The 50,389-nt window shown below is 65.0% G+C and carries 79 protein-coding genes (2 of these 79 running past the window's edge); 53 read left to right on the top strand and 26 right to left on the bottom strand.

Going from position 1 to position 50,389, the window contains the following annotated elements; all coding sequences use genetic code 11:
• The 4 genes in view from CAL24_RS08160 to CAL24_RS08175 are tightly spaced (at most 8 nt apart) and all read right to left on the bottom strand, a layout consistent with a single transcriptional unit that may run on beyond the window.
• Window positions 1-126: the start of a tyrosine-type recombinase/integrase gene (locus CAL24_RS08160; protein ID WP_094806336.1), read on the bottom strand. Its footprint begins 843 nt before the window's first position; 126 of the gene's 969 nt are visible here — the first part of the coding sequence; its start codon is at window positions 124-126; its stop codon lies beyond the left edge, outside the window.
• Window positions 44-283, bottom strand: a complete 240-nt coding sequence (locus tag CAL24_RS08165) for a DUF4224 domain-containing protein (protein ID WP_081760358.1) — start codon at window positions 281-283, stop codon at window positions 44-46. The genes CAL24_RS08160 and CAL24_RS08165 overlap by 83 nt, the downstream gene beginning before the upstream one ends.
• An 8-nt stretch (window positions 284-291) precedes the next feature.
• Window positions 292-492 (bottom strand): hypothetical protein, encoded by a 201-nt coding sequence (locus CAL24_RS08170; RefSeq protein WP_094806337.1) that lies wholly within the window; start codon window positions 490-492, stop codon window positions 292-294.
• Between the two features lie 5 nt (window positions 493-497).
• Window positions 498-797, bottom strand: a complete 300-nt coding sequence (locus CAL24_RS08175) for a hypothetical protein (RefSeq protein WP_094806338.1) — start codon at window positions 795-797, stop codon at window positions 498-500.
• A gap of 60 nt (window positions 798-857) precedes the next feature.
• Here CAL24_RS08175 and CAL24_RS23970 point away from each other — a divergent pair, with 60 nt between their 5' ends.
• Together CAL24_RS23970 and CAL24_RS23975 are read left to right on the top strand one after the other, a co-directional pair.
• On the top strand, window positions 858-1,469 hold the full coding sequence (locus CAL24_RS23970) for a hypothetical protein (RefSeq protein ID WP_141218053.1): 612 nt from the start codon (window positions 858-860) through the stop codon (window positions 1,467-1,469).
• A gap of 176 nt (window positions 1,470-1,645) precedes the next feature.
• Window positions 1,646-2,065 carry a hypothetical protein gene (locus CAL24_RS23975; RefSeq protein WP_141218054.1) on the top strand — a complete coding sequence of 140 codons (420 nt, stop codon included), beginning with the start codon at window positions 1,646-1,648 and terminating at the stop codon, window positions 2,063-2,065.
• 42 nt (window positions 2,066-2,107) lie between these two features.
• On the opposite strand, the gene CAL24_RS08180 is transcribed toward CAL24_RS23975, so the two are convergent.
• The 6 genes from CAL24_RS08180 to CAL24_RS08205 all read right to left on the bottom strand — a co-directional run bounded on the left by CAL24_RS08180 (window position 2,108) and on the right by CAL24_RS08205 (window position 6,998).
• On the bottom strand, window positions 2,108-3,880 hold the full coding sequence (locus tag CAL24_RS08180; protein ID WP_094806339.1) for an AAA family ATPase: 1,773 nt from the start codon (window positions 3,878-3,880) through the stop codon (window positions 2,108-2,110).
• A gap of 10 nt (window positions 3,881-3,890) precedes the next feature.
• Window positions 3,891-5,105, bottom strand: coding sequence for a hypothetical protein (locus CAL24_RS08185; protein WP_094806340.1), 1,215 nt, complete (start codon window positions 5,103-5,105; stop codon window positions 3,891-3,893).
• 4 nt (window positions 5,106-5,109) lie between these two features.
• On the bottom strand, window positions 5,110-5,913 hold the full coding sequence (locus CAL24_RS08190; protein ID WP_094806341.1) for a RecB family exonuclease: 804 nt from the start codon (window positions 5,911-5,913) through the stop codon (window positions 5,110-5,112).
• A gap of 2 nt (window positions 5,914-5,915) precedes the next feature.
• A complete protein-coding gene (locus CAL24_RS08195; protein WP_094806342.1) occupies window positions 5,916-6,176 on the bottom strand; it encodes a hypothetical protein in 261 nt (86 codons plus the stop codon).
• A complete protein-coding gene (locus tag CAL24_RS08200) occupies window positions 6,173-6,538 on the bottom strand; it encodes a hypothetical protein (RefSeq protein ID WP_094806343.1) in 366 nt (121 codons plus the stop codon). The genes CAL24_RS08195 and CAL24_RS08200 overlap by 4 nt, the downstream gene beginning before the upstream one ends.
• Before the next feature lie 94 nt (window positions 6,539-6,632).
• Window positions 6,633-6,998, bottom strand: coding sequence for a hypothetical protein (locus CAL24_RS08205; protein ID WP_094806344.1), 366 nt, complete (start codon window positions 6,996-6,998; stop codon window positions 6,633-6,635).
• A gap of 155 nt (window positions 6,999-7,153) precedes the next feature.
• Here CAL24_RS08205 and CAL24_RS08210 point away from each other — a divergent pair, with 155 nt between their 5' ends.
• Window positions 7,154-7,498: a hypothetical protein gene (locus CAL24_RS08210; RefSeq protein ID WP_094806345.1), complete on the top strand. Its 345-nt coding sequence runs from the start codon at window positions 7,154-7,156 to the stop codon at window positions 7,496-7,498.
• 49 nt (window positions 7,499-7,547) lie between these two features.
• Here the strand turns inward: CAL24_RS08210 and CAL24_RS23980 are convergent, their stop codons facing one another.
• The 4 genes from CAL24_RS23980 to CAL24_RS08220 form a co-directional block, all read right to left on the bottom strand.
• Complete coding sequence (locus tag CAL24_RS23980; RefSeq protein ID WP_141218055.1) at window positions 7,548-7,784, bottom strand: hypothetical protein; 237 nt, start codon at window positions 7,782-7,784, stop codon at window positions 7,548-7,550.
• A 152-nt stretch (window positions 7,785-7,936) separates the two neighbouring features.
• Window positions 7,937-8,308: a hypothetical protein gene (locus CAL24_RS08215; protein ID WP_141218056.1), complete on the bottom strand. Its 372-nt coding sequence runs from the start codon at window positions 8,306-8,308 to the stop codon at window positions 7,937-7,939.
• Window positions 8,305-8,655: a hypothetical protein gene (locus tag CAL24_RS23985; protein ID WP_141218057.1), complete on the bottom strand. Its 351-nt coding sequence runs from the start codon at window positions 8,653-8,655 to the stop codon at window positions 8,305-8,307. The genes CAL24_RS08215 and CAL24_RS23985 overlap by 4 nt, the downstream gene beginning before the upstream one ends.
• Window positions 8,656-8,721: 66 nt before the next feature.
• The gene (locus CAL24_RS08220) at window positions 8,722-9,438 is read right to left on the bottom strand and encodes a S24 family peptidase (RefSeq protein WP_094806347.1); all 717 of its coding nucleotides are present in this window, start codon (window positions 9,436-9,438) and stop codon (window positions 8,722-8,724) included.
• Between the two features lie 85 nt (window positions 9,439-9,523).
• Between CAL24_RS08220 and CAL24_RS08225 the strand changes: the two genes are divergently transcribed.
• Window positions 9,524-9,766, top strand: a complete 243-nt coding sequence (locus CAL24_RS08225) for a transcriptional regulator (protein WP_094806348.1) — start codon at window positions 9,524-9,526, stop codon at window positions 9,764-9,766.
• A 15-nt stretch (window positions 9,767-9,781) separates the two neighbouring features.
• Here CAL24_RS08225 and CAL24_RS08230 read toward each other — a convergent pair whose 3' ends face one another.
• Window positions 9,782-10,228 carry a hypothetical protein gene (locus CAL24_RS08230; protein ID WP_094806349.1) on the bottom strand — a complete coding sequence of 149 codons (447 nt, stop codon included), beginning with the start codon at window positions 10,226-10,228 and terminating at the stop codon, window positions 9,782-9,784.
• A gap of 154 nt (window positions 10,229-10,382) precedes the next feature.
• On the opposite strand from CAL24_RS08230, the gene CAL24_RS24130 reads away from it, so the two are divergent.
• The gene (locus CAL24_RS24130) at window positions 10,383-10,550 is read left to right on the top strand and encodes a hypothetical protein (RefSeq protein WP_170947041.1); all 168 of its coding nucleotides are present in this window, start codon (window positions 10,383-10,385) and stop codon (window positions 10,548-10,550) included.
• Window positions 10,551-10,560: 10 nt separating this feature from the next.
• Here CAL24_RS24130 and CAL24_RS08235 read toward each other — a convergent pair whose 3' ends face one another.
• Window positions 10,561-10,740, bottom strand: coding sequence for a hypothetical protein (locus CAL24_RS08235; protein WP_094806350.1), 180 nt, complete (start codon window positions 10,738-10,740; stop codon window positions 10,561-10,563).
• A gap of 149 nt (window positions 10,741-10,889) precedes the next feature.
• On the opposite strand from CAL24_RS08235, the gene CAL24_RS08240 reads away from it, so the two are divergent.
• Both CAL24_RS08240 and CAL24_RS08245 read left to right on the top strand, forming a co-directional pair.
• Window positions 10,890-11,525 carry a toxin YdaT family protein gene (locus CAL24_RS08240; protein ID WP_249278492.1) on the top strand — a complete coding sequence of 212 codons (636 nt, stop codon included), beginning with the start codon at window positions 10,890-10,892 and terminating at the stop codon, window positions 11,523-11,525.
• Complete coding sequence (locus tag CAL24_RS08245; RefSeq protein WP_094806529.1) at window positions 11,518-12,039, top strand: DUF1367 family protein; 522 nt, start codon at window positions 11,518-11,520, stop codon at window positions 12,037-12,039. The genes CAL24_RS08240 and CAL24_RS08245 overlap by 8 nt, the downstream gene beginning before the upstream one ends.
• 59 nt (window positions 12,040-12,098) lie before the next feature.
• Here CAL24_RS08245 and CAL24_RS08250 read toward each other — a convergent pair whose 3' ends face one another.
• Window positions 12,099-12,773: a hypothetical protein gene (locus tag CAL24_RS08250; protein ID WP_094806351.1), complete on the bottom strand. Its 675-nt coding sequence runs from the start codon at window positions 12,771-12,773 to the stop codon at window positions 12,099-12,101.
• 59 nt (window positions 12,774-12,832) lie between these two features.
• Between CAL24_RS08250 and CAL24_RS08255 the strand changes: the two genes are divergently transcribed.
• The gene (locus CAL24_RS08255; RefSeq protein WP_094806530.1) at window positions 12,833-13,183 is read left to right on the top strand and encodes a hypothetical protein; all 351 of its coding nucleotides are present in this window, start codon (window positions 12,833-12,835) and stop codon (window positions 13,181-13,183) included.
• A gap of 29 nt (window positions 13,184-13,212) precedes the next feature.
• On the opposite strand, the gene CAL24_RS08260 is transcribed toward CAL24_RS08255, so the two are convergent.
• Window positions 13,213-13,854, bottom strand: a complete 642-nt coding sequence (locus CAL24_RS08260; protein WP_094806352.1) for a DUF4145 domain-containing protein — start codon at window positions 13,852-13,854, stop codon at window positions 13,213-13,215.
• Between CAL24_RS08260 and CAL24_RS08265 the strand changes: the two genes are divergently transcribed.
• From CAL24_RS08265 to CAL24_RS08285, 6 genes are read left to right on the top strand one after another with little or no spacing between them, the layout of a single operon-like run.
• Entirely contained in the window at window positions 13,853-14,386 is a 534-nt protein-coding gene (locus CAL24_RS08265; protein WP_249278493.1) for an XF1762 family protein, read from the top strand. The genes CAL24_RS08260 and CAL24_RS08265 overlap by 2 nt on opposite strands.
• Window positions 14,383-15,468: a DUF1376 domain-containing protein gene (locus CAL24_RS08270; protein WP_094806354.1), complete on the top strand. Its 1,086-nt coding sequence runs from the start codon at window positions 14,383-14,385 to the stop codon at window positions 15,466-15,468. The genes CAL24_RS08265 and CAL24_RS08270 overlap by 4 nt, the downstream gene beginning before the upstream one ends.
• Window positions 15,465-15,623, top strand: coding sequence for a hypothetical protein (locus CAL24_RS24135; protein WP_155808144.1), 159 nt, complete (start codon window positions 15,465-15,467; stop codon window positions 15,621-15,623). Before CAL24_RS08270 ends, CAL24_RS24135 begins: the two co-directional genes overlap by 4 nt.
• Entirely contained in the window at window positions 15,620-15,856 is a 237-nt protein-coding gene (locus CAL24_RS08275) for a hypothetical protein (protein ID WP_094806355.1), read from the top strand. Before CAL24_RS24135 ends, CAL24_RS08275 begins: the two co-directional genes overlap by 4 nt.
• Window positions 15,841-16,296 carry a RusA family crossover junction endodeoxyribonuclease gene (locus tag CAL24_RS08280; protein WP_249278494.1) on the top strand — a complete coding sequence of 152 codons (456 nt, stop codon included), beginning with the start codon at window positions 15,841-15,843 and terminating at the stop codon, window positions 16,294-16,296. The genes CAL24_RS08275 and CAL24_RS08280 overlap by 16 nt, the downstream gene beginning before the upstream one ends.
• The gene (locus CAL24_RS08285) at window positions 16,289-16,936 is read left to right on the top strand and encodes a hypothetical protein (RefSeq protein ID WP_094806357.1); all 648 of its coding nucleotides are present in this window, start codon (window positions 16,289-16,291) and stop codon (window positions 16,934-16,936) included. The genes CAL24_RS08280 and CAL24_RS08285 overlap by 8 nt, the downstream gene beginning before the upstream one ends.
• 36 nt (window positions 16,937-16,972) lie before the next feature.
• On the opposite strand, the gene CAL24_RS08290 is transcribed toward CAL24_RS08285, so the two are convergent.
• Window positions 16,973-17,626, bottom strand: coding sequence for a hypothetical protein (locus CAL24_RS08290; protein ID WP_094806358.1), 654 nt, complete (start codon window positions 17,624-17,626; stop codon window positions 16,973-16,975).
• A 158-nt stretch (window positions 17,627-17,784) separates the two neighbouring features.
• Here CAL24_RS08290 and CAL24_RS08295 point away from each other — a divergent pair, with 158 nt between their 5' ends.
• The 33 genes from CAL24_RS08295 to CAL24_RS08460 all read left to right on the top strand — a co-directional run bounded on the left by CAL24_RS08295 (window position 17,785) and on the right by CAL24_RS08460 (window position 42,674).
• Entirely contained in the window at window positions 17,785-18,576 is a 792-nt protein-coding gene (locus CAL24_RS08295) for a DNA adenine methylase (protein WP_094806359.1), read from the top strand.
• Window positions 18,577-18,585: 9 nt separating this feature from the next.
• Window positions 18,586-19,194, top strand: a complete 609-nt coding sequence (locus tag CAL24_RS08300) for a putative metallopeptidase (protein WP_094806360.1) — start codon at window positions 18,586-18,588, stop codon at window positions 19,192-19,194.
• 30 nt (window positions 19,195-19,224) lie between these two features.
• Window positions 19,225-19,698: a DUF2280 domain-containing protein gene (locus tag CAL24_RS08305; protein WP_094806361.1), complete on the top strand. Its 474-nt coding sequence runs from the start codon at window positions 19,225-19,227 to the stop codon at window positions 19,696-19,698.
• 1 nt (window position 19,699) lies between these two features.
• Window positions 19,700-21,091, top strand: a complete 1,392-nt coding sequence (gene terL, locus CAL24_RS08310) for a phage terminase large subunit (protein WP_094806362.1) — start codon at window positions 19,700-19,702, stop codon at window positions 21,089-21,091.
• Window positions 21,092-21,093: 2 nt separating this feature from the next.
• On the top strand, window positions 21,094-22,377 hold the full coding sequence (locus tag CAL24_RS08315; protein ID WP_094806363.1) for a phage portal protein: 1,284 nt from the start codon (window positions 21,094-21,096) through the stop codon (window positions 22,375-22,377).
• Entirely contained in the window at window positions 22,310-23,152 is an 843-nt protein-coding gene (locus tag CAL24_RS08320) for a phage head morphogenesis protein (protein ID WP_094806364.1), read from the top strand. Before CAL24_RS08315 ends, CAL24_RS08320 begins: the two co-directional genes overlap by 68 nt.
• Before the next feature lie 10 nt (window positions 23,153-23,162).
• Window positions 23,163-24,245, top strand: a complete 1,083-nt coding sequence (locus CAL24_RS08325; RefSeq protein ID WP_094806365.1) for a DUF2213 domain-containing protein — start codon at window positions 23,163-23,165, stop codon at window positions 24,243-24,245.
• 9 nt (window positions 24,246-24,254) lie between these two features.
• A complete protein-coding gene (locus tag CAL24_RS08330; RefSeq protein ID WP_094806366.1) occupies window positions 24,255-24,707 on the top strand; it encodes a structural cement protein Gp24 in 453 nt (150 codons plus the stop codon).
• A 67-nt stretch (window positions 24,708-24,774) separates the two neighbouring features.
• A complete protein-coding gene (locus CAL24_RS08335; RefSeq protein WP_094806367.1) occupies window positions 24,775-25,734 on the top strand; it encodes a DUF2184 domain-containing protein in 960 nt (319 codons plus the stop codon).
• Between the two features lies 1 nt (window position 25,735).
• A complete protein-coding gene (locus CAL24_RS08340) occupies window positions 25,736-26,062 on the top strand; it encodes a hypothetical protein (RefSeq protein WP_038853165.1) in 327 nt (108 codons plus the stop codon).
• Between the two features lie 2 nt (window positions 26,063-26,064).
• Complete coding sequence (locus tag CAL24_RS08345) at window positions 26,065-26,445, top strand: DUF4054 domain-containing protein (RefSeq protein WP_028353442.1); 381 nt, start codon at window positions 26,065-26,067, stop codon at window positions 26,443-26,445.
• Window positions 26,432-26,890, top strand: coding sequence for a hypothetical protein (locus tag CAL24_RS08350; RefSeq protein ID WP_094806368.1), 459 nt, complete (start codon window positions 26,432-26,434; stop codon window positions 26,888-26,890). Before CAL24_RS08345 ends, CAL24_RS08350 begins: the two co-directional genes overlap by 14 nt.
• Window positions 26,890-27,246, top strand: a complete 357-nt coding sequence (locus CAL24_RS08355) for a hypothetical protein (RefSeq protein ID WP_094806369.1) — start codon at window positions 26,890-26,892, stop codon at window positions 27,244-27,246. Before CAL24_RS08350 ends, CAL24_RS08355 begins: the two co-directional genes overlap by 1 nt.
• 151 nt (window positions 27,247-27,397) lie before the next feature.
• Entirely contained in the window at window positions 27,398-27,913 is a 516-nt protein-coding gene (locus CAL24_RS08360; RefSeq protein ID WP_212591729.1) for a phage neck terminator protein, read from the top strand.
• A gap of 57 nt (window positions 27,914-27,970) precedes the next feature.
• On the top strand, window positions 27,971-29,335 hold the full coding sequence (locus CAL24_RS08365) for a DUF3383 family protein (protein ID WP_094806370.1): 1,365 nt from the start codon (window positions 27,971-27,973) through the stop codon (window positions 29,333-29,335).
• A 12-nt stretch (window positions 29,336-29,347) separates the two neighbouring features.
• Complete coding sequence (locus CAL24_RS08370; RefSeq protein ID WP_028353437.1) at window positions 29,348-29,773, top strand: phage structural protein; 426 nt, start codon at window positions 29,348-29,350, stop codon at window positions 29,771-29,773.
• Window positions 29,773-30,252 carry a phage tail assembly chaperone gene (locus tag CAL24_RS08375; protein WP_094806371.1) on the top strand — a complete coding sequence of 160 codons (480 nt, stop codon included), beginning with the start codon at window positions 29,773-29,775 and terminating at the stop codon, window positions 30,250-30,252. The genes CAL24_RS08370 and CAL24_RS08375 overlap by 1 nt, the downstream gene beginning before the upstream one ends.
• A 149-nt stretch (window positions 30,253-30,401) precedes the next feature.
• Window positions 30,402-32,264, top strand: a complete 1,863-nt coding sequence (locus CAL24_RS08385) for a tape measure protein (RefSeq protein ID WP_094806372.1) — start codon at window positions 30,402-30,404, stop codon at window positions 32,262-32,264.
• Entirely contained in the window at window positions 32,261-32,821 is a 561-nt protein-coding gene (locus tag CAL24_RS08390; protein ID WP_094806373.1) for a phage baseplate protein, read from the top strand. The genes CAL24_RS08385 and CAL24_RS08390 overlap by 4 nt, the downstream gene beginning before the upstream one ends.
• Window positions 32,818-33,150 (top strand): phage baseplate plug family protein, encoded by a 333-nt coding sequence (locus tag CAL24_RS08395; RefSeq protein ID WP_094806374.1) that lies wholly within the window; start codon window positions 32,818-32,820, stop codon window positions 33,148-33,150. The genes CAL24_RS08390 and CAL24_RS08395 overlap by 4 nt, the downstream gene beginning before the upstream one ends.
• Window positions 33,151-33,169: 19 nt before the next feature.
• Window positions 33,170-34,051 (top strand): phage protein, encoded by an 882-nt coding sequence (locus CAL24_RS08400; RefSeq protein ID WP_249278495.1) that lies wholly within the window; start codon window positions 33,170-33,172, stop codon window positions 34,049-34,051.
• A complete protein-coding gene (locus tag CAL24_RS08405; RefSeq protein WP_094806376.1) occupies window positions 34,048-34,743 on the top strand; it encodes a Gp138 family membrane-puncturing spike protein in 696 nt (231 codons plus the stop codon). The genes CAL24_RS08400 and CAL24_RS08405 overlap by 4 nt, the downstream gene beginning before the upstream one ends.
• Window positions 34,740-35,099, top strand: a complete 360-nt coding sequence (locus CAL24_RS08410) for a hypothetical protein (RefSeq protein WP_028353431.1) — start codon at window positions 34,740-34,742, stop codon at window positions 35,097-35,099. The genes CAL24_RS08405 and CAL24_RS08410 overlap by 4 nt, the downstream gene beginning before the upstream one ends.
• Window positions 35,100-35,121: 22 nt before the next feature.
• Window positions 35,122-36,573, top strand: a complete 1,452-nt coding sequence (locus CAL24_RS08415; RefSeq protein ID WP_094806377.1) for a baseplate J/gp47 family protein — start codon at window positions 35,122-35,124, stop codon at window positions 36,571-36,573.
• On the top strand, window positions 36,573-37,337 hold the full coding sequence (locus tag CAL24_RS08420; RefSeq protein WP_094806378.1) for a DUF2612 domain-containing protein: 765 nt from the start codon (window positions 36,573-36,575) through the stop codon (window positions 37,335-37,337). Before CAL24_RS08415 ends, CAL24_RS08420 begins: the two co-directional genes overlap by 1 nt.
• A gap of 21 nt (window positions 37,338-37,358) precedes the next feature.
• Entirely contained in the window at window positions 37,359-39,395 is a 2,037-nt protein-coding gene (locus CAL24_RS08425) for a hypothetical protein (RefSeq protein WP_094806379.1), read from the top strand.
• A gap of 12 nt (window positions 39,396-39,407) precedes the next feature.
• Window positions 39,408-40,211: a LamG domain-containing protein gene (locus tag CAL24_RS08430; protein ID WP_141218058.1), complete on the top strand. Its 804-nt coding sequence runs from the start codon at window positions 39,408-39,410 to the stop codon at window positions 40,209-40,211.
• A 14-nt stretch (window positions 40,212-40,225) separates the two neighbouring features.
• Window positions 40,226-41,134, top strand: a complete 909-nt coding sequence (locus tag CAL24_RS08435) for a hypothetical protein (RefSeq protein ID WP_094806381.1) — start codon at window positions 40,226-40,228, stop codon at window positions 41,132-41,134.
• Between the two features lies 1 nt (window position 41,135).
• The gene (locus tag CAL24_RS08440; protein ID WP_094806382.1) at window positions 41,136-41,324 is read left to right on the top strand and encodes a hypothetical protein; all 189 of its coding nucleotides are present in this window, start codon (window positions 41,136-41,138) and stop codon (window positions 41,322-41,324) included.
• A gap of 49 nt (window positions 41,325-41,373) precedes the next feature.
• A complete protein-coding gene (locus CAL24_RS08445) occupies window positions 41,374-41,760 on the top strand; it encodes a hypothetical protein (protein ID WP_141218059.1) in 387 nt (128 codons plus the stop codon).
• Complete coding sequence (locus CAL24_RS08450) at window positions 41,757-42,197, top strand: glycoside hydrolase family protein (RefSeq protein WP_094806383.1); 441 nt, start codon at window positions 41,757-41,759, stop codon at window positions 42,195-42,197. Before CAL24_RS08445 ends, CAL24_RS08450 begins: the two co-directional genes overlap by 4 nt.
• A complete protein-coding gene (locus CAL24_RS08455; protein WP_212591730.1) occupies window positions 42,194-42,424 on the top strand; it encodes a hypothetical protein in 231 nt (76 codons plus the stop codon). The genes CAL24_RS08450 and CAL24_RS08455 overlap by 4 nt, the downstream gene beginning before the upstream one ends.
• Window positions 42,402-42,674, top strand: coding sequence for a hypothetical protein (locus CAL24_RS08460; RefSeq protein WP_094806532.1), 273 nt, complete (start codon window positions 42,402-42,404; stop codon window positions 42,672-42,674). The genes CAL24_RS08455 and CAL24_RS08460 overlap by 23 nt, the downstream gene beginning before the upstream one ends.
• Window positions 42,675-42,828: 154 nt before the next feature.
• Here CAL24_RS08460 and CAL24_RS08465 read toward each other — a convergent pair whose 3' ends face one another.
• The 6 genes from CAL24_RS08465 to CAL24_RS08490 form a co-directional block, all read right to left on the bottom strand.
• Complete coding sequence (locus tag CAL24_RS08465) at window positions 42,829-43,689, bottom strand: DUF4393 domain-containing protein (RefSeq protein WP_094806384.1); 861 nt, start codon at window positions 43,687-43,689, stop codon at window positions 42,829-42,831.
• A 25-nt stretch (window positions 43,690-43,714) separates the two neighbouring features.
• Complete coding sequence (locus CAL24_RS08470; protein ID WP_094806385.1) at window positions 43,715-44,821, bottom strand: acyltransferase family protein; 1,107 nt, start codon at window positions 44,819-44,821, stop codon at window positions 43,715-43,717.
• An 8-nt stretch (window positions 44,822-44,829) separates the two neighbouring features.
• The gene (locus tag CAL24_RS08475) at window positions 44,830-45,246 is read right to left on the bottom strand and encodes a type II toxin-antitoxin system HicB family antitoxin (protein ID WP_094806386.1); all 417 of its coding nucleotides are present in this window, start codon (window positions 45,244-45,246) and stop codon (window positions 44,830-44,832) included.
• Between the two features lie 62 nt (window positions 45,247-45,308).
• On the bottom strand, window positions 45,309-45,518 hold the full coding sequence (locus CAL24_RS08480) for a type II toxin-antitoxin system HicA family toxin (RefSeq protein ID WP_432759285.1): 210 nt from the start codon (window positions 45,516-45,518) through the stop codon (window positions 45,309-45,311).
• Window positions 45,519-45,541: 23 nt separating this feature from the next.
• Window positions 45,542-45,787, bottom strand: coding sequence for a hypothetical protein (locus CAL24_RS08485; RefSeq protein ID WP_094806387.1), 246 nt, complete (start codon window positions 45,785-45,787; stop codon window positions 45,542-45,544).
• A complete protein-coding gene (locus CAL24_RS08490) occupies window positions 45,784-46,002 on the bottom strand; it encodes a hypothetical protein (protein ID WP_028353418.1) in 219 nt (72 codons plus the stop codon). The genes CAL24_RS08485 and CAL24_RS08490 overlap by 4 nt, the downstream gene beginning before the upstream one ends.
• 146 nt (window positions 46,003-46,148) lie before the next feature.
• Here CAL24_RS08490 and CAL24_RS08495 point away from each other — a divergent pair, with 146 nt between their 5' ends.
• Window positions 46,149-46,382: a hypothetical protein gene (locus CAL24_RS08495; RefSeq protein ID WP_249278496.1), complete on the top strand. Its 234-nt coding sequence runs from the start codon at window positions 46,149-46,151 to the stop codon at window positions 46,380-46,382.
• Between the two features lie 2 nt (window positions 46,383-46,384).
• Here the strand turns inward: CAL24_RS08495 and CAL24_RS08500 are convergent, their stop codons facing one another.
• A complete protein-coding gene (locus CAL24_RS08500) occupies window positions 46,385-47,077 on the bottom strand; it encodes an SOS response-associated peptidase (protein ID WP_094806389.1) in 693 nt (230 codons plus the stop codon).
• 133 nt (window positions 47,078-47,210) lie between these two features.
• On the opposite strand from CAL24_RS08500, the gene CAL24_RS08505 reads away from it, so the two are divergent.
• The 5 genes in view from CAL24_RS08505 to cpaB are tightly spaced (at most 4 nt apart) and all read left to right on the top strand, a layout consistent with a single transcriptional unit that may run on beyond the window.
• Window positions 47,211-47,462 carry a hypothetical protein gene (locus CAL24_RS08505; RefSeq protein ID WP_094806390.1) on the top strand — a complete coding sequence of 84 codons (252 nt, stop codon included), beginning with the start codon at window positions 47,211-47,213 and terminating at the stop codon, window positions 47,460-47,462.
• Window positions 47,459-48,868 carry a pilus assembly protein TadG-related protein gene (locus tag CAL24_RS08510; protein ID WP_094806391.1) on the top strand — a complete coding sequence of 470 codons (1,410 nt, stop codon included), beginning with the start codon at window positions 47,459-47,461 and terminating at the stop codon, window positions 48,866-48,868. Before CAL24_RS08505 ends, CAL24_RS08510 begins: the two co-directional genes overlap by 4 nt.
• Window positions 48,865-49,503 (top strand): hypothetical protein, encoded by a 639-nt coding sequence (locus tag CAL24_RS08515; RefSeq protein ID WP_094806392.1) that lies wholly within the window; start codon window positions 48,865-48,867, stop codon window positions 49,501-49,503. The genes CAL24_RS08510 and CAL24_RS08515 overlap by 4 nt, the downstream gene beginning before the upstream one ends.
• A gap of 4 nt (window positions 49,504-49,507) precedes the next feature.
• Entirely contained in the window at window positions 49,508-50,254 is a 747-nt protein-coding gene (locus tag CAL24_RS08520) for a hypothetical protein (protein ID WP_141218060.1), read from the top strand.
• A gap of 2 nt (window positions 50,255-50,256) precedes the next feature.
• Window positions 50,257-50,389 carry the start of a Flp pilus assembly protein CpaB gene (gene cpaB / locus CAL24_RS08525; protein ID WP_249278497.1) on the top strand. 701 nt of this gene lie beyond the right edge of the window, so 133 of the gene's 834 nt are visible here — the first part of the coding sequence; the start codon lies at window positions 50,257-50,259; its stop codon lies beyond the right edge, outside the window.

Below are 50,389 nucleotides of genomic sequence, written 5' to 3' on the forward strand. Positions count from 1 at the left end.
TTCGAGCAGGGCGGACTTCAGATCGCCGCCCAGCCGCTGCCACTTACCCTGTTTGACCAGATAGTAGGCGCCGTGCTTGAGGTATACGCAGGGTGGGAGATCGCGGTTTTTCGTTCTTGGTCGCATAGCCTAAAGCAACCTCCATGGCCGAGCGGAGCACCACCGGGGTGCCATTCGGCCGAATCTTAAACGGGATGCCAAGCTCACGGAGGATTTCGACTTGGGAAGTCTTCCGGGTTTTCCCGGTGATTTCAGCAAGTTCATCAGGGGAGAGCGTCAACATGTCGCCTCCTAGAAGAGCCGCAGCCACTGCCAGGCGTCCTGCAGGCGGCACAGCGGCCGCACCAGGCACGCCGGCAGCCAGCCGGGCACGGTGCTGCAGATTTCGTCGATGATGAGGCCGTCGGCGCGCATGTCGGCGACCTGGGCGGGCGTGGCCTGGAAGGGCACATCCCAGCGAGCGTGCACGCGAATGCTGTAGCGGCGTTTCATGGTCCTCACACCACAGAAGAGCCGACCTTCATCGCTCGAATTGCGCCGGCGCAGCCCAGCGCGCTATCCGCCCAGCAGCCGCCCTGCGGAGCGTCGACGTAGCCCGCATCGATGCGATCGCACATCGCAGCGGCTTCCTCGAGCGCGGCGAGCCGGACGCCTTGGCAATTGGCCGCGCGTTCCAGCGCCGCTTGGACCTTGGCTTTGGCCTGACCGAGCAGCCGCATGGCTCGTGCCGCGTTGCGGTGCATGCACTCAGCGATCTGGGCGTACAGGGTATTGATGGCTTCGAGGTCGTAAGTCATGCTGACACTCCCGTGGGGGTGGGGTACGATCCGCAGCGAGAATCTGATCGGAGCGGCAGTATGAACCAATCGAAATGGCCCGAAGCCTCCGCGATCATTGCGGTAGCCGCCGCTGCTGCAGTAATACTTGGTCCATGGGGAAAAATCAGCGCGCACATCGACTGGACGGCGCTTTCTGCTGTGGGAACGCTCTTAGCCGTTGCTGTCGCCATAGCTGTACCCGCCCTCCAGCATCGATCTGCGTTGCGAGCGAATCGGCGGGAAAAGGCTATGCGAGATTGCATTGCCATGACTGAAATGCACGCAGTAGCGACCGAACTGATCTGGTTTGCGAGTGAATGGCAACACGGTAGACTGCCCGCACAGGGAGCCGTCCGCTCGGCAATCAGGCAGATTGAATCCGGGCGACGGCGAGCAACGTCTCTCGCTGAGGCCTGGCTGTACGATGAAGCTCTGGCCATGGCCCGAGACCTCGAGAGCTCGATTGAGTCTGCCATGCCGGATGATGTGCATGGAGCAGATCCCGAGGCTATGGAATATTGGGCGGGTTCCCGTGGAAAGCGATTACAGTCGTTCCATTTTGGGGTTTTTGCATGGGGCGAAGAAGTGGTGCGAGAGGCCACGGCATGTGGCATAGAGTTGCCACCATATGAGGAAAGTTCCGCGAAGTAACAGCGGCTCATGCTGAATGCTCTAGTTCGGCCTTGATAAGTGTCTGCTGTGGCAAGTTGAGTGGATCGCCAGGGTCTACCATCGTTATGACGCGACGCCGCCCTCATAGGACCTCACGCTTTGACACCACGCTTTTGTGGCACGTTTTAGGGTAAGTATCGAGGAGAAAAGTACGTATGCCGACTTCATTGGAGCAATGGAGCCAACTAGCGTCTATCGCGGCATTTTTGCTTTCGTTGCCTTTTGCGGTTGCCAGATTGGTCGTTATCTGGCGCGACTGGAGCCAGAGTGCATTCGCGGGTAGGTTGTTTGATTTTCTCAAACGGCTCATTACGATTTGTCCTGAATTACTTGCGGGCATTCCATTCCTCCTAATTGCTTTTGACGCCCATCTAATCGCTGCCTTAATAAGCATTCTTCTTTTTTCTCTTCATGGAATTCGATTCACATTTCGAAAGAAGGCAATTGAACGCTATGAGGTGTTTTTCTTGGTTCCTGCATGTATGGCATTGAGTTTTTCGATTGTGACTTTCACGCTTGATCGCATGGGGGTTCTCACTCAGCATGTCTATGGCGCGCAAGAGCAGTCGCAGTAGGTCTCATGATCCTAAGGGGAGACCGATACTTGATCAGGAGTTTCATGCGGCTTCCTTTAGCGTCGCGACGCGAATACGACCCTGCTCGATCCAATAGACGGTGAACGCCTCGCTGGGGGCGGCCGGTGCCGCCTTGAGGGTGCCCAGCAACAGCACGGTGTCGATATCGCCGTCGGCGGCCAGGGCGTCGAGCAGCCCCAGGATCTCGGAGCGGCCCGCCAGGTTCAGGCAGTCGAATCTGTCCAAGATGGCGCAGCGCAGGCCCGACAGGTGGGCGATAGCGAGCGCCAGCAGGGCGTCGGTGCGCCAGCGCTCCGACTCGGACAGCAGGCGGTAGGCGCGGCCACCGGCCGTGATGGTCATTTCGCCGTCGATCCGGACGACGGGCCAGCCGGCACATTCCGACAGGGCCAGCAGTTCGTCGTTGACCGGCTGCAGGGCCTTGGCCAGGATCTCGCCGGGGATGCCGTCGGGCGACAGCGCGGCGCCGATGGCGTCCCAGGCCATGACCTCGGTGTGGTATCCCGCGGCGCTCCGGGTGCGCTGTGCTGCGCCGACGGCCGCCTGCTTGGCCGCCAACAGTGCGTCAACCCGGGCATGGGCGGCGCCGCGCTCGGTGCGCAGGCCGGCCAGGTGGGCGCGGGCGGCTGCCACGTCTTCGTCGGCCACGGCCTCGGGCGCGGCGCGAGATTTCAGGTCTTCGGCGGCGGCTTCGGCGGCAGCAATGTCGCGCCGGCAGTTTTCGGCGGCGCGGGCCGACAGGTCGCGGGCTTCGATGGCCTTGGGCAGCGCCGCAGCGGCGTCGGGGTCTCCGGCGGCGTCCAGAGAGCCGTATTGGGCCTCGTAGGCGTCCAGGACACGATCAATCTGCTCACCCAGTTCAGCGGGGAACGAGTGTGCCTCGTAAGCCTCCGCAAGGCAGCGGGCCAAGTCGTGCACCAGCCCCTTGCGCGGCCCAGTACCGGCCTTGGCCTGCAATTCCTGCACCTTGGCGGTCCAGGCATCCAGATCCTGCTGGTCGCAGTCCAGTTTGGCGCGCAGCGAGTCGAGCCGGCCGGCGCGCTCCTGCAGGGCCGCCAGCTGATCCTTCTGCCCTTGGTAGGCGCGAAGCTGCTGCTCCAGGCTGCCCACGGCCTTGGCGGCGGCTTCGATGCGGCCGTCAATGCCGGCCAAGTCGGTCTGCGCGGCGGCCAGCGCGGCTTGGTCGAAGGCCGGAACCTCGGCCCGCCACGTTTCACCCTTCTGGCTACCCCAGGTCTCGTTGGTGACGCCGCGCCAGGCGCCCTTGGCCTCGGTGGCCTGCTTCTTGGCGAACTCGGCGCCGGCGGCAAAGCCGCTGCGCAGGATCGGCTTCATCTGTGCCACCAGCACCTTGTGGCAGCCGCGCTCCAGCAGTCGGCGCTCGATCTCGTCGGGCGTGGCGCGCGTGCCGGTCAGCGTGAACAGTAGCTGGCGGCGGTCGTCGGGCTTGGCGGCGGCAAAGAGTTCGGGCGACAGCACATAGGGCAGGGCCGGGTTGGGGGGCACGGCTTCTTCGCCGCTGCGCTTGCCGCTGGGTAGCGTGATCGCCACCGGCGCGCCATCGACGTCCACGGCCACCGAGCCCAGCTTGGCACCGTCACGCACGACCTGGCCGAGTTCCTTTTTCAGGCTGACGCGCTCGGCGCTGCCCAGCAGGGCCATGCGCACGGCCTCGGCGATGGTGGACTTGCCGGCGTAGTTGTCGCCAGTGATGAACCCGATGGCGGCGGGCAGCGGCAGCTCGGCCGACTGGACGCCCTGGAAGTTGGACACGGAAAGGTTGGTCAGGCGCATGGCTTGCCCCTCATTCCGGAGCCGCCATGCGGCGGCGCTGCTGGACGGGGCGCTGGCCAGAGGCCTGGCCGGCGGCGGCCTGCTGCTCGGCTAGCGCTGCCTGCTGGATGGCCTGGCGCCGCTTTTCGTACACCTGCTCGAGGTGCGCCTGGGCCAGGGCGTCCAGCACGCCGCCAATCGAATCGGCCGCCAAGTCGAGCACCTTCAGGTCCTTGGCCGCCATCAGTTGCGCCTCGACCTGGGCCGGATCCAGGCCGGCGTCATCGGTGCCCGCGAGCGTGCCCTGCGCGCGGTCCTCCCGAGAGGCAGGGGCGGCCGCTGCCGCACCCTGCGCCGGTTTACCGGCCTCGGCTTGCGCCTTCGCGGGGGAGGAGTTCAGTACTTCGCCGGTTTCGGGGTCGACATCGGCGACGTCGGCCGGCTGGCGGCGCGCCGCGGCGCTGGCCGTCGCCTGGGCCGCGCGCAGGTCGTCCACGTTCACGCTGATCGTGCCGTCCGGGCCGGTGGTGGCCTCGATGATGTCCTGGGCTTCCTCGACCGTCTGCAGGCCCATCAGCAGCTCGGGGGCGTACAGCTTGCCGAAGAAGCTGGCCGTGCGGTAGCGCAGCATGACCTCGTCCATAGTCTGCCACTTGCTGCCGTTCTTCGTGTACCAGCCTTCCTTGACCGCCATTTCGATCGACACGGCCGGAGACTCCAGGCGCTCGCCGGTTTCCTTCTCGATGGCCCAGGCGATGCACACCTTGTCGGTGATTTCGACCTGGTCGACCTTGGTGCGGCGCTGGCCGTCCTCCCAGTACGTCGACTTGTACTCGACGGTCTTGGCGCCCAGCACCTTGATGTCAAAGCGCAGCGGCGAGAAGCGGCCGCAGCCGTTGATGGCCGCGATGATCCACTGCGACGACCAGGACGGCCGCCCCTCGACGATGTAGAGGTTCTGCATGACCATCAGCGGGTCGGCGCCCATACGCTGCGCCATGTTCAGCGCTACGACGGAGTTGGCGAGGGCGTTCGGGTTTTCGCGGCTTTCCTTGACGTTGCCGTAGCGGTCCAGCTTCTCGATGGTTTTGCGGTAGGCGGCCGGTACCAACGTGCTGCTGGACAGGAGATTGGCGGCGCGCTGCATCAGCTCGAAGCTCTGCAGGCTGCCGAAGCCAGGCGCGACGGCTGGCAGGTTGGATTCCGCCGGCGCGCGCAGGGATTGGACATTGGTGCTTTGGGACATGGACTTATCCTTTGAACTTGCAGGTGGAATGGCGCGGGCAGTACTTCGCCGAGCACAGGTAGGAATTCGGGTTGCCGTAGAAGCCGCCGGAGTGGATGAGGCGGGAGGCGTGTTCGAGTAGGCCCGGGCTATCGTCGGTGCCCACCAGCGCGCCGCGCGCCTCGACGATTTCGCCAGTGCCGACGCGTTGGGCGGCGGCCGTCTTGCCGGTCTGCAGGCCGATGATCTGCGCGGGCGCGGTCAGCGGCTCGCCTATCGAGAATTCCGCCAGCAGCTCGTAGACGCCCATCTGCGGGCCATGGCCAGCGGTGGCCACGCGGCCGTCGGCGCCCACGGCAGTCTTGCCGCTCTTCAGGTCAGCGATACCCAGGCGGCCATCGGCGACGCGGCGCACGCGGTCGGTCGTTCCGGTCAACGCCAGGCCCAGGTCGGTGATTTCCAGGCGCTCGCAGGTCAGCTCGACGGCGACGTAACCCTGGTAAGGCGCGATTTCCGCGCAGTAGCGCGTGTGCAGGGCCAGCGCGACGCGCTCGGCGTCCGACGGCTTCGTGTCCTCCCAGTCGACCTCTTCCATGGTGTCGTGCAGGACGTCCACCAGCGCGCCGGCGGCGTCGTCGGCGCTGATCGGGCTGCCGTCCAGCTTTGCCTGGTCGAACGCCGCGGTGCCGGCGTGGATGGCCGTGCCGAGGCGCGCGGCGGCCGACGATGGCATGCGCATCTTCAGGATGTGCTTCGCCTCCCAGCGCGCTGGGCAGTCGAAGAGTTCGGCTAGGCTGGACGCCCGGATCGGGATGATCGGTTTTTGCATGGTCAGAATCCGGCTGCGTGGCCGGCGAGCGGCACGACGATGAAAAGGAGGGTGGCGACGAGGGCTGCGCCAATCCAGGCACGACGGGGGATGCGATGGCTGTCGGGGGCCCAGTTGCCGCCCCAATCAGTGCGGTCGCGTCGACGCATACGGCGGTACGTGATGGCTGGTCCATTGCCGAAGGCCTGTTCCAGCGTGCGGGGGAAGTGAGAGCGTTCGCCGTGAAGGCAGCCGATCATGACTTTCGATTCGGGGTAGCTCATGGCCGCTCTCCATTAGCCTTGGCGATGGCGGCGCGGGCCTGCTGCAGCTTGGCGTCGATGCCGTCTTGCAGTTCGTCGCCCTCGAAGCCGGCCATGAACACTTCAGCCTCGGTCAGCGCCTCCAGCAGCTCCGGCGCGGTGGCGATTAGGCGCGCGTTCGCGGCTTGTTCTTCCTCGGTGATTTCGCGCGATGCGGCCGGGGAGTCTGCCCAATGGCCGATACCCAGTTTTTCGCTGTAGTCGAGAAGGATTGCGATGCTGGAAGCCTCAACATGCTGGAAGCCATCCTTATCGACAACCGTCAAACCATCGCTGTAGTGCTGGATGGCCTGCCACGGCCCCGGCGTGTGTTTCGTCGTCATGCTTCGCTCCTGAAAATGGCCATGACGCGGTCGCCCAGCACGGCTAGCGGGTAGGCGGCCAGCAGGCCGCAGGCGGTGAAGAGGAGGGCGGTCGTCACTGCAGCGTCTCCAGCTGCTCGGCGGTCATATCGGCCAGCAGTTTGCGGGCGCGCTTGAGCAGTTCGGCCTGCAGGGCGGCGATGCCGGGTCCGCAGCGGTCGCGGTCGAAATGCCAGGTGGTCATGGCGGCCAGGGCGACCTGGCCCATGTGCTCGGCGCCGATGTCGGCGAAGGACTCCGCCCACCATTCCAGCGTCTCGCCGTAGGCGCGGTCGATCCGGCCGGCGAACAGGTCGAAGATAGTGCCCAGGACGCGGTCATCGCTCAGCTCGAGGACCCTGACGCCGTGGTCCTGCTGCAGCTCGCCAGGCGCGGCGACGCGGGTGGCGTCGTCAGGCAGGGCGGCAAAGTTGATCTGCATGGTGTTCTCCCATTCGCTGGCCCTGCGGGCCGATTGGTGGTGCGATGGAAGAATATTAGCGATACGCGAATAGGCCGTCAATAGCGAAACGCAAATATTCGTGGCGCCCGCTGTTTCACGTAGTATTCAATCGAAATTGTTACGCGGGGACGGGGATGGAAATGCTGATTGCCAGCGCTCTGACTTTCTGGGCGCTCTGGTTGCCGCTGGCTTGGTTCGCCGCAGCGGCGTTCGCCGCTCACCTGGCGTCCGAGAAGAACCGATGTGGGGCCTGCTGGTTCTTATGGGGTGTGCTATTCGGGCCGCTGGCTTTGATCGCGACGGCCGGGCTGCCTTCAATCGTGGAACGGCGAGGCCTGGGGGAGGCAGGATCGGCAGGCGAGGGCGGCACAGTTGCCAAGCTACCGACAATGACGGAGAAGCCGGGCGCTAAGGCCGCAGTCATAGTCATTATCGCGGTGCTGGTGGCCGTGTATTTGCTGAGGCGTTACTCGACCTAGCGCCAAAAGAAAACCGCCCGGGAGGGCGGTTGAGTAGGTTTCAGTACGCCTAGGCGCAGCGGTGTTTGAAGCTGAGCAGCGAGTGTGCGTGTCCGTGTTGGCGCAGGCGCAACTGTTGCATGTATTCGACTAGCTCGTCTTCTGTTGTTGTGACCGCTTCTGCGGTTTTGGCGGGTCTTCCCGTTAAGTTCTCGATCAGGCGTTTGCCGCCTTCAACTGCGCGATGAGCGCGGGCCTCCGCAGGGGACGGAAAATCCTCCGCGGGTTGCTGGATCTTGGTGTTCAATTCTTACCTCTGACGAACCTCGCCCGTTTCACGAGCCGACGCGATATGTTAGTCGGGGTCGGTCACCGGCTTTGTCAAAAAATGACAAGACGCAATTCTTCAGCGCGCCCAAAAGAAAACCGCCCGGAGGCGGTCGGCAGGGCAGGATCGCCCTATTGGCTGGGCTGGGCCGGCGGTGGTTCCGAAGGAGCGGGCACGTGCGCGGCCTGGGGAACCTGGATGATGATGGGCGTGGGGGTCGCCCCTGATTTCGGGCTGTCAATACGCGAGAACAGGAACCCCATGACAGTGATCATCACGGTGACGCTGGCAATGCCAATCCCCGCCACCCATTTGATCATCTCGCCTTTGGTGTCGGAGATGTCAGACTTGGTGGCTAGTGTCGGTAATACGGTGTCTAACCGCGTTTCGAGCGCGGTCACTCTGTGTTCCATATTGCCATTATTGCCGTCGGAACCTCCAGAATCAACCGGTTTCGAGCGCCAGTCACCGAATGGGCCTCGCGTGTGAATCTCTCCGCTCATTCCTTTTCTCCCGGGCTACTCTTCTTTTTCTTCATCCATTTACTGAATACGGCATGCCGGTGGACGCGTAGGAAACCGCAATTCACGCAGGTGAGCACCACCGCTGCGAGATACCCGGATACGTTGGTCCGTTTACTCTCATCGTCGGCAGGCCTGGCCTGCATAAGGAAGCCAACGCGAAATCCCGGCTCGGGGGCAAGTTCCAGATCCCACTCGGTGTGCTTGCAGCATGGGCAGGCCAACTGGGCTCCGACATCCTGCAAAAAATCTGTAACGTGCCTAACGAGGTCCTCGTCGGGCACATGGTCTTTGTCTCGCGCATCGGGACTTGGCGTGGTATCGCTCATCAGCTTCTCGGTGGATTAAGGGCGGGGCGCTACGAAGGCTATGGACGCGCGCTGGCTGGCAATATATTAGAAATCTTCGCTACGCCAGACCTTCAGCACGCGGCCAAATACCTCAAATTCCATGGTCGAGTCGATCACCCAGTCGCGATAGGCATTGTTCTCTGAAATGGCCAGCAGTCCCTTGCCAGGCACTCTCTGCAGGCGCTTGATGAACCCCTCATTGCCCACGCGGAAAAAGTAGACGGCGTCGAATTCCACGGCCTTCACGCTGGCATCGACGATCAGCGGGTCGCCCGGGTTGTACATGGGGCGCATCGAGTCTCCGAAGCCTGTGACGATGCACAGACTGTCCACGTGCGAATACCCGCGCACGTTCTTCTCTAACCACTCCCGGCTTACCCGCCAGCTTTCGATAACCCCCGGCTGATCCTTCAATTCCACCCCAGCCGCTCCCATCCTACCGCCAGTGTCATATTGACTGATGGTAACGGAAGTTGACCGGTCGTGTGGGAGTGGGGTTAACCCGCTTGAAACTTCCTCGACAGCACTGTCGTGATCGACGTCGAGCCAGCCCGGCGATTTCCCCGCGGCAGCCTCGATCCGGCGCGCCGTCTCCTTGCGCATGCCCCTGGGCTTGCCGGTCTTGGAGTCCTTCGCACCGTCTCGAAGGTTCATGAATTGGGCCGGCGCCATGCCAAGCAGTTTCGCGGCCGCAGAAGGTCCACCAGCGTCTTGTTCTATCAGGCGCAGGTTGGCTCGGCGGATTTGGTCAATGTCCTTCATAGCGTGAAGTTGATACCGAAACGCAAAACTTTTATATACGCGTAACGCTATTGACTGTTTATTTGCGTATCGCTAATATGCGGCCATGACCCTATCCGACTACCTGAAAGCCGAGCGTGGCCGATTGGCAGCTCTCGCCCGGGCCATTGGCGCTCCGATCTCGAACATGAGCGACTGGGCTTCTGGCCGCCGGCCGGTGCCGATCGAACGGTGTCCCGACATCGAACGGGCGACGGCCGGCGCGGTGACGCGGCGCGATCTGCGTCCCGATGACTGGGAGCGCATCTGGCCTGAGCTGGCCGCCCAGCAGGAGGCAAGCCATGCATGAGGTCATGCTCATTTTTCATGCATCCGCGCTGCTGGCCCTGACCGTCAGTTTGATCATGTTGGCGCGCCGCCTGCTCGAGCTGCACAAGGAGATGGTGGCTTCGCGTTCCATCTTCAGGGCCAACCATTGTTCGAATGGGCCTTCACGCGCCACAGACGACGGCACGTCGATGGCCACCTCGATTTCGGAAGCCCAATCGCCGGCCGGGGAGTAGGTGGCATGCCCTTTCACGAACTCGGTGCGAACCTGGGCAAGCATTCCTCCATCAACGGAGATGCGCTCATAGCGGACCGGCAGTCGACCAGGATAAATCTCCAAGATGGCCAAGAAGAAGCTGTCTTCAGACTGGAGGCGGACGTGCGCTGTCGGCCGGTCGACGGCCTGCATGCGGTGGTAGGTCATGGCCCCGTAGGTCGCGGCGATGACGCCGCCGAGCGCGCCAATCAAGCTCAAGTAGTCCAAACGAGTTCCCCCGGCGTAGAAAAGGGTGGCGTAGGAACCCCCGATTCTACGTCTGGCGGGAACACAGTGGAGGTGCCCCATGCGTGACCCCGACCCGAAGGACGACAGGGTGCCAATAGGCCCCCTCGATGTTTGATTTTTTCCGGAGAAATCGATGAACGAGACAGTGAAAGCCGGGCAGATTCCTGCCGGCATCCAGCAGGCCATTGTGGGAGCCGCCTTGGGCGCGGCAATCAACGCTTTGAGTGACGGCCTCTCTGCGGTGATTGCGTCGGAGCATGCCCGTACAGCGGACGAAGCCGGTGTCCGGGCATGGCAATAGGCCTCTGGATTCAGTCGTTCGGCCCCTTCTTCGTCTTGAGCTCGGCGAGTGTCTCGATAAAGCCCCAGTACGCCCCGGCCAAATGTCTGCCGCCTTGTTCCGTTGCAGGTGCGGCTTGGAACAGATTGGGCTGTTTGGCTATCAGGTTGATGAGTTCGGCGCGTGCATACGCATATTCGTCTTTCGTCATGAGAGCTCCTCCTGTGGGGAAAGTTCGTTGTGGTTAGTCGCCACGCCCGTTGTGCCCGGGCAATGCCGATCGTAGCCGCGGGCAGCGATTCCCGCCAGTTTCCTGATCGCCGTGCTTTGTCTTCCTTAAACCTCTTTGATCCTGTTCCCATGACCAGCACTGTACCGATCCCCACCGCCAAAGGCATGCGAAACGAATCGCACAAGTCCCTGATCGCCGTCATCCGCGACCACGTGTCGGCGTGGCGCAAGGCCGAAGGCTGGTCGCGCGAGAGCGTGGTGGCCGAGATAGTCGCCGCGCACGAAGCCATCGGCGGCCCGGCAGCCAGCGGCATCCATTTCGACCCGGCGACGCGCGACACCTTCGAGCGCATGAAGGTCAACGCCGACCGCGTGTTCCGGTGGCTCGACGACGACAGCAAGGACACCAACCTGCTGCCCGCCAATTTCCTGCCGTCGATCCTGGCGGCGATGCCGGCCGAATGGCGCCGGCACTGCCTGGACGACATCTTGCGGCCGCTGGGCATGGCGGCGCGCACGATGGCGCTTGGCGGCGGCGATGGCGTCGATATCACCCAGGTCACGACCATGATCCGCGAGGGCGCCGAAGCCCACGCCGCCGCGGCGGCGCTGCTCGGCGGCCAGGTCACGCCGGCCAAGATGGCGGCCGCGCACCGCGAGATGAGCGAAGCCATCCTGGCGCTGCGCACCGTGCGCGCGTCGCTGGAGAAACAGATGACGATGGCCGGCATGGAATTGCCGTTCGGGGAGGGTGGCCGTGGCTGAGATCACCCTGGTCAAGCAGGATCCGGTCGAGATATCCGAGGCCGACCGCGCGATCGCGCGCCGTGTCATCTTCAGTGTGATCGACGGCCTGGGCGAGCGCGGCAAGAAGCAATGGCGCCGCCTGTGGAATCGGATCTTCAAGCTCGAGCCCGGCGAGGCGATGGCGATCATCACGCATCAGGAGCGCCTGAGCTGGTTCCACCGCAAGCACATGGCGCTGGAGCAGCGCGTCTTCGAGGCCCAGGAGGCCTTCGAGCACTTCGAGCTGTTCCGGGACTGGCTGAAGATCGGCGCCGGTCATGTGGACTGGATCCCGGGAGAGGGGGACGCGCTGCAGGCGGTGCCGAAGTCGATCAGCTATGCCAAGCTGGAGCAGGGCGAAATGGAGGCGTTCCACGACGCCGCCGTGGCGTTCCTGCGGTCGCCGCGCGCCATTCGGCAGCTCTGGCCGCATCTTGCGCCGGCCGCTGCTGGCGACGTGATCGAGCGCGTGCTGGGAGGGTTCGGGGAATGACTAGTTTTGCGAATCTTTGGAAACGGAAACGTCTGTATGCGACGCGGTTAAGTCCGTTTTCAATCGTCACCGAAGATTTCCGACGGGTCGGGTGCGGGGGCGTAGTCGAGAGCCACTGCGTTCAAGTCGAGATTGACCTTCTTCAGCAAATCAACAGCGCTGGAAAGCTTCAAACCAAGGCGCTCCGTAATGCGATTTGGCACTTTATAGCCAGGTGCCAAGTTATGCCGGCGCGACAGCGTGTCAGTGTCTCGTCTGATCTCTTCGACCTCCGACAAGCCCCGCGCCAGTTGATGCGCGGTGCGTTCTCCTATCGGAACCAAGTGAGCCGCATGCTCGACGGAGATAGTTGGAAGCGCTTGCTCCAGCTCGGCGCGGAACCTATCAAACTTGGGCGTATGGTTGACCTCGTCGTCGAAGAGAGTACCCGTCGCCGCAATGTCCAGCGCCGACGTGTAGCGGTCCAGTTTCACCGCAAGATAGGCCGCATAAAGTGCGGCCTGCTCCACCGCCTCACGCCTACGCGTTCTCGTTTGTTGGCCCGCGAGATACAGCGCGATGGCAGCGGTAAAAGCAGTTGCGAATGCCGCCGCCCAACCGGCTGTGGCGGGATGTGCCACGAACGCACGAAACGCTGGCCACAGGATGGCCAGCAGCATCGCCAGAATAGCCGCCGCACTGACAACGACGACCCAGCCGCGCCAATCGAACCATTCTCGAATTGCTTTGTTCATCGGCATGTCTCCTCAGACCTGAGCGTCCATCGTAGTCCATGGTGTCACGGGGTGTCAGCATGAATAGCGCTCCGCTCATCAGCAGCCAGCGCTACCTCGACCCGCAGGTGGTCGAGCGTAAGGTCCACACGTTCCGGGTGTTCGTCGTGTCCACGCTTGAAACGCAACTGCGCGGCAAACCCTATCGCGTGCTGCTGGACGGCCACCACAATCTCGCCGCCGCCCGACTGGCGGGCGTCTCACCGGACTGGCGTGGCCCGTCCAAAAAAATGCGGCGGATTATGGCCAGCATGTCGCCGGCCGACTTCGAACGCATGCTCATCAACAACCTGACCGATTCAGACTGGTATTTCGTAGAGACTGGCGAAGTGGTCGCTGAGCTGCTGGGTGTCGAGCGGGAGGCAGCATGAAATTCGGACCTGCGCCGGGTATTCCCAATTCACTGTTCAGCGGCTGCATCGGCACCTTTTGCGGATGCCACCTCAGTTGGCAACGTAAAGAGGTAGATCAGCATGTAGCGAGTCAATTCATGTGCTTGATTTGCTTCCATCTCGTCCACTCCGTCAATTTCGTGAAGTGCGTCGTTGCCAACGACACGGAGGCCATGCGCCCACGCTTGAAGGTCCGGGGTAATTTTGTGATTTTTCGCCAGTTCTTCGATGCGCTTGTAGAGGGTCAGCTTCGCAAGATCAGGCGCGATGGTTTTCGTAGAGAGTTCCAATGCACGCCTGTCCATCGCGACGGCCGAATCCCAATGCTTACGCTTCAGTGCTTCATCTGCCTGTACAAACGCTTTTTGTACTGCTTCAGGGCAGTGGCGGGGTGCATCAGTTTCTTGTGGTTCGGGATGCAGACTGAGAATTGCCCAGCCATGGAAGTGTCGGTCAATGCGCAGCGATCCGTCCACGGCACCGGGATCGCCTCCTCGGGTATTCAGGGTAGCAACCACCGCCTCCAAACATGTATTGCAGGTGTAAAGGGTATACCAAATTTCACGGGTTTTCTGCCGTTGGGCAGCCAGCGTGAAGGCCGCATTCTGGGTATGGCAGTGAGGGCAATTCAGCATCAGGGTGAGGGCCATGCTTACTCCTGAGAAAGATCGGGCTCGCTTTGATCACGATTGGGCGTTCGGCGTGAATCATAGCTTGACGGACGGGTGGCAGCGGTTGAGGGTAATCCCTGTTTCTTTGCGAATAGCCAACGCATTCGTCGCCCAGCAGCACCGCCATCACCGGCCAGTGAGGGGCTGCAAGTTCGCCATCGGCGCATCCGCTGACGGGCGCCTGGTAGGTGTCGCAATTGTCGGCCGGCCCGTGGCGCGTGGCCACGATGACGGCCTGACCGCCGAAGTCACGCGCCTGTGTACCGATGGCACGCGAAATGCCTGCAGCTTGCTGTATGGAGCGGCGTGGCGCGCGGCACGGTCCATGGGTTATCGCCGCCTGATCACCTACACGCTCCCCGACGAGGGAGGCGCCAGCCTGCGCGGTGCCGGCTGGCGCCTATTGGGCGTGCGCGGCGGCGGCAATTGGAACACGCCAGCTCGGCCGCGCGTCGACACCGTGGCTGAGCTGCGCGGCCAGAAGCATCTTTGGGAGGCCAAGGCGTCATGACCAAGCCAGCCCCGTACTCCTCTGACACCCGCGCAAAGGGCTGGCGCTTCGAGCTCGACCACGAGCGCATCCGGCAGTCCGATACCTGGGCGCTGGCCGCGCCCGAGATCCGGCCGTGGCTGCTCATGCTGTGGATGACGGCCTGGGAGCAGACGCCGTGCGGAAGCCTGCCGGATGACGACGAACTGATCGCGGCCCGCATTGGCATGCCGCTGGACCAGTTCCAGGCCGCCAGGGCGCGACTGCTGCGCGGCTGGTGGCGGGCCGACGACGGCCGGCTGTACCACGACACGATGACCGAGCGCGTGCTGGAGATGATCGAGCGCCGCGACGGCGAGCGCAACCGCAAGGCCGAATACCGGGCCCGCAAGCAAGCCGAGCTGGCCGCTGCCCAGCGACAACAGGCCGAAAGCCGTCCCGATACGTCCCCCGGTAGTCCTGATTTGTCCCACGGGACAGACGCGGGACTACCAAGGGATTCCGGTGGGAGTGACGCTACCGGAACCGGAACCGGAACCAGTAAAGAAAAAGATATACCGGCGGCGGCGTCTTTCGCGGGCGCGCCCGCGTGCGAGGCCGAACCCTCGCCGCCGCCGCTGGACGACGAGACGCCCGAGAAACGGGCCATGCAGGTCGCCGCTTGGCTGCGACGCCGGGAGAAGGGCCGCGGCAAGCAGCCGCGCGGCACGCAGAGCAACGACCCGCGTATCGCCGCGTGGCTCGCCGCCGGCGTCACAGGCCTGCAGCTGGCCGAGGCCTACGAGCTCGCCGTTGCCGACCGCGAAGACTCGGGCGACGTCGGGCCGATCACGCCAGGGTTCCTGGACATCTTCGTGGCCAAGGTCCTGCATCCGCCGGCGGCACAAAGCGCCGTCAACAGCAAGCGGCCGGCGGCCAGCAAGGCCGACCCGCTCGCCTGGGCCACGACATGGTCCGGGATCGTCGCCAAGGGCACTGAGCTCGGGCTGCAGCAACAGGCCGGCGAGCTCGACCGGGATTTCAAGCTGCGGGTGCATGCCACCGCCGGCACGACTGCCGACGACTTCGCGCGCCTGCTTGCCGACTACGGGGTGAGGGTATGAACACGATGCAGCAGCCACTGCGCGACCCGCGCCGCTGGGCACGCCGGATCCTGGCGGAGCAGAGCCGCAAGGGCGGCCGCCGGTACGCGCCGGCGGTCCTGGCCATGGCCGAGCGTGCGCTCGCCGCGGCAGCCCAACAGGAGAGGGCGCAATGACGGTCCAGTGCGTCGGCTGCCGCCTGTTCAGCCTGCAGAAGCACGCCGGCATGGCAGAGCAGGGCTTCGGGAAGTGTGCGCTGGACGTCGATCGCCCCGGCAAGTTCCAGAGCGCCACATTCCGGCGGTTCTGTCCGGATTTCGCCGCGGCCCTGAGCCCGGTGGTTGAAAAACGAGTTGAATGGCTGCGTGAGCGCCGTGAGGAAAGGAGATTGATGTGCTTGAATTCGTGATTCCTGGGGTTCCCGCTGGAAAAGGGCGGCCACGCGCGCTCAGGCGCGGCAACCACATCAAATTGGTTACCCCGGACGAAACTGCTGCATACGAAAGCAAGGTCGCTCTGGCCGGCCACCAGGCTATGGCTGGGCGCGCATTGCTGAGCGGGCCCGTATGCGCCGTGCTCACGATCAAGCTGCCAATCCCGGCGTCTTGGTCCAAGCGCAAGCAGGCCGCCGCGCTGGCGGGTACCGAACTGCCTACCAAGAAGCCGGACGCCGACAACGTCGTCAAGGCCATATTTGACGGCCTCAATGGCGTCGTTTGGAACGACGACACCCAGGTGGTCGACATGGTTGTCCGCAAGCGCTACGCGGCCGTACCGGGCGTGGCCGTCAAGATCGCCGCCGTCGAATTTCAAGCCCAGGATCTGCTCGGAGCGAGCCGCCATGCGTGATACGACCCTTCCAACCCGTGAGCCGGGCACTTTCTCCTGCCCCGAGCACGCCATTGCCGTGGCCTACCTGATGCTGGCCCTACCCATCGAGCCCAAGAACCCGACCCAGCTGGTCTGCGAGGCCCTGCAGGAGCGTTTCGACGCAACCTACGAGCGCAAGGCGCTGTCCGGCCTGACGCCGCACGACTGGCACGCCCAGGCGGTCTTCACCGTCAAGGCGCTGCAGCGGACGCTGGGCGACGGCATCGGATTTCACATTTTGCGGGCCCAGTACGGGACAGGCGAGGAGGGGGCGGCCAGTGCGCGCCAAGTGTCCGAATGGCTCAACCCGGAGGCCCCGGCCGACAGCCGCATGCGCGAGCTCACCGACCTGCTGGTGGGGAACATCCTGCGAGGCCGGCCGCGCCAGCGCGACCTGTCGGATCGCTTCGACGTGCCGAAATCCAACGTCTCGCGCCTGGCCTCGGCGTATCGGGTCCTGGTGGAGGGCGCCCGTCGCGCCGCGCTGCTGCGGCTAGACGTCTGCATGCGCGATGCGGGTATCGTGGTCGATCTGGACGAAGATCGGCGGCCGACACCCCTTGACAACGTGGGACAAGATCAGCAGAATTCAGCCATACTCGTAGCAAGTGCGACCTGAAGAAACGCCCCGGCCAAAAACCGGGGCGTTTTGCTTTCATGGGGTCGACATTATCATCACGGCAGCCAGAATGAACAACCAGCCCCCGGCCATCCACATCAAGGCCAGACAATATCCGATCGCTGCCGTGCGGTTCTTTGGAATATTGGCAGTTCGGATTAGTTCGAACGCCACGATTTCCTCAGGGTCAGCTCCAGCCACATGTTTTGAAAATTCATTGGCTTGTGCCCGGTAGATGTCCGTAGAGATGGCCTGGGCTGTCAGGCCCACAAGAAAAGAAAGGAAGTGCAGGCCCACCGCAGCGTAGATCATTATCCTTGGCGCTTCGGCGATGGCCAGGATGGTTCCGGCAGCCGCCAGGCCGAGCCCCGCGCCCGTTGAAATTGATTTAAGTGCTGCAGTGTGCGCATCCAAATACCGACGGGACTCCTGATACCACAGATCTACAGCCTGTGCGGCGTGAACATGAGCAATCAGATTGCCCGTAAAGTCTGATTGCCGCTTCTTAGAACGGCGGGCCCACCAACCCATGAAGGCAGCGGGCAGGATCAGAGCTAGAAGGACGGCGGCAAGAGCGACCGTCCTCCCAATTTTCTCCTGCTGGGCAGGGGGCAAGGCGCGCCACATCTCACGCGTGCCTTCAAGCGCCGTGCGCACACCTTCAACCATGATCTTCCAATCGAAGTCCACTGACGCGGTCCTTGAAGTCTTGGAATGAAAGAAGACGGCGACGGCCGTGCAGCAGCAACTGCGCGACCGACAGCCGACCCACGGGTTAAGGCCGTGAGCGACCCGAGGCCGTCCCACCTGTACAGGCGGGGGCAACGGTAACACATTCTCACGAATAGATGGCATCCCCAATCGTTCCCTGGCTGGGCGGCAAACGCCGCCTGGCCGATCGCATTTTTCCCTTTTTCCCCGTCCATGATTGCTACGTTGAGCCCTTCGCGGGCGGCGCCGCGCTCTTTTTCATGCGCCCGACGCCCGCCAAGGTGGAGGTGCTGAACGACGTGAACGGCGAGCTGGTGAACCTGTACCGAGTGGTGCAGCACCACCTCGAGGAGTTCGTCCGGCAGTTCAAATGGGCGCTGACCAGCCGCGATGTGTTCAAGTGGCTGCAGATCACCCGGCCGGAGACGCTGACGGACATTCAGCGCGCGGCGCGCTTCTTCTACCTCCAGCAAAACGCCTTCGGCGGCAAGGTGGACGGGCAGACGTTTGGCACTGCGACGACGGCGCCGCCAGGCCTCAACCTGCTACGCCTTGAGGAGAACCTGTCAGCGGCCCACCTGCGCCTGGCCGGCGCCTACATCGAGAACCTCCCCTGGCAGAAATGCCTGGAAATGTACGACCGGCCCCACACGTTGTTCTACATGGATCCGCCCTATTGGGAGACGGAGGGGTACGGCGTGGGCTTCGGCTTCGAACAGTACGAGGACATGGCGGCGCGCATGCGGCAACTGCAGGGCCGCGCGATCGTCAGCCTGAACGATCACCCTGACATCCGGCGGGCGTTCGACGGCTTCGACATCGAGGCCACGGAGCTGCGCCACACCGTCGGCGGCGGCCGCGGTGTTGAGCGCGGCGAGATCCTGATCTTCAGCTGGGACACGGCCGCAGCGCCGGCCGGGCTGTTCTAGGACCACATCATGGCGAAGCGACCGGCGCTCACCCGGCCCGCGCCGTCCGAGCAGCTGGCCGGCTTCGCGCCGGCGTCGGAGCTGCTGGCCTGGGTCGAACAGGCCATCCTGGCCCCGGGCGGGCCGCTTCACAATCCAGATCACGCCCACCTGGTGGATGCGGATCTGGCATTCCTTTGGGCGCCAGGGGCATTTGCCAAGGCTGGCCGCACCGTCGTGGGCCAGGCCGAGCAGGTGATGTTCCGCGCCGGAGGCTGGCAAAAGGCCCGTCAGGAGCAGCAGATGGTGGATTGGTTCGGCCGGGTGCCGACATTCCTGATCACGCTGGCGGCCGACTACTGCGCCACCTGTAGCGACGAGGAATTCTGCGCGCTGGTCGAGCATGAGCTGTACCACATCAGCCAGTTGAAAGACGAATTTGGGGCGCCGGCCTTCTATCGGGACGGCCGCCCGAAACTGGGCATCCAGGGCCATGACGTCGAGGAATTCGTGGGCGTCGTCCGGCGCTACGGCCCCTCGGCCGAAGTTTCCCGCCTGGTGGCCGCTGTCAAGGGCAAGCCCGAAGTGGCGCGCCTGAACATCGCCCGGGCCTGCGGCTGCTGCCTGAAGGCCGCCTGACCGATACCGATCCTTTACAGATTTCACATTATGGCAAGGCTGAACGACGCGCAGAAGCGCTACATCGTGCAGGCCCTGGCCTGCTATGACACGCCGGCGCAGGTCGCCGAGGCGGTAAAGGAAGAGTTCGGGCTGGACGTCCACCGGGCGCAGGTCGCCCAGTACGACCCGACCAAGGTGTCCGGCCAGGACCTGGCCAAGAAGTGGCGCGACCTTTTCGACGACACCCGCAAGCGGTTCCGCGACGAGGTGGCCGAGATCCCGATTGCCGACCAGGCGTACCGGCTGCGCACGCTCCAGCGCGCCATGGCCAAGGCGGAGCGGCAGGGGAACGTGGCCATGGTGTCGCAGCTGCTCGAGCAGGCCGCGAAGGAGGTGGGCGGGGCGTTTACCAATCGCCACAAGCACGAGCATGGCGGCCCCAACGGCGGCCCAATTCCCACCGCAAACTTGTCGAAAGAAGAATTCCGGGAGATCGCCCGCGAGTTGCTAGACGAGGTCTGACATGCGCGAGTACACCGCGGCCGAACGGTTGGCCGCGGCTGAACTGGCGCGCGCTGATCTGTACTTCTACACGCGCTGGATGTTCTACCAGCGCAGGCGTTTCCCGTGGAAGCGGGCGCGCCAGCACAAGATCCTCTGCGATGCCCTGATGCGGGTCTTCCGGGGCGAGTGCCGGCGGCTGATCGTCAACATGCCCCCTCGGTATTCCAAGACCGAGATCGCCGTCCAGAACTTCATTTCCTGGGCGCTGGGGCATTTCCCAGATGCCGAGTTCATCCACACGTCCTACGGGGCCAAGCTGGCGGCGAAGAACTCGCTGCAAACCCGTGACATCCTGGATCACCCGGCCTACCAGGAGATCTTCCCGGGCACGCGCCTGCACCCGTCTTCGATGGCCCGGGACGACTGGAAGACCACGGGCGGCGGCGTGATGTACGCCACTGGATCCGAGGGCGCCATTACCGGTTTCGGGGCTGGCAAGCAGCGCGAGGGTTTCGGTGGCGCCATCGTCATCGACGACCCGCACAAGCCCGACGAGGCCGACAGCGACACGATCCGCGAGGGCGTGATCGAGTGGTTCCAGAACACCCTGGAGTCGCGGACGAACACGCCCGATACGCCGATCATCGTCATCATGCAGCGCCTGCACCAGAACGACCTGGCGGGCTGGCTGCTGGAAGGCGGCAACGGCGAGGCCTGGGAGCATGTGTGCATCCCAGTGCGCAACGAGGACGGCACGCCCCTGTGGCCGGAGAAGCACAGCTCCGAGGACCTGGACCGCATGGAGGCGGCGAACCCCTACGTGTTCGCCGGCCAGTACATGCAGCGCCCCAGCCCGCGCGACGGCGGCGTATTCAAGCCCGGGCGCATCGAGATTGTCGACGCGCTGCCCGCCGGCCTGGAGCTGCATCGCGGCTGGGACTTGGCCGCGTCCAAGGGCAAGGGCGACTGGACGGTGGGTGCCAAGCTGGGCCGATCCGAGGATGGCGCCCTCTGGATCGCTGACATCCAGCGCGAGCGCGGCAGCCCCGACGATGTCGAGCGGTTGCTGGTCACCACGGCCAGGGCCGACTGGGTGAAGGTGCTGCAGTCCATACCGCAGGATCCTGGACAGGCCGGCAAGGCGCAGGCGACGTACCTGGGCAAGAAGCTCAGCGGCTGCCGCTTCGTCTTCACGCCGGAATCCGGCGACAAGGCTACCCGCGCCGCGCCGTTTGCCTCCCAAGTCAACGTGGGCAACGTGCGCATGCTGCGCGCGCCCTGGAACCAGGCACTGATCGACGAATTGGCCATGTTCCCCAACGGGACCTTCGACGACCAGGTCGACGCCCTGGCCCGGGCCTTCAACAGCATGGGCGACAACCTATCGCGCTTCAAGGCGCTGGCGAGTTGAATATGAGTTTTCACGCGGACGGCTACGAGTCGGCGCTGATCGGACACCGCCGACTGCAGGTCGGCCAGTCCGCGCCGCTGACCGAGCTGCAGCTGTACGCCAGCGGCGGCATCTTCGGCCGGGTGGTGGACGCGCCGGCCGACGACGCCGTGGCGCGCGGCGTCACCATCAAGGGCGACGATGGCCGAATCGCGGCCGAGCTGGACCGCCTGAAGGTGTTGCCGGCGCTGGCCGATGGCATGCGCTGGGCTCGCCTGACCGGCGGCGCGGCGATCATGCCGATCACCGACGACAGCGCCCGGCTGGATGCGCCGCTGAACCCGGCGCGCCTGCGCCAGATCCACGAGTTCCGAGTCTTCGACCTGACGGACATCGATGCTTCGGAGCGCCGGTACCGCGACCCGTACAAGGCGAACTACGGGCAGCCGGAGGTCTACCGGGTCCGAAGCCTGGCGCCCGATGACGGCACGGCCGTCTTCTACGTGCACGAATCCCGGCTGATCCCGATTCCGGGCGACCCGCTGCCGCGTCGGCTTGCCGCCGTGACTGGCGTGCCCTGGGCCGGGCGGACCGCTGTCGAGCGCACCTACCGCGCCATCTGCCGGTACCAGGAAGCCTTGGCGCTGGCCCTGAAGGTGCTGGAACGCAAGCAGCAGGGCGTCTACGGCATGAAGGGCCTGGCCGAGGCGATCCAGGCGAATCAGGAAGCCGCTGTGCAAAAACGCATCGACCTGGTCGACGCCGTGCGCGGACTGCTGAACACCGTGGCGATTGACAGCGAGGACGAGTACGTCATCCACGACGCCAACGTGTCGGGCGTGCGCGACCTGGTGAACGAGTTCCAGGTGGGGGTGTCGGCCGAGTGCGGCATGCCGGTCACGATCCTGTTCGGCCGGTCGCCGGCCGGGCAGAACGCTACCGGCGAGGCCGATTTCGACGGCTACTACGACCTGGTCGAGGCCCTGCAGCGCAGCAAGGGAACGCCGGCGCTCGAGCGCGTCGTGTCGCTGATCCTGGCGCAGGAGTCGTTCGCCAATCCGCCCGAGGCCTGGTCGATCTCCTGGCCGTCGCTGAAAAGTCCGACGCCAAAGGAAGAGGCGGACGTACGCGAGACGAATGCCAAGGCGGAAAAGGCCGAGATGGAGGCCTTGTCGCTGGCCGTGGACAACGGCCTTAGCGAGGACGAGGCGCGGGCCTACATGAAGGAGCGCGGGCAGTATGGCCTCAAACCTGATGAATCCGGCGGGCGCACCGCGGCCACGCAGTACGCCGCGCAGACCGCGTAAGTGGCGCTATCCGGCCGGGCAGGAGGCAGATTATGCTGCCGCCCTGGACCAGATTGCGCGCCGGACGACCGAGGCCGTAACCGCACATGTCCTGCCGGCGCTGGGCGCCGCGCAGCGTGGCGACGACCTGAACAGCATCCCGGAGACCGAGGGCTGGTACGAGACGCTGCGCCAGGCCTTCCTGGCGGCGCTGAGCGCGGCATCGGTCGATGACGAGGCGGTCGGCAGTCTGGTGGCGCTGGTGGCGCGCCGCGTCGAGCGGTTCAACGCCGAGCAGTTCCACCGCACGATCCGGCAGGCCTACGGCGTCGACATCTTCAAGGCAGAGCCCAGGCTGGGCCAGCTGGCCACCATCTGGGAGGCCGAGAACATCAAGCTGATCAAGTCGATCCCGGCGCAGTACCTGGAAGGCCTGCACGGCAAGGTGGTGGCGGCCGTCCAGAAGGGGACCAGCCTGCGAGAGCTGACGGCCCTGGTGCGGCAGACCTACAAGATGCCGCGCAACCGAGCCGAGCTGATCGCCCGCGACCAGGTCGGCAAGCTGAATGGCCAGTTGACCGAGTACCGACAGCAGAACATCGGTGTCGAGGAGTACCGGTGGCGCGGCGTTCTGGACGAGCGCGAGCGCGAGGAACACGTGGCGCGCGAGGGCGAGGTGTTCCGCTGGGACAAGCCGCCCGAAGATGGCCACCCCGGCCAGCCTATCCGCTGCCGGTGCTGGGCCGAGGCAGTGCTGCCGCTGTTTGAAGACCTGGACGCCCTGGTCGTCCACTGAGGAAATCCCCATGGTTATGCGATTCGACCGCGTGGCATTCAAGGCCACGCGCACCGACGAGGGCTACATCAAGGACACGCCGGTGCTGACCCGCACCGGCGTCTTCGTCTATCTGGACGGCCAGGGCCGCGAGCGCCGCGAGTACCGGCCGCCCGACGAGGTGTTCAACGCCGATTCGCTGGCCAGCCTGAAGGGCGTGCCGGTCACCGACACCCACCCGGGCAAGGTCAGCGCGCGCAACGTCAAGCAGCACATGATCGGCACCGTGCTGTCCGAGGGCCGGCAGGACGGCGACCGCGACATGGTCGGCGATGTCGTGATCTACGACGCCAGCCCGATCGACGAGGGCGGGAAAAAGGAGCTGTCGCTCGGCTACGAGCTCGAGCTCGATGAAACCCCGGGCGTGTCGCCCGACGGCGAGCGGTACGACGCCGTCCAGCGACGCATCCGATACAACCACCTGGCGGTGGTCAAACGCGGCCGCGCGGGCAACGCGCGGCTCAACCTGGACGCGGCGGACGCCGTAACGAAAACCGAAGAGGACAATGACATGAGCATGGTCAAGATCCGCCTCGATTCCGGCCTGTCGTACGACGCGGCCCCGGAAGTGGCGAACGAACTGGAGCGCCTGCGCGCCGACGCAGCCGAGCTGCGGCAGAAGGTCGACGTCGAGGCGGCCCGTGCCGACACCGAGAAGGCGCGCGCCGACAAGGCCGAGGCCGACATCAAGAAGGCCCGCGAGGACGCCCACGCGGCCGCGCTGGCCCGCGTGAAGCTGGAAGCCGCCGCCACCGCCCACAAGGTGGAATTCAAGGCCGACACGACCGACCGCGCGCTGCGCGAAGGCGTGATCAAGGCCATCCGGGGCGACGGCTTCGACCTGACCGGCAAGTCGGACGGCTACGTCGAGGCGGCCTTCGACCTGGCCGTGGCTGACAGCGCCGGCCGTCAGGACGCCGCGGCGTCCCAGCGCCAGACGGTCAGCGGCCAGCCCGGCCAACCGACCACCCAGATGAACCAGGACGGCGGCAACCAGCCCAAGTCCGCCGCCCAGGCGCGCGCCGCGATGATCGCCGCCCGGAACAAGGAATAAGGAGCTGACATGTACGAGGACTACATGCTGCCGGCCTTCGCCGGCATGAAGGTGGATTCGGGCGACGACCGCGTCGAATCCTTCCCGGCCGCCGGCGACCTCGCCGTGGGCGTGGTGTGCGGCACCAATGCCAGCGGCCTGCTGGTGGCCGGGCCCGGCACCAAGGTGCGCGGTGTGTCGCTGCACACCGCCACGCTGCCCTACGACCGCTACCGCTACGTCGAGGGCGACAGCGTGTCGACGATGACGCGCGGTCTCGTCTGGGCGCGTGTCACCGCCGCCGGCACCGTGACCGAGGACGGCCCGGTGAAGTTCGCCGCCGACGGCACGGTGTCGGACGGCGGCGCCAACACCCTGAACAACGCGGTCTTCCGCAGCGGCATCGTGACCGGCCCGAACGGCCAGCAGATCGCCCGCGTGGAGCTGCACAACCCGTTCAGCGTGCCGCCCGCGGCGCCTTAATCGCGTCTCCGAACCCACCCCATAGGGCCCGCCTCGAGCGGGCCTTTTTCATTTCCGCGAGGGAAAGATGGAACACATGCATTATGACCAGGCCGACCTGGCCGGCGTTCAGGCCTTTGCCCCGACCATGGGCGGCCTGCGCGAAGACGAGGGCATCTATGCCGCCCGCGAGCTCGACTACGTGAAGTCGCGCACCTACGACAAGAAGCTGCCCCCGATGAAGGGCCTGCAGCTGGTGCCCCAGTCCAGCGAAGTGCCGGAATGGGCCGAAACCTACACCTACAAGGTGTATGACCAGGTCGGGATCGCCAAGATCATCGCCAACTACGCCGACGACCTGCCGCGCGTGGACGTCTACGGCCAGGAAGTCACCGCCCGGATCAAGGATATCGGCGACTCCTACGGTTACAACGTGGGCGAGCTGCGCGCCAGCATGGCCATGCGCACGTCCCTGCCCACCCGCCGGGCCGCAGCGGCGCGCCGCGCCATCGAGGTCAAGCAGAACCAGATCGCCATGGTGGGCGACGCCGCTCACAAGTTGTACGGGCTGACCAATCACCCGAACATCGGCATCACCACGGGGCTCAATGGCGACTGGGCGAATCCGGCCACCACGGCGGACCAGATCCTGTCGGACCTGAACGCGCTGTACAACGCCGTGCGGCTGCAGTCGAAGGGCGTGCACACCCCCAATGTGCTGACGATCCCGAGCACGCAGTACGCGGCGTTGTTCTCGAAGCGTCTGTCGGACTCGGGTGGTCTGACCGTAGGCGAGTTCTTCCTCAAGCAGCACCCGGGCCTGCGCATCGAGGACGTGCCCGAACTGGCCGATGCTGGCACCGGCGGCGTCTCGATGGCGATCATGTACGAGCGCAGCGAGGAGAACCTGAGCATGGAGAACCCCATGCCGTTCAACCAGCTCGCGGCGCAGGCGCGCAACCTGGAGCTGGTCGTGCCGTGCTTGGCGCGTACCGGTGGCGTCGCGGTGTATTACCCGCTGGCGCTGACCAAAGCGGAGGGCATCTGACATGGAAAAGCACGTCAAGAACCTGGCGGCGTTCGCCATCGTGACCGCCGCTGGCGAGGTCATTCCGCCCCTGCAGACCTCCAAGGCGCCCATCGACATCACCAAGCGCGACACCGCGGCGCTGATCAAGCGCGGCGCGCTCGAGGTGGTCGGCGGGGGCAATGCGGCCGGCGACGAAGGCAACGAACCGCTCGACCCGGCCACCATGAAGGCTGCCCAGCTCAAGGCCGAGCTGGACAAGCTGGGCGTCGAGTACGCCGGCAACGCCAGCACCGAGGTGCTGCGCGAGCTGTACGTGTCGAAGCTGGCCGAGCAGGCGGGGCAGTAGGCATGGCCGCCACCGTCGAGCTACTGGACTTCCTGGCGCCGGCGGTGGCGGGCATGTCGGCCGAGGACAAGCAGAAGGCCCTGGACATCGCCGCCGGTTACCGGCCGGCATGCCTGCCGGAGGCCAAGCAGGACGAGGCGCAGGCCTGGTATGCCGCCTGGTTGCTGTACGGGCGCCTGCAGCAGCTGGCCGGCCAGGAGCAGGGCGCCACGCCCTTGCCGGGCGTGATCAGCGAGAAAGAGGGCGACTTGTCGCGCACTTACGGGCGCGCTGACGGCGCCGAGGATCCGGCGGGTTTCTTCGGCCACTATGACCGGCTGGCCAAGCTGTGCCGCGCCGGTGCGATCACGGTCGGAACGAGGCGCAGGTATGGCTGCTGTTAAGACCATCGACCGCGGGCTGAACCGCCTGATGGCCCAGGCCCGTGCGCTGGACGGGTCCGGCGTGAAGTTCGGCATTCAGGGCGACGCCGGCGCAGACCCGGAAAGCGGCGCCGACCTGGTCGACATCGCCGTCTGGAACGAGTACGGCACCGAGCACATCCCGGCGCGGCCGTTCATGCGGGACTTTGCCGAGAAGAACGGCAAGGTGCTGGGCCAGGCGATGGACCGTGTCGCCATGGCGGTGCAGGATGGCCGGCTGTCGGCCGATGCCGGGCTGGACCAGCTGGGTACCTTCGCGGAACGCCACCAGAAGGCGCACGTGCAGCAGTCGAAGGCCTGGGCGGTGCCGAATGCGCCGTCCACGGTAGCCAAGAAGGGCAGTGACGTGCCGCTGATCGACCAGGGCGTCATGGTCAACGCCATTCGCTACGAGAAGGTGCGCTGATGGGCTTTCGCAGACCGCAGACCATCCGGCCGCGTGCGGGCGGGCAGTACGTGAAGGGTCGATGGGTCGAAGGTGCCGACGCGGTGCCGTACACGATCCAGGCCTCGGTGCAGCCGGCCAGACTGTCCGACTACGACATGCTGCAGCCCAACGCCGAGGGCCGGCGCATTACGGCTGCCGTGCGCATCTACACCACCGCGGTGTTGAATGTGGCCGGCCAGGACGATCAGAACGGCGACCGCCTGGTCTGGAACCGGGCGCCACACCCTGGCGACTACCTGGTGGTGGCCGTGGCGCCCTGGCAGTCAGGCGTCATTTCGCATTACCGCTACCTGGCGGTGCTGCTTGCAAACTGAGTGCCCACAGAGCCCCGGCAGTCTGGGCCGGGCCCGACGGGGTTAAGCGTCGGGAAAGGACTACCGCGCCGGGCGGGGCAGCCAGACACCGGGAGGGCAGTACCGAGTCGGCGCAGGCCGATAGCCCCATCGGTACACACAAAGGACCACAATGGACGCCCAACAAGCCATCTTCGACCTGATCGAGCACGCGGCCGGCGGTATCCCTGTGATTTTCCGCGACGGCAACGGCCCGCGGCCAGGCAAGCCGTACATGACCCTGAAGGTCACGCCGGCGGCGCGCTTGCCGGTGCATCTGGGCGCTGTGGACCAGGACGGGCGCCAGGATGTGTCGGCGCACCGCGACGCCGGCGTCGAACTGCAGTGCTTCGGCGACGACGCCTTCCAGGTGCTGGACGAGCTGAGCCTGCGCCTGGGCTTTCCCAGTCTGGTGGACTTCGCCAACTCGCTGGACCTGGCCGTGTTCGACGTCGGCGACGTCCAGGACCTGCCGGTACCCCGCGACGACGCCCGGTTCGAGCCGCGCGCCGTGCTCGAGCTGCGCGTGCGCTACACGGGCACGCTCGCCGACGAGGTTGGCTACTTCGAGGCGGTCGAGGTCACCGGCACCTTTACCGGCGGCGCAACAGAGCTGCCGCCCATCCAGATCACCACTGCGGCGTCCTGACGTCGCCAGCCTTGCATCCGGCCGCCTTCGGGCGGCCATTTCTTTGGAGCCACGACAATGGCGAATCTCGACCGGATCGTGAACGTTCAGATCTCCCTGAACACCACCGCGATCAAGGAACAATCGTTCTCCGACCTGCTGGTGCTGGGCGCGCACACGCTGTCAGTCAACCGCGTGCTGGTCGTCACCCAGGCCGACGAGCTGATCGAGCTGGGAATGTCCGCCGCCGACCCGCTGTACATGGCCGTGCGCGACTCGTTCAAGCAGATCCCGACCCTGAACCGTATGTATGTCGGGCGCCAACAGGTCGACGAGGCGGCCATCACGGTCACCGCAGCGGCGGAGGCCGCCTACTCGGTCACGCTGACCTGGCGCGACGCCCAGGGCGCCGTGCAGACTGCGACGGCCGTCTACACGGGCCTGGCCGCAGACACCCCGGCCGCCATCGCCACCGGCCTGGTGGGGGCCATCAATGCCACCGCCGCGCCAGTGACGGCGACTGCCACGGCCGCAGTGGTGTCGATCGACGCCGATGTCGCCGGCGCCGCTTTCGGCCTGTCGGTGGCGGGCAATCTGACCATCAACGCCGCGACCAGCACCGAGACGCCGACCGAGGCGCTGACCGAGTGCCGGGCCGAGAATGGCGACTGGTACGGCGTGGTCCTGGCTTCGCGCGCCGAGGCGGACATTCTGGACGCCGCCGAATGGGTCGAGGCGAATCAGAAGCTCCAGTTTGTGGGCTCGGCCGACCCGGGCATCATCGATGCCGCGCTCAGCACCGACCTGGCGTCGAAGCTGAAGGCCAAGAACTACTTCCGCACGGCCTGCTGGTACCACGCGCTGGCGGCGTCCGAATGGCTGGAGTCGGCCGTAGCCGCCAACCGCTTCACCTTCTACCCGGGTGCGGAGACGTGGGCCAACGTGAAGCTGGCCGGCATCACGGCTGACAACCTGCGCGAGGGCCAGGCCCAGGCAGCCTTCAACAAGAACGCCAACACTTTCGAGCCGTTCCGCAATTTCGCCATCACGCAGGGCGGCAAGGTGGCGGCGGGCGAGTGGATCGACGTCATCCGGTTCCGCGACTGGCTGGCCGAGCAGATCAAGATCGCCGTGGCGTCGGCCCTGATCAACGTCAAGGGCCAGCTGGGCAAGGTGCCGTACACCGATGGCGGCATCCAGATCGTCACGAACGCCATGCGCGGGGTGCTGGACCTGGGCGTGGCTCGCGGCGGCATCGCGCCGGAAGAGGTCGACGAAGACGGCCGCAAGATTCCGTCCTACACGGTTTCGGCGCCGCTGTCGGCCAACGTGCCCTTCAACGACAAGGCCAACCGCATCCTGCGCGACGTGTCATTCACGGCCCGACTGGCCGGCGCCATCCACGCCGTCGAAATCAAGGGCAACCTGACCTACGAACTGTAATCGGAGCCGAGCATGACGGTAAAAACCTACGACCCCGCGAAGGTCATCATCACCTTCGGGGCATCCACGATCACCGGCACGGCCGACGGTACGTTCGTCAATATCGAGCCGATCTCGGACGGCATCACGTCGCAGTCCGGCGCGGACGGCGAGGTGGCGCGGGCCATGTCGGCCGACCGCCGCCACCGTGTCACGATGACGCTGCAGCAGACCAGCCGTAGCAACGACGTGCTGTCGGGCTATCACGAAGCCGACCGGCTGAGCGGCGGTGGCGGCGCGTTGCCGCTCACCGTGCGCGACCTGCGCGGCACCACGCTTTTCGCTGCCACGGCCTGGGTGACCAGGATGCCGGCCAGCGAGTACGGCATCGAACTGGGCAACCGCGAATGGACGCTGGAAACCGGTCCGGCCGCGTACTTTGTCGGGGGCAATGACTGATGAGCAAGCCCTACGAAGTCACCATCGGCCGCACGACCTTCTACATCCGGCGCTTCGATGCCTTCTCGGCGCTCGAGCTGTTCGGTGACCTGCAGCGGGACATCCTGCCGGCGGCCGGCGGCGCCCTGGCGGCGGTTTTCGGGCCCGAGGACAGCGCCAAGGACGAGCAGTCCATGTTGCAGGCCTTCCGCGAGCTCTCGACGACGCTGGACGGCAAGACGCTGAAGGCCTGGGCGGATCGGCTCATCGACCCGGACCTGGTCGCCTATGAGCGGGACGGCGCCGAGCCCGCCAAGCTGGACAAGCGCGGCCGCGAAGCCGCCTTCGAGGACTTCACCGAGATCCTGGAGCTGATGTTCCACATCATCAAGTGGAACTGCGAAGGCCCTTTGGCGCGCTGGCTCGACCGTTTTGGCGAGGTCCGCGCCAAGATGGAGAGCCTGTCGGCAAGTTTAGGGAAGACCTCGAGCGCGAGCTGATCATCTGGCGGCCGATCCTGGCCGGCCACGCCAGCCTGGCCGACGTCAAAGCCGGCCGGGTCGACCTGCTGGACCTGCTCAAGATCAACGCGCTACTCGATGCGCAAGAGGCTGCCCAGGAGGCCGCCGCCCGAAAGAAGAGGTAACCCATGGCTGTAGTCCGCGAACTGGTGACGCTGCTGCGCTATCAGGTCGACCAGTCCGGCCTGCGTGCCTACCAGCAGCGCGCCGTCACGGTGGCCGACCGCCTGCGGCGCGGCATGCGCGTGGTGCGCGACGCCGGCGTCGGTGCCATGCAAGGCGTCCGCCTGGGCGTGCAGGACGTGCTGCGCGAGCAGCGGGCATTGAACGCCGCCCAACGGCGGGGTGTGGCCGAAACCCGAAAGATGGGTGACGGTTACAGCCGCGTGGGCGGCCTGATTCGTGGGGTTCTGACGGGGATTTCGGCGCTGAGCACCGCCCGGGTGGCCGACGAGTGGGCGAGCGTGCGCGGCCGCGTGAGCCTGGTGACCGACAGCATCGCCGAACAGGAGCAGGCTCTGCGTAGCCTATTCCGAATCGCCCAGGACACCCGGCAGCAGTACGTTGCCACGGCCGACCTGTTCCAGTCGGTCCAGCGCAACCGGAAAGAGCTGGATCTGACGCTGGCGGACTCGCTGCAGCTGACGAAGACCATCGGCCAAGCGCTGACCATTGGCGGCGGCAGTACTTCCGCTCAGCAGGCGGCGCTGGTGCAACTGAGCCAGGCCCTCGGCTCGGGCGTCCTCCGCGGCGAAGAACTGAACTCTGTGCTCGAACAGGCGCCGCGCCTGGCTCAGGCGATTGCGGAGGCTTTCGACGTTCCGGTCGGCAAGCTGAAGGAGCTCGGCGAGCAAGGCAAGCTGGCAAGCAAGGACCTGGCCAAGGGTTTGCTCATGCAGGCCGGCAAACTGGCGCGCGAATTCGACCGGATGCCGAAGACTTTCGGCGCGGCCTGGACCCTGATCACGAACAAATGGGGCCAGATTGTCGACTCCATGAACCGGGCGTCGGGAGCCAGCGAGGTCTTCTTCGCGGTCACCAAGCGCGTGGTCGACAACCTCGGCGACATCGCCAAGGTCGGCGCGCTGGCCGCGCTGTCATACGGCATCGTGCGGGTGACGCGACTGCTGCGGGCCATGCGCACGGCCGCCTGGGCTTCGCTGGGGCCATATCTGGCCATCGCGGCGGCGCTGGGCGCGGTCTACCTGATCGGCCAGGACATCTGGGTGTGGCTGCAGGGCGGCGACTCCATCCTGGGAACCCTCGTGGGTCGGGTGGAGGACTGGCAGTTTCAGCTCGACTCGATCCTGATCGTGGCCAAGGAGATCTGGTGGGCCATCGAGAATATCGGCACGGCGCTGGCCAACAGCATTGGCGAGGCCCTGGGCCTGAGCGTCACGTTCACCGACCTGGGCGACGTGGCACGCACGGTGTTCCGCGCGATCCTGGCGACGATCCGTTGGGCGCTGGGTATCGTCCGGGACCAGCTGAAGGCGGTCGCCGCCGTGTTCCGCGGGGACTGGGAGACGGCAGGGGAGCTGGCCAAGAAGGCTTTCACCAGTCTCCTGCAGCCCCTGGTGCTGCTCAAGGACAAGGCCGTCGAGGTCATGCAGAACATCGGCAAGGCCATCCAGGAATGGGTGACTGACAAGCTCCAGGCGGCCAAGCGGGCGCTCGAAAGTCTGCTGCCTGCCGGCTGGTCGGATTCGGAGCAGGCCAAGCGCATGAAGGGCGTCAATGCCACCTTGCGCGAGTATCTGCCCGATTTCCTGTTCGGGAATGCCTATGGCGTGTCGCCGGCCAGCGTCCAGCGCGCCGGCGCGGGGGGCGGCGTGACGGTGCAGAACAATATCGGCGGCGTCACCGTCAACGCGCCCAACGCGAACCCGGCCAGCGTCGCCGCGGCGACCCAGAAGGGCGTCGGCGGGGCGCTGAATCGCTATGGCAACCCCTTCGGCTCCGATGTTCCTATGGTTGAGGTGAGCCCATGAGCTTCGTTTCGCTGGTCTTCGGTCAAGGCTTCGCCCAGAGCTCCGTCGGGGCGGTTACCCTCGATGCGCTCCTGGGCGAGACCACCGAGTTGAACAGCCGCGCGACAGAATATGTGGTCGAGGACGGCCCGCCGGTGACCGACCATATCGTCCAGGACTCGGAGCAGCTGCATCTCTCGGGGTGGATCACGTCGGCGGACCTGACGCTATTCGGCGCCCAGGGGCGGTCGAAGCTGGTTTCGGCCAAGGCTGCCTTGCGCCGGATCCACGCCGAGCGGTTGCCGGTGACGGTCACCACAGGCCTCGACGTGTATGTCGACATGGCCATGGAGTCCTGCAAGATCGAGCGGACCAACGAGGGCGAGTTCTTCAGCGTCCAGTGCGGCTTCCGCAAGATTCGCAAGGTGGCGCTGCGCACCGCGGATATCCCGCCGGCCAAGGTGGCCGTGTCTGCCAAGGGCAAGGCTGGCCAGACCAAGACCAACGCCGGCAAGGCCGACACGCCCGAGGCCACGCCGAAGCAGCAGTCGGACCTGTACCGGATCCTGAACAGATGATCACCATTCCCGTCATCGACGCCAACGACAGCCTCACAGAGGTCGAGCTGGAGGGCGGCACGTACTTTTTGCGGCTGTCCTGGAACAGCGAGGCCGCCCTCTGGGTGCTGGGCATCGAGAACGCCAACAATGAGGTCATCATCGCCGGCATCGCCCTGGTGCCTGACACGCCGCTGCTTACCCAGTACCGATACCTGCCGCTGCCGCCAGGTGAGATCGTGGCGCTGGCACCCGACCGACGCGACACGATCAGCCGGGAGGCACTGCCGTCTGGCGACGTGACGCTGGTTTACGTGACGGCGCAGGAGGTGGTCAGTGGCACGGTTTAATCGGGTATACAGGCTGTTGATGGGCAAGGCTGGCCAGACGGGCGTCGAGATCACCCAGCCGCTGCGCATCACCTTCGAGATCGAGAAAACCACCAGCGAGCAGCCGAATCCGCACAAGATCCGCGTCTACAACCTGGCCGCCGCCACGCGGCGCGCCATCGAGGAGCCGGACCTGCGCTGTGTGCTCTACGCCGGCTACGCAGAGGAGCACGGGCCCATCCTGATGGCGGCGGGCGCCATCACGTTCGCCTACACCGCCTACGACGGGCCGGACGTGTTCACCGAGCTGGAGGTGCGCGACGGCTATGTCGAGATCCGCGATACCGCCGTCTCCCTGGGCTACGGGCCCGGCGCCCGCGCCTCGGTCATCGTGCGCGAGATCGCCAGGCAGATGGGGCTGCCCCTGATCCTGGAGGACGACGCCCCGGACCGGACATGGGCGCACGGCTTCTCGTTCTACGGGCCGGCACGCCAGGCCCTGCACAAGGTGGTGGCCGGCACGGGCCTGGAGTGGTCCATCCAGAACCAGCAACTGCAGGTTATCGCCCGGGGCGGCACTACGCGGCGGCAGGCGGTCGTGCTGGCTGCCGACAGTGGCCTGCTGGGGTATCCGGAGCGCACGCGCGAGGGCGCGCGCGAGAAAGCCAAGGTGAAGGACCGGGACACCGGCGAGATCCGGCAGATCGTCAGCGCCCAGCAGCAACGCGAAGGCTGGCGCGTCTCGTCGCTGCTCTTGCCATCGATCAACGCCGGCGACCTGGTGAAGCTGGAAAGCCGCAGTGTGCAGGGCTTCTACCGCGCCGACGGCGTGCGCCACGTCGGCGACAGTGCGGGCGGCGACTGGCAGACCCAGCTAGACCTGGTGGACCGCTACGCGCCGCCCAAGAAGAAACAGCCATGACCGACCCTGTAACCGACCTGCGCCGCCTGATCGCCGCCGAGCTCGCCGAGGTGCACACCACTTTGCCCGGCGTGATCGTGGCCTACGACGGCAGCACTGCAGTGGTCCGGCCGGCGCTGCCCAAGCAGCTCGCCAACGGCCAGGTGTTGCCGGCGCCCCAGATCGTCAGCGTGCCCGTATGCTGGCCGGTCGGCGACGTGGCGGGGGCGCTAGCGCTGATCAGCGTGCCGCTGAAGCCGGGTGATCCGGTCGTGTTGCACTTTTCCGAGCGCGCGCTGGAATCGTGGCTGGCCGGCGGCGACGGACCGCCCGATGACCCGCGCCAGTTCGACCTGACGGACGCCTTCGCCGCGCCCGTGGTCAGGCCAGGTGCGGCGGCAGCAGACACCGAGCATGTCAGCGTCCAGTACGGGCCCGGCTCGATGAAGATCGCGGCTGACGGCACCCTGACCATTCGCGTGCCGCGCAAGCACGTCATTGCCGACGAGACGGTGTTCGACAGCCCCGTCACGATCAATGGGCTACTCACCTACACCCAAGGGATGACGGGCGAGGGGGGCGACGGCGCGACGATCCGTATCCGGGGCAACGTGGCTTTCGAGGATGGGTCGCTGACCCACAACGGCAAGGATGTGGGCGATAGCCACCGCCACGGCCTGCCGGACGGCGGCGCCACGGATGAACCGCTATGAGCCTTGATCTGAAACTCGCTGACGACCACGACCTGGCCCTGTCGTCGGCCGGCGATGCCCGATTGCTCGATGGCGCCGAGCGCATCGCCCAGCAAATCAAGGTGACGCTGCTGACGTTCCTGGGCGAATGGTTCCTGGACACGGATTTCGGTGTCCCCTATCTGGAGCAGGTGCTGATCAAGGCTCCGCAGCGCGCCCAGCTCGAGGCTGTGTTCCGGGCCCGGATCGCTGACGTGCCGGGCGTGCGTGGTGTGCGCCGCCTTGACCTGCAGATCGAGCGTGCGCTGCGGCGCCTGCGCGTCGAGTTCGAAGCCGAGACGGACGAGGGCATCGTGACCCTCCAGTTCGTCCTGTAACCCCTAATTCTGAGGTTTCCCTATGGCCTACGGCGTTACGCCGGACGGGTTCGTGCGCCCGCGTCTGCCCGAAATCCGGCAGGAGATCGTTGCCGACTTCACGGCGCGCCTGCGTGCGGCCGGCTACACCGGCGATGTGCAGACGCGACCTGACAGCATTCTCGGGCTGCTCATCGACACCTTCGCCGAGCGCGAGACGGCCTTGTGGGAGCAGGCCGAAGGCGTGTATTACGCCATGTACCCGGGTTCGGCTATCGGCGTTTCCCTGGACCGGGCGGTGTCCTTCACCGGCGTCAGGCGCTTGGGCGACGAGAAGTCGCGCGGCTATGTGGTGCTGTATGGCCAGCAGGGCACCACGGTGCCGGCCGGCTCCCAAATCAGCAACCAGCTGACGCAGACCATCTGGGCCACCGCGGCGGATGCCGTGATCAGCGCCGGCGGCGCGGCCGACGTGTCGATCGTGCCGACGGTGGCGCCCGGCGCCACGTACACGGTGACTCTCGACGGCACCCCCTACAGCTACACGTCGGACATCACGCCCACCGTGGCCGAGATTCTGGCCGGGTTGGTGGCGGCGCTCAGCACGACCGAGTACGACGTCTCGAGCAACGGCGCGGCGGTGCGGATCCAGTCCGACGGCCGGCAGGCCTTCGGCGTGTCCCTGTCTGCGAACCTCACCGTAGACCAGTTGGGCACTCCCGTCCTCGCTGAGACGCTGGAGCCGATGGTGGAGGAGGCTGCGCCAGGGACGCTGACGGGCATCATCACGCGAATCAACGGCTGGGACGCCGTGAACAACCTGCAGGCCGCAGCCCCAGGTCGCCTGGCCGAGAACGACGCCGAGCTGCGCGCGCGCTACCCCAGCGGTCTGGCGCGGCTGGGCGCGGCGACGCTGCCCAGCATCTCGCCGAATGTGCGCGACAAAGTGCAGGGCGTGACCGCCATCAAGGTCTACCAGAACAACACCGACGTGGTGGACGCTTCCGGTCGGCCGCCACATTCGCTGCACGTGGTGGTGGATGGGGGCCTCGACGACGAGATCGGCGCGGCCATATTCCAGACCGTGGCGGCTGGCATCGACACGCATGGCGCTGTCGTTGTCACGGTGAAGGACTCCGAGGGGGCGAACCATGACATCCGGTTCGACCGGCCGGCGCCCGTCTATGTCTGGGTGAAGGCGCAGCTGACGCTGCTGCCCAGCACCGAGCAGGAGTTTCCAACTGACGGCTACGCGCAGGTGGCGGCATCGATCCTGGCGACTGGCCAGGCGCACCAGATCAGCCAGGACGTGCTGCAGCAGCGCTTCTACTGCGGCATCTACCAGACGCCCGGCATCGCCGTCGTGGCGCTGGCGTTCGCGCACTCCACGGATCCTGGCTTTATGCCGGGCCCGGGTGACTACAGCTCCGACAACATCGCCATTCAGGAATACGAGGTCGCCAAGTTCGACGCCAGCCGTATCGAGGTGACCTGATGGACCTGAACCAAGACCACGGCCTGATCGCCTGGAACCACTGGCTGACGCAGTTCGAAGGCAAGCCGCGATTGCAGGCCTTGGTCCGGGCGCTTCTCCAGCCTGCCGACGGCCTGCAGGGCGCCCTGCGCGATCTGTACGAAAAGCGCTGGCTGGACACCGCCGAGGGCAAGCAGCTCGACGGCATCGGCGAGATCGTCGGGCTGTCGCGCGTCGTCGAGAAAGCGGTCTACGTTCAGTTCTTTGGCTTCAACGGGCAGCCCAATATCGGGGGCTTCGGCGAGGCGCGCATGCGCCATCGGTTTGAGCAGTCGGTGGCGGGTTCGTTGACCCTGCTCGACCACGAGTACAGGAAGCTCCTGTACTGGAAGATCGCGCTGAACAATGGCCACGGAACGACGCCGGAGATCATCGCGGCCATCAAGCCAATTTTCGACGTGTCGCGCGTGATCGTCGAGAACGCCGGCAACGCCAAGATCACGGTCTGGATGAACCGGTTGCCCAAGCCCGGCGAAGCGTTGCTGAACGATCCGGAGCGCTGGATTCCCGTCGCCGCTGGCGTGGGCATCAAGCGGGTGACGGTGTCAGGCGAAAAGCCATTCGGCTTCAAGAGCCAGGGATTCTTCGGCTTCGGTGTCGGTGTGTTCGCCCACAACATCAAAAGCGGTCCGGGCGGTGGATGTTTCGCCGTCAGCAACGGCTATGCGCCCACGTATTTTGCAGGCGAGTACACGGCGACCACGACCTGCTACCCGACCAGCTAAACCCAATCGGAAGAGTGACATATGAGCGATGAGCTGAAGCTCAGGACGGTGCTCGGCCGTCCGCTGCAGGATGTGGAGGTGGACGGGAATTTCCTGTACATCGACGGAAAGGCAACTGGAGCGGTGGACGCCGCCCAAAAGGCCGAACAACTCGCCCATGACTTCCCGGTCAAAGTTCACCCGATGCCGCTACGGCCTGGTATGCCGGTGGTGTTTCGGTCCAAATCGGGGCAAGTCCCCATGCACTTCGACCAACAGGGCACTGTTGTGCAGGGAGCTTCCCGAATCCTGGGGCAGGGTAAGGATGGTGTGGCACTGGATGTTGCGGCGGGAGCGCTCAAGGTAACAAACGAGGGCGTGGTGTCGGTGCCAGGCATGAGCATGCGAAGCACGCCGAGCGGCAACGGCACCCAGTACTTCACCGATAAGAGCCAATCAACGCACATCTGGATGCAGGTCAACCCGGATGGGTCTGTCAACATCTGGCAGCTTCTGGGATACGCCTCTACCGCCGAACTCGACGCCGTCGTGCAACGAGTGGCCGTCCTTGAAGCCGCAGCGGAGACTGGAGCCGAAACACCCGTCGATCAGATGCGGCCGGTGTTTGTCGGTGCAGACGGCAGGCTCATGACTCTCGGTGTGAACGGCCAGCCCGTCGAGTACTTCGATCCCAATCCCTACAGCTTCGAGCTCGACATACCCGTGCACTGGTTTCAGCGAGCAGTGGTCGCGGCATGGAACCGGCCGGCAATTGGGCCTACTGGTGCCGTCGCCATTGCGCGCGCGGTCGAGAACTCAGATATTCCGGCCCTGACCATTCCGGCAGATCCGAACCTGTGGTTGATCGTCGTGGTGCATGGCCAATCAAATGCGCCCGGCGCTCAGGGCTTGCCCCTTCTCCCGCCTTACGATCAGCCGTTCGAGTCGCACGCATGGATGCTGGGCGGTACCGGGATAGGCTGCCGGCTGGTACGGGATGACACGGGGGCGGCGGTTGGGTCTGAGCCGATCTATGACCCAGCCGTCACCACCGAACTGGTACCCCTGCAGTCAACGCAGTACGGCAGCCGCGGCGTGACGCTATGCGAGGGGTTTGCTGCCTATTTCCACCCGATGCTGCGCCGTCGGCTGGGATATGACATCAATGTCGTGTACATCAACGGCGGATATGGAGGACGCCTTGCATCGGCGCTGGCGAAGGGCACCATTCCATATGAGAACATCCTCAGGGCGGTGCAACGCGCGAAAGAGCTGATAGTAGCGCGTGGCGGCGTGCCTCATGTTCCGTTCGCGCTTTGCGCTCATGGAGAGTCCAATGCCGGCACGTCAGCGTATCGGTCTGAACTGGTTACCTGGCAAGGCGATTTCGAAGGCGACGCTCAGGCGATCACTGGGCAGTTGGCGCCCATCCCCTTTGTGTGCAGCCAAGCCAGCACCTTCGCGCACAGCGGCAGCGCGATTCAGAGCCGAGCTGTCCACGGTGTGCTGGCACCCTTCGATGCCGCTCGCACCTATCCCGGCAAATTCATAGTCGCGGGGCCCTACTATCCGGACGAGCTGAATGCAGACAACCCACATCGGCGAAATCGAGGGCATTTCCGCGGCGGTGAGTACATGGCCATGGCCGTGGAAATGGCACTGTTCGGAGGCAGGCCTTTCGGAGGCCTGGAGCCGGTAAGGGTTGAATTTGATGGGGGACGCGTGCTGACGCTCACCGTGGCCCCAGTCTATCAACACGCCGTCATCGACAACACCAATCCTAGCAACCCGCCGCTGCCTGATGGGTTTCACGGGTTTGAGGTGTTCGGGGGGGATGGTGAGCCGGTGACCATCAACTCGGTGACTGATAACGGGGACAACACGTATACGGTAACGACGGCCGAGGACGTGCCCGCTGGGGAGCACCGCGGCCTCGGTTACGGATTGCGAGGCTTCGATCTTCCCAAGGTGAATGGTCAGGGGCCCCGCGGCCAAATCCGGGATGGCCGGCTAACCCCGTCCGGTGTGGGCGGCGAGCCGTTGTATCACTGGATGTGCCACTTTTTTCTTGCATTCTGAGGGTATTCAAATATGCCAACCACCTATGAACTGGATGTCGAGTTCGATAATCCAAAGCTGCCTTTGCTACCCCGGTTTGTCGAGAACGGCCTTGTCGCGGCGTTTCGGCCGCACGACGATGCCGCCAGCCTGACCGACTTGAGCGGCAATGGAGTGACGCTGGAAGTGGCCGGCTCGCCGAGTTTCGATCCGCTTGGCGTTCTGGTTGGGCCCCCCGTTGGATACACGCTGTCCATCGCGGAGTCCCCCAGCTACACAAAGATGGTGGCCTATCGTATCGAGTATGAGCTGGAGACGCCTGCCGGCGGCATTATCCAGATCGCCGGTAGCCGGATGGGTTTTGGCGCTGAGGAAACCGGCTGCAGCCTGACGGCCGGTGTCTTCGCGCAAACCCCTGAAGACCCGACTGGAACGCGGTTGCAGCACGCAGCCCGCATGAAGCTGACGACGGGCTCCGCATCCAACTATCGCGGATCGAAGTTGGCGCAACCGGTCCCTGCCTTCCCATTTGCGAGCCCCTGGCAGTACGCGGCTCTCACGTTCGATGATCAGACCAAGACTCTTCGGATATTCGAGCCGGCAAAAGAGGTGTTCTTTGAGTATCTGACCGTGCCGGCGGCGCGGTCTTCCAACCCATGGCGCATCGGTTATTCGCCAGGTGCACCGGACAGCGTCGGACCGATGCGCGCGCGGGTGGCGGAGGCCCTCTTTTATGACCGTGCCCTGACCAGCGAGGAAGTCTCGGAGCAGTTTGAGTCGTCGGTCGCATATTTGGCGTCCCGTGGAATCGATGTCTCTGACGTTCTACTGCCGTAACCTCCGAGGAAATTATGAACGTAGATTTTTTCACCAGCTTCACGTACTCCTGGGCGCAGGCCGGCATCGTCGACGTGCTCGACGACTCGCAATATAAGCTCGGCTGGTCCTTCATCGGTGCCACGCCGCCCACGGTCGAGCAGTTCAACGCAGTGCATCAGCTCGCCGACAAGAAGCTGGCCTGGCTGTACCAGAACGTGAAGGCGGTCACGGACAACGCTGGCGTCACGCTGGGTCCAACCGTCTATACCGGGCTGCTGACGGCCATCCAGCGCGCCGCGGCGCACGGCCGGCGCGCCTTCACCGAGAACGGCACCTTCGTGGTGCCGGCCACCATTACGAAGATCCGGGTTTCGGGGTGCGGTGGCGGTGGTGGTGGCGGGGGTGGCGGCGGTGCCACTGGTTCTACCATCGGCGTCGCTGGTGGTGGTGGCGGTGCCGGCATGTTCGTGATCGACCAGGAGATCACCGTCACCCCCGGCCAGACGCTAGCCGTCCAGATCGGAGGCGCTGGCCTGGGCGGCACGGCCGGGACAAGCACGGTTAAGGCCGGCGACGGCACCAACGGAGGCGCATCGGCTGTGGTCGGCTTCGTGACGCTCACTGGCGGCAGTGGCGGCAAGGGCGGGGCTTCCGCAACTGGCGCGGGCTTGACTGAGGGCGGCGCAGGTTTCCCGGCCGGCGGTCGCGCTGCGCCGCACAGCGTGACGCCGCTTGTCTATAGCCTCGGTGGTATCGGCGCCGGCGGGCCATTCGGTGGCGCCGGCGCGGCAGGATCTTCGTCTGCGGGCGACCCGTCAGGGGGTAATAACGCCTACGGCTTCGGGGTCGGCGGCGGCGGTGGCGGCGGCCAGGTTACGACGGCTGCCAATGGCACGTCGGGCGGCAACGGCGCGCCGGGCCTGATCATTTTGGAGTGGTGACATGCGATATGCCTATTACGACCCGACCGGCGGCGCGGTGATTGGCTGGATTGACACCGAGCGCTACCACTACGACACGCTGCCCGACGCGGAAACGCTGCTCGAAGTGCCGGATGACTTTTCCGGATCTATCGAAGATGGCTGGGAAGTCGTCGGAGGTGCATTGCAGCCCGTCAGCGAATCGGCGTAGGACTGACCGCGTACAGCCGTAACGGCGACCTGCTTCGGCGGGTTTTTTTTTGTCTACGCCTGAAGCCGAGAGGAAAAGTGTGGAGATCGACCCCAACACCCTGAGCGCAGACGCCAAGGCGCTGCTGGTGGCCATCCAGACCATGCAAGCCCAGCAGCAGCGTCGAGACGCTGCCCAGCAGGAACAGCACCAGCGCGACAACGAGGCGCTGCAGCGGGAAATCATGGCGCTGTCGGCGGCCGTGAAAACGGGGTTCCCCGACGGCGACCTGGACGGCCATCGCCGCTATCACGAGCTGCTCATCGAGGAGGCGCTGGAGCGCAAGCGCATGCGCAGCGCCGTTTTCATTCACGTCGCCAAGGCTAGCACGTGGGCGGTCATCGTCGGGCTGCTGGCGCTGCTGTGGGCGGGATTCAAAGAGAGGATATTGAAGTGATCAATGAACTGACGCGACTGCTGCGTGGCGACGAAGGCGAGGTCCTGCACGCCTACCAGGACCATCTGGGCTACTGGACCATCGGCGTGGGCCGGCTCATCGACAAGAGGAAGGGCGGCGGCATCAGCCGCACGGAATCCGCACTGCTGCTGAGCAACGATATCGCCGAGAAGGAGGCCGAGCTCGACCGGCGCCTGCCGTGGTGGCGCGAGCTGCCCGACGCCCGGCGCGCCGTGATCCTGGCCATGGCATTCCAGATGGGCGTCGATGGGCTGCTGAGCTTCAAGAACACGCTGGCCTTGGTCCGGGCTGACAACTTCGACGGGGCCGCGCGCGGGATGCTGGCCAGCCTGTGGGCGCGCCAGACGCCCGAACGCGCGCACCGCATGGCCGAGCAGATGCGGACCAACACCTGGCACTTCAAGGAAGGCACATGAAACTGAAACCCGTAGACGACTGGCGCCGTGGGTGGCGCTGGATTTCCGTGCACTGCATGGCCGTTGCCGTGGCCGTGCAGGGCAGCTGGGCGGCCATGCCCGACGACCTGAAGGCGGGGATCCCGTCGGGCTGGGTGACGGGCGTGTCGATCGCTGTGCTGGTGCTGGGCGCGGTCGGTCGGTTCATCAAGCAGGGGAGCTCCGATGTTGACGACTCTACTGAGTAGCTTTGGTGGCTACATCGTCGCCGCAGTGGTCGCGCTGGTAGCCGTGGCCGGCGCCTACCTGCGCGGCCGCTCCAGTGGTAAAGGCGCCGAGCGCACAGAGCGCGACGCGAAGATCAACGAACAGGCCGCTCAGGCGCGCCAGGAAGTGCAGGAGGTGCGTAATGAAACGGCTTCTATGGCTGACGACGCTATCGCTGACTATCTTGAGTCTGACTGGGTGCGCAAGCCAACTGGCAAGGGTCGGCGTTGAATACTGCGAGCACGCCCGGCCAATCTGGTTCGATACGGCGGTTGAGGTGCGGGTTACGCCTGCTTCTATTCGGCGACAAGTGTCGATGCACAATGAAATCTGGGAAAGGTTGTGCCAGTAGAAACGGCTAAGCCTGTTCCAAACCAGGGGCCAACTATTCTCGTAAGTGTTCGCGCATTTTGACCGCTTGCGCGAAGTAGCGGCCAAAGCTCGTTACTGAGATGCCGCCTTTGGCAAAGAATATACGCAATCCATCCGCGTCGTGGACTTCCCGAAGGCGGCGAATCTCCGGCCTTTCTTCGACCCAAAGATATGCCTCGTCTGAATTAATGGAGCGGTCATAGGTTACCGTTACAAGGCCCAGCCTAACCCAATTGTCGACCATGGCCACGCGCATTGGTAGCTCACCAGGCTGGCCGTCGCGCAACAGATTGAATAGGTGAGTGTCTGGAATCGAATATGCGCCAGTCGCAAATTTTGGCGGTCCTTCTTTGTCTTTCAATACATTAACCGAACGCCTTACTTCTACGGCTGGAGTGATGCCACGCAAGAGTATGCTCGGCAAAATTTGCGCTTCAAGGCTGGTGATTTGCTTGATAACCTCGACGAAGGCGGGGTGACAAGTAGCATCTTCACGCGAGTCCATGGTTGACGCTAACAGGGCCAAATAGAGCTCTTCTAATAGTTCTTCTTCATGCGAAAAAGCCAAAGCTTGCAACGCAGGACCAGCAATGGAGGCCTTGGGCTCTTTCAGCGCGGCTTCGGGAATCTCCGAGATTTTCTCCGCCATCATCGCCGGGAAGCGTTTCTCAAAATAGATCTTTGCCTTTTCAATCCCGTAGTTTATGGCGGCCAACGGCAACAGTGCATTTTCGACCGTCTTTGTGACGATTACGCTTGATCGGGCAAGATTCTTGCCGGCTGCCTTTATTTCGGCTGTTTGGGCTGCCTCTTGCACGACTGCGCTAGCAACTTTCCCCAACGTTAGATTGGCTACGTTTGAATCATCGGTCATTGGTTGCCTCCTGATGTGTGAGATGTCACGCTCGCGCAGCAACACGCACCTTGCGGTGGGCGCTGAGGCGATGGAGTTTGTTTGGTAGGGCCACTTCAAAAATTCGATAAAAGCCGTAAGACGCGAGAATCGATACCGCGGTGGAGAATATCAACATGCTGAACCCCATGGTCCATGCTTGCAGTCCGAGTGCCGCAGCCACCTGGTGAAGTAGGGCGTTTACGGTCGTGTGGAATAGGTAGAGCGAATAGGAAATGCCGCCAAGCCACACCAGCGGACGCGGCACATGCAGGTTCATTCGTTCCTTGTGGGCCAGTGCCACGCCCAGAATGATCAGGGCGCTACTAAAGCCATACCTGGCCATGCCGTGACCGGCTTGCACACGGCCCCAAAACTGGATCGCCAGGAACATTGACCCCACAGCGATAAAGGCCGCGATCACCCACCGCGGGGGTGACTGGATGCGCGAGTGGTAAAGCAAACCAATTGCGACGCCCGCGACAAAATCAAGAATGATGGAATTGGTGAGCATGCCGACGTACGCCGACAGCCCGTAGGGCGTCTTAACGTTCAGGGAGAAGACCTCGAGGTAGAGCGGCAGCGCGACAACGGTAGCGAGCACCCAAAGGAAAAACAGGGACCAACGCCAGCGGCCAAAGAGCATGAACACGGCCGAGATGCCATAGAAGTACATCTCATAGTTAAGCGTCCAGCCCACTTCGAGCGTGGCATATCCGAAGAACGGCGAGTCGGTCGGGGCGAGGGGAATGAAAAATAGGCTGCGCAATAGCTGCGCCGGCCGGCCTGGCTCCAGGAACCACGCTGGACCGGGCACCAGGAAGATGAAAAGAAGGGTGGCCGCAATGTATGCTGGCCAGATGCGCAGCAATCGGCGGCCAACGAAGCCAAGGGCGTAGCCGGCGGTACCGTCTGACGCCGATGTCGAATGCACAAGAACAAAGCCGGCGATCACGAAAAATAGATCGACCCCGGCGCCACCGCTGAGGAACAGGAAGCGCGCGACCTCGGCCTGCCCCGGCGCAGTGACGAAGAACATGTAGTGCGAGAGCAGGACCATGAGCGCGGCAATGCCGCGCAGGGCCTGGATGCTTTCTATCTTATTTTGTTGCATGCCGTAGCTTAACGCACGGCAAGCTCCAATTCACGTCCCATGCTGGCCAGCGCCTCGGCGATGGTGTCGATCTTCGTGGCGTGGCCGAGGTCCACGATGCGGTTGACGTCCTGCTTGCGGGTGTGCAGCCGGCGCGCCAGCTCGCTGGGCGTGACACCCTGGGCGATCATTTCGTTGAGCAGCAGCACCTTGGCAGACACGCTGGCCGGCAAGCTGACCAGCACTTCGCCGGCCTGAACTGCTGACGGCGCCGGCACCTGGCGGCGGTCCTCGAAATAGAAGTCCATGGCGGTCAGCAGGGCGTCGGCCGCCATAGCTTCGGCCTCTTCGCGGGTATCTGCGCCAGTCAGCGCCTCGGGGATGTCGCGGAACGACACCATGAAGCCGGAGGTGTCCGGCTCGATCTTCGCGGGATAGCGCAACATAGCAATGCTCCAATTCGGGGTACGGTATCGCGAGCGGGAAGCCCCTGTCGGGGCCTCCTTTCCTACTTCAATCCCAACTGCTTCAGGATCGCTTGCCTCAGTCCTTCGCCAATCTCTTGGCCTGGGTGCCGGGGCAGGGTGGTTTGCTTGCCGTTCAGGTAGACCTTCGTGTGGTTGGAACCCTCTTTGAAAGTCGCCCCTTGGGCAGCGAGCCACCTCTTGAACTCGCTCTGTTTCACCGCACCTCCTTTGTTCGTTGACGATGGATGCATGGTAAACAAAAATGTTTACTTCGTCAAGAGGCTTGTTGCGTTGGCGCGTCGGCCGGCTCGGCCCGATACGGATGCCAGAACCAGTGGCTGTGCTTGTGGTGCCGCACGCGCATCCGGCGGAAGTAGATCCTGACCCAGCCGACATGGCCGGCCTCGATCACGACGTCATGCGGCCGGTCCACCGCCGTCTCGACGGGTGGCAGGGTGGCGGAAGCCGCGGCGCAGTATCCGCCGGGCACGCGGCGGAGAATCCCATTGTCTTGGGTCATGGCAATTTCCAGGTGATATACCAGCCCTGGTAGTAGCGGGCGCCGTCGATTTCCTCGAAGCCTCGCACCATCAGGGCCCGTTCGGTCGTGAAGGTCAGCAGCTCGACATCCATCAGGTCTGGTATCGGCGGCGGCAGGCGCTCGCCGTGCTGCGTGCGCACGACACGGAAGCACCGGACATAGCGACGCATGTCCTCCCGGTAGAGCGAGTACATGGAGACGGGGCCGGGGATGGTCGGCCAGTCCTCCTCCCGGAGGGGGCGGCCGAGCCGATGGCTGCGGTGGACGATACAGTCGGGCATAGCAGAAATACTGGTTGTTTATCCAGTATATCCGCTCTAGAATCAGTGCCAGATGGGCGGTGAAGTTACATTTTCCCGGGGTGGCATTGATGGGCGAGGCGGAGACCGACTGGCGGCAGGCTGACGACTACTACTGGGCCGGCGCGCCTGGCTGGACGATCTGCAGAGTATGGGTGGGCGGCGCCTATCGATACGAGCTCTGGCATACCCGCGACGGCGTCGGCCGTATGGTGGGCTCGCGCGCGTCATTCCAGGGTGCGGTGGCGCTGTTCGAGCAGCAGGCGAAGGGGTAGCGCTACCTGGGCTCAGGCGTGGCCACCAGCGCGTCGGCGGGGTAGGGCTGCAGGAAATCCCTGGAGTCCGCCGGGCCGGCGGCCAGCCAATCGCCATAGGCGCTGTCGGGCAGAATGACCACCATCCGCTTTTCTTTGTTCGGCGCGTGATACAGCTTGAACAGCGGATGATGGTCCGCGTTGATCGTCAGCATGGTGTAGGAGAGCCGCCAGTGGCCGCTGGCGTCCTTGTAGCGATCCCACAGGCCGGCGATGCCCATGGGCGCGCCGTCGGCTCGCGTGAAGCGGGTGGGGATCGCGTATTCGGTCTCGAACTGCGCTTTCATCTCCGGCCGGTGGTCGGGTTCATAGATGGCTTCGGCCGGGATGATGCAATGGTTGCCCTTGTGCCAGGCGTTCCGGAATGTCCAAAGCTTTTCTGCGGTCTCGGCTCGCGCGTTGTAGGTCCTTTTCTTTTCTGCTTCGGCCAATTTCGCTGCATGGGTGCCAGGCGGAATCATCCCCCAGCGACCGAGCTCGGCTTGACGCTCCGGCACGGCCTCGTCCCCTGAATCCCACTCCGGCGGCCGGCGGATGAATTCGCCTAGGTAGTCCGGCCACATATCCCACTTCGACGGCGGCACCGGAAGCCCGCGCGACCGGAAGTACTTCTCCATCTGCTCGCGCTTTTTCAGGGCTACGTAGTGGCTGCACATGGGCCTATCCTCGACGGTGGAATGGCCAGTATAGGCTGTCTAAAACTCGCATCGGCCTCAAAGAAAATCAAGGTCTTACGCCCACAAGTATCTCATCATCAATTAGACAGACGAGTAGTGAAAGCCTAGAAATATCAGAAACATAGGCTTGTTCTTCGATCAATTGACCGAGTACATCATTGTGGTGGCACTGATCGCGGTCGCGGCCATTGCTGTCTATCAACTGTTCGGCCAGGTGGTGCGATCCCAGACGGCCGCCATGGCCCGCGAGCTGGCCGGAGAGGACGGCACCACCGAGGCGCGTGCTGCGCAAACGGCGGCCGGCAAGGCCTCGGCGCAGACCAAGGCGCGCACGCTCAAGTCGTTCACGGGCAACGCCAAATGATGGCTGAGCGTGCGCCGACAGCGTTGGGGCAGGGCGGCCAGGCGCTGCCTGTCGTCCTGGCCCTGGCGGCACTGGCCGGGCTTGCCCTGGTGGCGCTGTACAACGTCGGCCAGACGGCCTCTGCCCGGGTCCGCCTGACGCACGCCGCCGACGCGGCGGCATACAGTGGCGCATTGGAGCAGGCGCGCACGCTGAACTTGCTGGCATATATCAACCGGGCCCAGGTGGCCCACCAGATAGCCATGGCGCATATCGTCACGCTGGCGTCCTGGGCGCGGTTCGGCCAGGCGCAGTCGACGCGGCGCACGCAGGGCAACCCTCCGGCGTCACTGATCTCCATGCTGTTCGGGTCTGCGGCCGGCGCGGCCTATGCGCGGTCCAGCAGCACTGGCGATGCCGTACCAGGGCTGGCACGCGCTTTCCAGCAACATGATCACGTCGTACACCAGGTGCTGCAACGCGCCGCCGTGGCGGCGACGGACAGCCTGGCCAAGGCGCGCTTGCAGAGCATGCTGCGCGTTCTGCACGCCAATTATCCAGAGCACTATGCCGACCCTGCCGGCCACGCAACCGCGCAGACCGGCCCAGTGCACTTGGCGCTGCTGCATGACAACAGTGCTGGTTACGTCGAGCAGCGGCGCGGCAATGGAGACACCGGCCTGCGGGGCATGATAGAGCTGTCCGCCGGGCGCCACGACTTCCTGCGTCCGCGCGACCTGACCCGCCACAGCTCCTGGATCGTGCAACGCACCTGCCCGACGCGCCGGCACGAGCTGCGGCGTCGCGGCGGCACCTGGCTTGACGACGAGGGCCGTTGGGGTTCGCTGGATACGCTGTCATACCATGCGTTGCGCTCCAACCGATGGATCGGCTGCTATTACCGCGAATACGCCATGGGGTGGGGGCAGGCCGGCGCGTCAACCGTGAAAGCCGGCGACTACGTCGACAAGCCACCCCAGGATTTTTCCCAACAGGATTTCTGGCGGTGGGTGCACGAGAACACCTCCTGGAACCTGTTCGCGGGACGCAGCAACCCGTTGGCCAATTCGTATGCCGTGGCGGGCGCGGCCCGCTGGCCGGGCAAAGGGCTGCCGTCCTACCACGATGTCGACCCTGGCGCCGCGCGCCAGCCATTGCGTTTTGCCATCCAGGTACGGCAGTCGGCCAGCGCGCTGGCGACGACCGATGCCGCGAGCAAGGTGGCGGCGCCTGCCGGGCGCTATGCGGCCGCTACCGGCCTGGCGGGCGAGGAGGCGGTCACCGTGACGAGCGCGGCAGAAACTTATTTTGCCCGGCCCGAGCCACGGGCAGATGGGCGCAGCGAGTATGCCAACCTGTTCCGCCCGTACTGGCAGGCGCGGCTGAGCGCGCCTGTCGCGCCCGAGACCGGCGAGGTGGCGCCATGAGGCCGCCTCGCCGATACCAAGGCCAGCATGGCCAGGCCGTGCTGGAGGCCCTGTTGGCAGTGGCGCTGCTCGCGGCATGTTTGCATGGCGTGGCAACGGTAGGCGCGTTGCAGCATCGCGTGCTGCAGGCGGCGCATCTTAGCCGGCATGCCGCCTTCGCGGCGGCGCGAGGGCAGCTTCAGGTACCGGCCCCGCCCGACGCGACGGTGTCGGTCGCGCGCCGCGCGCATGACGATGCCGGGCCGAGGCCGAGCGACGCACAGGCCACGGTGCTGTCGCGCGACTGGCTGCGTGTCGATGAGCGCCTGCTGCGGGCGCAAGCCACGGTCACGCCGGGCAGCGCGGTGGCTTTCGCACAGCGCAATGGCCCGGCTGTGCGATTGGCGATACGGCGCTACACCTCGCTGGCGGCCGGCGCGGGACACGCAACCGGCGACGCGGCGGTACAGCAGCGCCTGGCCATGTCGGAAGCCGGGTGGTCGGGCGCCGCGCGCGACTCCACCGCGGCGGCGCAGAGCCTGCATGGGCGCATGCAGGCGGTGGATGCCCCGTGGGGCAGGGGCCGATGGTCGCTGGACTGGCTGTCCGCATGGGCGGACCTGGTGCCGGCATATCCCCGTGGCACGGAGCACTGACACCATGCGCGCGCCACCTCATGCCCGTCGTGCGGCCGACTGCTGGCCGGGTTACCGCGCCGGCCTGCTGCGATTCCGCCTGGCGCATCTGGGTCGGGGATGCATGGCGGTGGCAGGGCTGCTGGTGCCGCAGGCGCTGTCCGCCGGCATGCCGCCTCGTCTCGACGACTTGGCGCTGCCGCCGGGCAGCGTGCAGACGTCCCTGGGCGAAGGGCTGCGTTTGTACGGCATGCCCGCCGATATCCGCCTGCTCGATATACCGGTAGCCGTCGCGGACGTCATTCCACTGCTGACGGCGCGGCATCCTTCACTGTCCGACCTCGGAGTCTACCCAGGACGGGCCGTGTTGTCAGGGCGGGTCGGCGCGGATCTCTGGGTCATCATGCTGGAGCCCGCCGGGCCACGGCGTTCGCGGGGCAGCATCTCGGTGCTGGGAGGCAGGCCTGACGCGTCGCGCGCCCGGCCTGGCAGCGTGCCCTGGATGCCGGCCGGTGCGCGGCTGCGCCTCGATTTCGCCGCCCGCCAGCAAGGCGGGCAGGTCACGCACCAGGTATGGACGCTGCCGCTGCCCTTGGCCACCGCGCGTCGCGCCGTCGATGCCGGCTTGCGGCGCGCCGGCTGGCGCCGGGACGCCGCCCGGCCGGGGCCGCAACACTGGATGCGAGGCGCCGCCCGCCTGGTCATCAGCATCGTCGACGCCGATGGCGGCAGCGGGATCCTGGTGCAGCATCACGACGCGGGGGCGCCATGAAGATGGCCATTGTTCCATTCATGGCGCGTGCGCGCGCGTTGAGCGTATACGCCTTCGCCCTGGGCGCGGGGCTGCTGGCCGCCTGGGCGGCCCGCGAGCATATCCAGGCCCGAGTCCGGGAAATCGAGCGCGAGG

It is taken from the genome of Bordetella genomosp. 2 (assembly GCF_002261345.1).
Classification (GTDB): domain Bacteria; phylum Pseudomonadota; class Gammaproteobacteria; order Burkholderiales; family Burkholderiaceae_B; genus Bordetella_A.

Coding starts and splice junctions, on each gene's coding strand:
- CAL24_RS08165 (WP_081760358.1), bottom strand. CDS start 283: ATGTTGACGCTCTCCCCTGATGAACTTGCTGAAATCACCGGGAAAACC.
- CAL24_RS08170 (WP_094806337.1), bottom strand. CDS start 492: ATGAAACGCCGCTACAGCATTCGCGTGCACGCTCGCTGGGATGTGCCC.
- CAL24_RS08175 (WP_094806338.1), bottom strand. CDS start 797: ATGACTTACGACCTCGAAGCCATCAATACCCTGTACGCCCAGATCGCT.
- CAL24_RS23970 (WP_141218053.1), top strand. CDS start 858: ATGAACCAATCGAAATGGCCCGAAGCCTCCGCGATCATTGCGGTAGCC.
- CAL24_RS23975 (WP_141218054.1), top strand. CDS start 1,646: ATGCCGACTTCATTGGAGCAATGGAGCCAACTAGCGTCTATCGCGGCA.
- CAL24_RS08180 (WP_094806339.1), bottom strand. CDS start 3,880: ATGCGCCTGACCAACCTTTCCGTGTCCAACTTCCAGGGCGTCCAGTCG.
- CAL24_RS08185 (WP_094806340.1), bottom strand. CDS start 5,105: ATGTCCCAAAGCACCAATGTCCAATCCCTGCGCGCGCCGGCGGAATCC.
- CAL24_RS08190 (WP_094806341.1), bottom strand. CDS start 5,913: ATGCAAAAACCGATCATCCCGATCCGGGCGTCCAGCCTAGCCGAACTC.
- CAL24_RS08195 (WP_094806342.1), bottom strand. CDS start 6,176: ATGAGCTACCCCGAATCGAAAGTCATGATCGGCTGCCTTCACGGCGAA.
- CAL24_RS08200 (WP_094806343.1), bottom strand. CDS start 6,538: ATGACGACGAAACACACGCCGGGGCCGTGGCAGGCCATCCAGCACTAC.
- CAL24_RS08205 (WP_094806344.1), bottom strand. CDS start 6,998: ATGCAGATCAACTTTGCCGCCCTGCCTGACGACGCCACCCGCGTCGCC.
- CAL24_RS08210 (WP_094806345.1), top strand. CDS start 7,154: ATGGAAATGCTGATTGCCAGCGCTCTGACTTTCTGGGCGCTCTGGTTG.
- CAL24_RS08215 (WP_141218056.1), bottom strand. CDS start 8,308: ATGAGCGGAGAGATTCACACGCGAGGCCCATTCGGTGACTGGCGCTCG.
- CAL24_RS23985 (WP_141218057.1), bottom strand. CDS start 8,655: ATGAGCGATACCACGCCAAGTCCCGATGCGCGAGACAAAGACCATGTG.
- CAL24_RS08220 (WP_094806347.1), bottom strand. CDS start 9,438: ATGAAGGACATTGACCAAATCCGCCGAGCCAACCTGCGCCTGATAGAA.
- CAL24_RS08225 (WP_094806348.1), top strand. CDS start 9,524: ATGACCCTATCCGACTACCTGAAAGCCGAGCGTGGCCGATTGGCAGCT.
- CAL24_RS24130 (WP_170947041.1), top strand. CDS start 10,383: ATGAACGAGACAGTGAAAGCCGGGCAGATTCCTGCCGGCATCCAGCAG.
- CAL24_RS08235 (WP_094806350.1), bottom strand. CDS start 10,740: ATGACGAAAGACGAATATGCGTATGCACGCGCCGAACTCATCAACCTG.
- CAL24_RS08240 (WP_249278492.1), top strand. CDS start 10,890: ATGACCAGCACTGTACCGATCCCCACCGCCAAAGGCATGCGAAACGAA.
- CAL24_RS08250 (WP_094806351.1), bottom strand. CDS start 12,773: ATGAACAAAGCAATTCGAGAATGGTTCGATTGGCGCGGCTGGGTCGTC.
- CAL24_RS08255 (WP_094806530.1), top strand. CDS start 12,833: ATGAATAGCGCTCCGCTCATCAGCAGCCAGCGCTACCTCGACCCGCAG.
- CAL24_RS08265 (WP_249278493.1), top strand. CDS start 13,853: ATGCTTACTCCTGAGAAAGATCGGGCTCGCTTTGATCACGATTGGGCG.
- CAL24_RS08260 (WP_094806352.1), bottom strand. CDS start 13,854: ATGGCCCTCACCCTGATGCTGAATTGCCCTCACTGCCATACCCAGAAT.
- CAL24_RS08270 (WP_094806354.1), top strand. CDS start 14,383: ATGACCAAGCCAGCCCCGTACTCCTCTGACACCCGCGCAAAGGGCTGG.
- CAL24_RS24135 (WP_155808144.1), top strand. CDS start 15,465: ATGAACACGATGCAGCAGCCACTGCGCGACCCGCGCCGCTGGGCACGC.
- CAL24_RS08275 (WP_094806355.1), top strand. CDS start 15,620: ATGACGGTCCAGTGCGTCGGCTGCCGCCTGTTCAGCCTGCAGAAGCAC.
- CAL24_RS08285 (WP_094806357.1), top strand. CDS start 16,289: ATGCGTGATACGACCCTTCCAACCCGTGAGCCGGGCACTTTCTCCTGC.
- CAL24_RS08295 (WP_094806359.1), top strand. CDS start 17,785: ATGGCATCCCCAATCGTTCCCTGGCTGGGCGGCAAACGCCGCCTGGCC.
- CAL24_RS08300 (WP_094806360.1), top strand. CDS start 18,586: ATGGCGAAGCGACCGGCGCTCACCCGGCCCGCGCCGTCCGAGCAGCTG.
- CAL24_RS08305 (WP_094806361.1), top strand. CDS start 19,225: ATGGCAAGGCTGAACGACGCGCAGAAGCGCTACATCGTGCAGGCCCTG.
- terL (WP_094806362.1), top strand. CDS start 19,700: ATGCGCGAGTACACCGCGGCCGAACGGTTGGCCGCGGCTGAACTGGCG.
- CAL24_RS08315 (WP_094806363.1), top strand. CDS start 21,094: ATGAGTTTTCACGCGGACGGCTACGAGTCGGCGCTGATCGGACACCGC.
- CAL24_RS08320 (WP_094806364.1), top strand. CDS start 22,310: ATGGCCTCAAACCTGATGAATCCGGCGGGCGCACCGCGGCCACGCAGT.
- CAL24_RS08325 (WP_094806365.1), top strand. CDS start 23,163: ATGGTTATGCGATTCGACCGCGTGGCATTCAAGGCCACGCGCACCGAC.
- CAL24_RS08330 (WP_094806366.1), top strand. CDS start 24,255: ATGTACGAGGACTACATGCTGCCGGCCTTCGCCGGCATGAAGGTGGAT.
- CAL24_RS08335 (WP_094806367.1), top strand. CDS start 24,775: ATGGAACACATGCATTATGACCAGGCCGACCTGGCCGGCGTTCAGGCC.
- CAL24_RS08340 (WP_038853165.1), top strand. CDS start 25,736: ATGGAAAAGCACGTCAAGAACCTGGCGGCGTTCGCCATCGTGACCGCC.
- CAL24_RS08345 (WP_028353442.1), top strand. CDS start 26,065: ATGGCCGCCACCGTCGAGCTACTGGACTTCCTGGCGCCGGCGGTGGCG.
- CAL24_RS08350 (WP_094806368.1), top strand. CDS start 26,432: ATGGCTGCTGTTAAGACCATCGACCGCGGGCTGAACCGCCTGATGGCC.
- CAL24_RS08355 (WP_094806369.1), top strand. CDS start 26,890: ATGGGCTTTCGCAGACCGCAGACCATCCGGCCGCGTGCGGGCGGGCAG.
- CAL24_RS08360 (WP_212591729.1), top strand. CDS start 27,398: ATGGACGCCCAACAAGCCATCTTCGACCTGATCGAGCACGCGGCCGGC.
- CAL24_RS08365 (WP_094806370.1), top strand. CDS start 27,971: ATGGCGAATCTCGACCGGATCGTGAACGTTCAGATCTCCCTGAACACC.
- CAL24_RS08370 (WP_028353437.1), top strand. CDS start 29,348: ATGACGGTAAAAACCTACGACCCCGCGAAGGTCATCATCACCTTCGGG.
- CAL24_RS08375 (WP_094806371.1), top strand. CDS start 29,773: ATGAGCAAGCCCTACGAAGTCACCATCGGCCGCACGACCTTCTACATC.
- CAL24_RS08385 (WP_094806372.1), top strand. CDS start 30,402: ATGGCTGTAGTCCGCGAACTGGTGACGCTGCTGCGCTATCAGGTCGAC.
- CAL24_RS08390 (WP_094806373.1), top strand. CDS start 32,261: ATGAGCTTCGTTTCGCTGGTCTTCGGTCAAGGCTTCGCCCAGAGCTCC.
- CAL24_RS08395 (WP_094806374.1), top strand. CDS start 32,818: ATGATCACCATTCCCGTCATCGACGCCAACGACAGCCTCACAGAGGTC.
- CAL24_RS08400 (WP_249278495.1), top strand. CDS start 33,170: ATGGGCAAGGCTGGCCAGACGGGCGTCGAGATCACCCAGCCGCTGCGC.
- CAL24_RS08405 (WP_094806376.1), top strand. CDS start 34,048: ATGACCGACCCTGTAACCGACCTGCGCCGCCTGATCGCCGCCGAGCTC.
- CAL24_RS08410 (WP_028353431.1), top strand. CDS start 34,740: ATGAGCCTTGATCTGAAACTCGCTGACGACCACGACCTGGCCCTGTCG.
- CAL24_RS08415 (WP_094806377.1), top strand. CDS start 35,122: ATGGCCTACGGCGTTACGCCGGACGGGTTCGTGCGCCCGCGTCTGCCC.
- CAL24_RS08420 (WP_094806378.1), top strand. CDS start 36,573: ATGGACCTGAACCAAGACCACGGCCTGATCGCCTGGAACCACTGGCTG.
- CAL24_RS08425 (WP_094806379.1), top strand. CDS start 37,359: ATGAGCGATGAGCTGAAGCTCAGGACGGTGCTCGGCCGTCCGCTGCAG.
- CAL24_RS08430 (WP_141218058.1), top strand. CDS start 39,408: ATGCCAACCACCTATGAACTGGATGTCGAGTTCGATAATCCAAAGCTG.
- CAL24_RS08435 (WP_094806381.1), top strand. CDS start 40,226: ATGAACGTAGATTTTTTCACCAGCTTCACGTACTCCTGGGCGCAGGCC.
- CAL24_RS08440 (WP_094806382.1), top strand. CDS start 41,136: ATGCGATATGCCTATTACGACCCGACCGGCGGCGCGGTGATTGGCTGG.
- CAL24_RS08455 (WP_212591730.1), top strand. CDS start 42,194: ATGAAACTGAAACCCGTAGACGACTGGCGCCGTGGGTGGCGCTGGATT.
- CAL24_RS08460 (WP_094806532.1), top strand. CDS start 42,402: ATGTTGACGACTCTACTGAGTAGCTTTGGTGGCTACATCGTCGCCGCA.
- CAL24_RS08465 (WP_094806384.1), bottom strand. CDS start 43,689: ATGACCGATGATTCAAACGTAGCCAATCTAACGTTGGGGAAAGTTGCT.
- CAL24_RS08470 (WP_094806385.1), bottom strand. CDS start 44,821: ATGCAACAAAATAAGATAGAAAGCATCCAGGCCCTGCGCGGCATTGCC.
- CAL24_RS08475 (WP_094806386.1), bottom strand. CDS start 45,246: ATGTTGCGCTATCCCGCGAAGATCGAGCCGGACACCTCCGGCTTCATG.
- CAL24_RS08480 (WP_432759285.1), bottom strand. CDS start 45,518: ATGCATCCATCGTCAACGAACAAAGGAGGTGCGGTGAAACAGAGCGAG.
- CAL24_RS08485 (WP_094806387.1), bottom strand. CDS start 45,787: ATGACCCAAGACAATGGGATTCTCCGCCGCGTGCCCGGCGGATACTGC.
- CAL24_RS08490 (WP_028353418.1), bottom strand. CDS start 46,002: ATGTACTCGCTCTACCGGGAGGACATGCGTCGCTATGTCCGGTGCTTC.
- CAL24_RS08500 (WP_094806389.1), bottom strand. CDS start 47,077: ATGTGCAGCCACTACGTAGCCCTGAAAAAGCGCGAGCAGATGGAGAAG.
- CAL24_RS08510 (WP_094806391.1), top strand. CDS start 47,459: ATGATGGCTGAGCGTGCGCCGACAGCGTTGGGGCAGGGCGGCCAGGCG.
- CAL24_RS08515 (WP_094806392.1), top strand. CDS start 48,865: ATGAGGCCGCCTCGCCGATACCAAGGCCAGCATGGCCAGGCCGTGCTG.
- CAL24_RS08520 (WP_141218060.1), top strand. CDS start 49,508: ATGCGCGCGCCACCTCATGCCCGTCGTGCGGCCGACTGCTGGCCGGGT.